The organism is Pseudomonas sp. NCCP-436 (assembly GCF_019656335.1).
Lineage (GTDB): Bacteria > Pseudomonadota > Gammaproteobacteria > Pseudomonadales > Pseudomonadaceae > Aquipseudomonas.
This window is the reverse complement of the sequence record NZ_BPLZ01000011.1, coordinates 1-57,671: the sequence shown is the minus strand read 5'-3', so window position 1 is coordinate 57,671 and position 57,671 is coordinate 1. Positions and strand designations below refer to the sequence as shown.

General features: G+C 59.5%; 48 protein-coding genes, 3 tRNA genes and 1 pseudogene (1 of these 52 running past the window's edge). 34 read left to right on the top strand and 18 right to left on the bottom strand.

Going from position 1 to position 57,671, the window contains the following annotated elements; genetic code table 11:
* The 3 genes in view from sdhA to sdhC are tightly spaced (at most 3 nt apart) and all read right to left on the bottom strand, a layout consistent with a single transcriptional unit that may run on beyond the window.
* Positions 1 to 390, bottom strand: partial view of a succinate dehydrogenase flavoprotein subunit gene (gene sdhA, locus NCCP436_RS12495; RefSeq protein ID WP_220804329.1) — the start only. 1,383 nt of this gene lie to the left of the window's left edge; the window shows 390 of its 1,773 coding nt (coding positions 1–390); it begins with the start codon at positions 388 to 390; its stop codon lies off the left edge, out of view.
* A 3-nt stretch (positions 391 to 393) separates the two neighbouring features.
* The gene (gene sdhD / locus NCCP436_RS12490) at positions 394 to 762 is read right to left on the bottom strand and encodes a succinate dehydrogenase, hydrophobic membrane anchor protein (RefSeq protein ID WP_220804328.1); all 369 of its coding nucleotides are present in this window, start codon (positions 760 to 762) and stop codon (positions 394 to 396) included.
* Positions 756 to 1,130, bottom strand: coding sequence for a succinate dehydrogenase, cytochrome b556 subunit (gene sdhC, locus NCCP436_RS12485; RefSeq protein WP_220804327.1), 375 nt, complete (start codon positions 1,128 to 1,130; stop codon positions 756 to 758). Before sdhC ends, sdhD begins: the two co-directional genes overlap by 7 nt.
* A gap of 363 nt (positions 1,131 to 1,493) precedes the next feature.
* Between sdhC and gltA the strand changes: the two genes are divergently transcribed.
* The gene (gltA, locus tag NCCP436_RS12480) at positions 1,494 to 2,774 is read left to right on the top strand and encodes a citrate synthase (protein ID WP_220804326.1); all 1,281 of its coding nucleotides are present in this window, start codon (positions 1,494 to 1,496) and stop codon (positions 2,772 to 2,774) included.
* Between the two features lie 249 nt (positions 2,775 to 3,023).
* Here the strand turns inward: gltA and NCCP436_RS12475 are convergent, their stop codons facing one another.
* A complete protein-coding gene (locus NCCP436_RS12475) occupies positions 3,024 to 5,252 on the bottom strand; it encodes an NADP-dependent isocitrate dehydrogenase (protein ID WP_220804325.1) in 2,229 nt (742 codons plus the stop codon).
* A gap of 360 nt (positions 5,253 to 5,612) precedes the next feature.
* Between NCCP436_RS12475 and icd the strand changes: the two genes are divergently transcribed.
* From icd to NCCP436_RS12350, 25 genes are all read left to right on the top strand, one after another.
* Entirely contained in the window at positions 5,613 to 6,869 is a 1,257-nt protein-coding gene (gene icd, locus NCCP436_RS12470) for an NADP-dependent isocitrate dehydrogenase (protein WP_220804324.1), read from the top strand.
* Between the two features lie 138 nt (positions 6,870 to 7,007).
* Positions 7,008 to 7,448 (top strand): NUDIX hydrolase, encoded by a 441-nt coding sequence (locus NCCP436_RS12465; protein ID WP_220804323.1) that lies wholly within the window; start codon positions 7,008 to 7,010, stop codon positions 7,446 to 7,448.
* 90 nt (positions 7,449 to 7,538) lie between these two features.
* Positions 7,539 to 8,651, top strand: a complete 1,113-nt coding sequence (mnmA, locus tag NCCP436_RS12460; protein ID WP_220804322.1) for a tRNA 2-thiouridine(34) synthase MnmA — start codon at positions 7,539 to 7,541, stop codon at positions 8,649 to 8,651.
* Entirely contained in the window at positions 8,648 to 9,268 is a 621-nt protein-coding gene (gene hflD, locus NCCP436_RS12455) for a high frequency lysogenization protein HflD (RefSeq protein ID WP_220804321.1), read from the top strand. The genes mnmA and hflD overlap by 4 nt, the downstream gene beginning before the upstream one ends.
* Positions 9,269 to 9,270: 2 nt before the next feature.
* A complete protein-coding gene (locus NCCP436_RS12450; RefSeq protein ID WP_220804320.1) occupies positions 9,271 to 10,134 on the top strand; it encodes a DMT family transporter in 864 nt (287 codons plus the stop codon).
* 142 nt (positions 10,135 to 10,276) lie between these two features.
* Complete coding sequence (gene purB, locus NCCP436_RS12445; RefSeq protein WP_220804319.1) at positions 10,277 to 11,647, top strand: adenylosuccinate lyase; 1,371 nt, start codon at positions 10,277 to 10,279, stop codon at positions 11,645 to 11,647.
* A 77-nt stretch (positions 11,648 to 11,724) separates the two neighbouring features.
* Entirely contained in the window at positions 11,725 to 12,891 is a 1,167-nt protein-coding gene (locus NCCP436_RS12440; protein WP_220804318.1) for a cupin domain-containing protein, read from the top strand.
* Positions 12,884 to 13,309: a GNAT family N-acetyltransferase gene (locus NCCP436_RS12435; RefSeq protein ID WP_220804317.1), complete on the top strand. Its 426-nt coding sequence runs from the start codon at positions 12,884 to 12,886 to the stop codon at positions 13,307 to 13,309. The genes NCCP436_RS12440 and NCCP436_RS12435 overlap by 8 nt, the downstream gene beginning before the upstream one ends.
* A 9-nt stretch (positions 13,310 to 13,318) precedes the next feature.
* Positions 13,319 to 13,960, top strand: a complete 642-nt coding sequence (locus NCCP436_RS12430; protein WP_220804316.1) for a histone acetyltransferase HPA2 — start codon at positions 13,319 to 13,321, stop codon at positions 13,958 to 13,960.
* Positions 13,957 to 14,760 (top strand): secretin N-terminal domain-containing protein, encoded by an 804-nt coding sequence (locus tag NCCP436_RS12425; protein ID WP_220804315.1) that lies wholly within the window; start codon positions 13,957 to 13,959, stop codon positions 14,758 to 14,760. Before NCCP436_RS12430 ends, NCCP436_RS12425 begins: the two co-directional genes overlap by 4 nt.
* Positions 14,761 to 15,313: 553 nt before the next feature.
* Positions 15,314 to 16,912 carry an isocitrate lyase gene (locus NCCP436_RS12420; protein ID WP_220804314.1) on the top strand — a complete coding sequence of 533 codons (1,599 nt, stop codon included), beginning with the start codon at positions 15,314 to 15,316 and terminating at the stop codon, positions 16,910 to 16,912.
* Positions 16,913 to 17,762: 850 nt separating this feature from the next.
* Complete coding sequence (locus NCCP436_RS12415; RefSeq protein WP_220804313.1) at positions 17,763 to 18,176, top strand: NADH-quinone oxidoreductase subunit A; 414 nt, start codon at positions 17,763 to 17,765, stop codon at positions 18,174 to 18,176.
* A gap of 10 nt (positions 18,177 to 18,186) precedes the next feature.
* Positions 18,187 to 18,864 carry an NADH-quinone oxidoreductase subunit B family protein gene (locus NCCP436_RS12410; protein ID WP_220804312.1) on the top strand — a complete coding sequence of 226 codons (678 nt, stop codon included), beginning with the start codon at positions 18,187 to 18,189 and terminating at the stop codon, positions 18,862 to 18,864.
* A gap of 67 nt (positions 18,865 to 18,931) precedes the next feature.
* Entirely contained in the window at positions 18,932 to 20,713 is a 1,782-nt protein-coding gene (gene nuoC / locus NCCP436_RS12405) for an NADH-quinone oxidoreductase subunit C/D (RefSeq protein ID WP_220804311.1), read from the top strand.
* Entirely contained in the window at positions 20,710 to 21,210 is a 501-nt protein-coding gene (gene nuoE / locus NCCP436_RS12400; RefSeq protein WP_220804385.1) for an NADH-quinone oxidoreductase subunit NuoE, read from the top strand. Before nuoC ends, nuoE begins: the two co-directional genes overlap by 4 nt.
* A complete protein-coding gene (nuoF, locus tag NCCP436_RS12395; RefSeq protein ID WP_220804310.1) occupies positions 21,207 to 22,550 on the top strand; it encodes an NADH-quinone oxidoreductase subunit NuoF in 1,344 nt (447 codons plus the stop codon). The genes nuoE and nuoF overlap by 4 nt, the downstream gene beginning before the upstream one ends.
* Before the next feature lie 109 nt (positions 22,551 to 22,659).
* Complete coding sequence (gene nuoG, locus NCCP436_RS12390) at positions 22,660 to 25,368, top strand: NADH-quinone oxidoreductase subunit NuoG (RefSeq protein WP_220804309.1); 2,709 nt, start codon at positions 22,660 to 22,662, stop codon at positions 25,366 to 25,368.
* Positions 25,365 to 26,357, top strand: coding sequence for an NADH-quinone oxidoreductase subunit NuoH (gene nuoH, locus NCCP436_RS12385; protein ID WP_220804308.1), 993 nt, complete (start codon positions 25,365 to 25,367; stop codon positions 26,355 to 26,357). Before nuoG ends, nuoH begins: the two co-directional genes overlap by 4 nt.
* Positions 26,358 to 26,369: 12 nt before the next feature.
* The gene (gene nuoI / locus NCCP436_RS12380) at positions 26,370 to 26,918 is read left to right on the top strand and encodes an NADH-quinone oxidoreductase subunit NuoI (RefSeq protein ID WP_220804307.1); all 549 of its coding nucleotides are present in this window, start codon (positions 26,370 to 26,372) and stop codon (positions 26,916 to 26,918) included.
* Positions 26,919 to 26,928: 10 nt separating this feature from the next.
* The gene (gene nuoJ / locus NCCP436_RS12375) at positions 26,929 to 27,438 is read left to right on the top strand and encodes an NADH-quinone oxidoreductase subunit J (protein WP_220804306.1); all 510 of its coding nucleotides are present in this window, start codon (positions 26,929 to 26,931) and stop codon (positions 27,436 to 27,438) included.
* Positions 27,435 to 27,743, top strand: coding sequence for an NADH-quinone oxidoreductase subunit NuoK (gene nuoK, locus NCCP436_RS12370; RefSeq protein WP_220804305.1), 309 nt, complete (start codon positions 27,435 to 27,437; stop codon positions 27,741 to 27,743). The genes nuoJ and nuoK overlap by 4 nt, the downstream gene beginning before the upstream one ends.
* A complete protein-coding gene (gene nuoL / locus NCCP436_RS12365) occupies positions 27,740 to 29,590 on the top strand; it encodes an NADH-quinone oxidoreductase subunit L (protein WP_220804304.1) in 1,851 nt (616 codons plus the stop codon). The genes nuoK and nuoL overlap by 4 nt, the downstream gene beginning before the upstream one ends.
* 15 nt (positions 29,591 to 29,605) lie before the next feature.
* The gene (nuoM, locus tag NCCP436_RS12360; RefSeq protein WP_220804303.1) at positions 29,606 to 31,135 is read left to right on the top strand and encodes an NADH-quinone oxidoreductase subunit M; all 1,530 of its coding nucleotides are present in this window, start codon (positions 29,606 to 29,608) and stop codon (positions 31,133 to 31,135) included.
* Between the two features lie 19 nt (positions 31,136 to 31,154).
* Positions 31,155 to 32,624 (top strand): NADH-quinone oxidoreductase subunit NuoN, encoded by a 1,470-nt coding sequence (gene nuoN / locus NCCP436_RS12355; protein ID WP_220804302.1) that lies wholly within the window; start codon positions 31,155 to 31,157, stop codon positions 32,622 to 32,624.
* A 343-nt stretch (positions 32,625 to 32,967) separates the two neighbouring features.
* Positions 32,968 to 33,975, top strand: a complete 1,008-nt coding sequence (locus tag NCCP436_RS12350; RefSeq protein WP_220804301.1) for a TRAP transporter substrate-binding protein — start codon at positions 32,968 to 32,970, stop codon at positions 33,973 to 33,975.
* Between the two features lie 188 nt (positions 33,976 to 34,163).
* On the opposite strand, the gene NCCP436_RS12345 is transcribed toward NCCP436_RS12350, so the two are convergent.
* The 9 genes and pseudogenes from NCCP436_RS12345 to NCCP436_RS12305 all read right to left on the bottom strand — a co-directional run bounded on the left by NCCP436_RS12345 (position 34,164) and on the right by NCCP436_RS12305 (position 43,052).
* Positions 34,164 to 36,014 carry a SurA N-terminal domain-containing protein gene (locus NCCP436_RS12345; RefSeq protein ID WP_220804300.1) on the bottom strand — a complete coding sequence of 617 codons (1,851 nt, stop codon included), beginning with the start codon at positions 36,012 to 36,014 and terminating at the stop codon, positions 34,164 to 34,166.
* A gap of 192 nt (positions 36,015 to 36,206) precedes the next feature.
* Positions 36,207 to 36,506 (bottom strand): annotated as a pseudogene (locus NCCP436_RS12340) (HU family DNA-binding protein); the annotation flags it as partial.
* Between the two features lie 108 nt (positions 36,507 to 36,614).
* Positions 36,615 to 39,011: an endopeptidase La gene (gene lon, locus NCCP436_RS12335; protein WP_220804299.1), complete on the bottom strand. Its 2,397-nt coding sequence runs from the start codon at positions 39,009 to 39,011 to the stop codon at positions 36,615 to 36,617.
* 150 nt (positions 39,012 to 39,161) lie between these two features.
* Positions 39,162 to 40,442 (bottom strand): ATP-dependent Clp protease ATP-binding subunit ClpX, encoded by a 1,281-nt coding sequence (gene clpX / locus NCCP436_RS12330; RefSeq protein WP_220804298.1) that lies wholly within the window; start codon positions 40,440 to 40,442, stop codon positions 39,162 to 39,164.
* 106 nt (positions 40,443 to 40,548) lie between these two features.
* Positions 40,549 to 41,190: an ATP-dependent Clp endopeptidase proteolytic subunit ClpP gene (gene clpP, locus NCCP436_RS12325; protein WP_220804297.1), complete on the bottom strand. Its 642-nt coding sequence runs from the start codon at positions 41,188 to 41,190 to the stop codon at positions 40,549 to 40,551.
* Between the two features lie 94 nt (positions 41,191 to 41,284).
* Entirely contained in the window at positions 41,285 to 42,595 is a 1,311-nt protein-coding gene (gene tig / locus NCCP436_RS12320) for a trigger factor (RefSeq protein ID WP_220804296.1), read from the bottom strand.
* 125 nt (positions 42,596 to 42,720) lie between these two features.
* Positions 42,721 to 42,805 (bottom strand) — tRNA-Leu (locus NCCP436_RS12315).
* 56 nt (positions 42,806 to 42,861) lie between these two features.
* Positions 42,862 to 42,937: transfer RNA gene (locus NCCP436_RS12310), tRNA-His, on the bottom strand.
* A 38-nt stretch (positions 42,938 to 42,975) separates the two neighbouring features.
* Positions 42,976 to 43,052, bottom strand: a tRNA-Arg gene (locus tag NCCP436_RS12305).
* Between the two features lie 268 nt (positions 43,053 to 43,320).
* Here NCCP436_RS12305 and folD point away from each other — a divergent pair.
* Together folD and ampC are read left to right on the top strand one after the other, a co-directional pair.
* Positions 43,321 to 44,175 carry a bifunctional methylenetetrahydrofolate dehydrogenase/methenyltetrahydrofolate cyclohydrolase FolD gene (folD, locus tag NCCP436_RS12300; protein ID WP_220804295.1) on the top strand — a complete coding sequence of 285 codons (855 nt, stop codon included), beginning with the start codon at positions 43,321 to 43,323 and terminating at the stop codon, positions 44,173 to 44,175.
* Between the two features lie 301 nt (positions 44,176 to 44,476).
* Positions 44,477 to 45,616, top strand: a complete 1,140-nt coding sequence (gene ampC / locus NCCP436_RS12295) for a class C beta-lactamase (protein ID WP_220804294.1) — start codon at positions 44,477 to 44,479, stop codon at positions 45,614 to 45,616.
* Positions 45,617 to 45,799: 183 nt separating this feature from the next.
* On the opposite strand, the gene cysS is transcribed toward ampC, so the two are convergent.
* Both cysS and NCCP436_RS12285 read right to left on the bottom strand, forming a co-directional pair.
* A complete protein-coding gene (gene cysS / locus NCCP436_RS12290) occupies positions 45,800 to 47,185 on the bottom strand; it encodes a cysteine--tRNA ligase (RefSeq protein WP_220804293.1) in 1,386 nt (461 codons plus the stop codon).
* Positions 47,185 to 48,852: a glutamine--tRNA ligase/YqeY domain fusion protein gene (locus tag NCCP436_RS12285; RefSeq protein WP_220804292.1), complete on the bottom strand. Its 1,668-nt coding sequence runs from the start codon at positions 48,850 to 48,852 to the stop codon at positions 47,185 to 47,187. Before NCCP436_RS12285 ends, cysS begins: the two co-directional genes overlap by 1 nt.
* Positions 48,853 to 49,012: 160 nt before the next feature.
* Here NCCP436_RS12285 and NCCP436_RS12280 point away from each other — a divergent pair, with 160 nt between their 5' ends.
* Both NCCP436_RS12280 and lpxH read left to right on the top strand, forming a co-directional pair.
* On the top strand, positions 49,013 to 49,510 hold the full coding sequence (locus NCCP436_RS12280) for a peptidylprolyl isomerase (RefSeq protein ID WP_220804291.1): 498 nt from the start codon (positions 49,013 to 49,015) through the stop codon (positions 49,508 to 49,510).
* A gap of 4 nt (positions 49,511 to 49,514) precedes the next feature.
* Positions 49,515 to 50,258: a UDP-2,3-diacylglucosamine diphosphatase gene (lpxH, locus tag NCCP436_RS12275; protein WP_220804290.1), complete on the top strand. Its 744-nt coding sequence runs from the start codon at positions 49,515 to 49,517 to the stop codon at positions 50,256 to 50,258.
* A 114-nt stretch (positions 50,259 to 50,372) separates the two neighbouring features.
* On the opposite strand, the gene NCCP436_RS12270 is transcribed toward lpxH, so the two are convergent.
* Positions 50,373 to 51,026 (bottom strand): tRNA-(ms[2]io[6]A)-hydroxylase, encoded by a 654-nt coding sequence (locus NCCP436_RS12270; protein WP_220804289.1) that lies wholly within the window; start codon positions 51,024 to 51,026, stop codon positions 50,373 to 50,375.
* Positions 51,027 to 51,180: 154 nt separating this feature from the next.
* Between NCCP436_RS12270 and NCCP436_RS12265 the strand changes: the two genes are divergently transcribed.
* A complete protein-coding gene (locus NCCP436_RS12265; RefSeq protein ID WP_220804288.1) occupies positions 51,181 to 52,044 on the top strand; it encodes a universal stress protein in 864 nt (287 codons plus the stop codon).
* 59 nt (positions 52,045 to 52,103) lie between these two features.
* Here the strand turns inward: NCCP436_RS12265 and NCCP436_RS12260 are convergent, their stop codons facing one another.
* Positions 52,104 to 52,580: a DUF1289 domain-containing protein gene (locus tag NCCP436_RS12260; protein ID WP_220804287.1), complete on the bottom strand. Its 477-nt coding sequence runs from the start codon at positions 52,578 to 52,580 to the stop codon at positions 52,104 to 52,106.
* A gap of 406 nt (positions 52,581 to 52,986) precedes the next feature.
* On the opposite strand from NCCP436_RS12260, the gene acnB reads away from it, so the two are divergent.
* The 3 genes from acnB to alaC all read left to right on the top strand — a co-directional run bounded on the left by acnB (position 52,987) and on the right by alaC (position 57,356).
* Positions 52,987 to 55,587 carry a bifunctional aconitate hydratase 2/2-methylisocitrate dehydratase gene (acnB, locus tag NCCP436_RS12255; protein WP_220804384.1) on the top strand — a complete coding sequence of 867 codons (2,601 nt, stop codon included), beginning with the start codon at positions 52,987 to 52,989 and terminating at the stop codon, positions 55,585 to 55,587.
* Between the two features lie 144 nt (positions 55,588 to 55,731).
* On the top strand, positions 55,732 to 55,941 hold the full coding sequence (locus NCCP436_RS12250) for a YgdI/YgdR family lipoprotein (protein ID WP_220804286.1): 210 nt from the start codon (positions 55,732 to 55,734) through the stop codon (positions 55,939 to 55,941).
* A gap of 188 nt (positions 55,942 to 56,129) precedes the next feature.
* Positions 56,130 to 57,356, top strand: coding sequence for an alanine transaminase (alaC, locus tag NCCP436_RS12245; protein ID WP_220804285.1), 1,227 nt, complete (start codon positions 56,130 to 56,132; stop codon positions 57,354 to 57,356).
* Positions 57,357 to 57,459: 103 nt separating this feature from the next.
* Here the strand turns inward: alaC and NCCP436_RS12240 are convergent.
* A partial coding sequence (locus tag NCCP436_RS12240) for an FAD-binding protein (protein WP_048377694.1) occupies positions 57,460 to 57,671 on the bottom strand: 212 nt, incomplete at its 5' end.

The window sequence follows — 57,671 nt, the reverse complement described above, 5'->3', positions numbered from 1 at the left end:
ATTATCCGGCCCCTTGGACTGGCCGCCGAACGGACGCTGATAGATACGACCTGTTTCAGTCCGGGAGAACGGCAGACCCATGTGTTCGAGTTCGAACACAGCCTCCGGACCAACGGAACACATGTATTCGATGGCGTCCTGGTCACCGATATAGTCGGAGCCCTTGACGGTGTCATACATATGCCAGCGCCAGTCGTCATTCGGGTCGGCCGAAGCAATTGCGCAGGTAATGCCACCCTGAGCGGAAACAGTGTGCGAGCGGGTCGGAAATACCTTGGTAACCACAGCAGTCTTGTGACCGCCTTGAGCCAGTTGCAGCGCTGCACGCATGCCGGCGCCACCGCCACCTACAATGATGGCGTCATAGGAAAGAGTACGGATGCTAGCCATGAATCAGAAACCCCACAGAATCTGCACGCCCCAGACGAACAGGACGAACTGGAGAACACCACACGCTGCCTGAACCAGGAAACGCACACCGGTAGCCCAGCGACCAATGGCCATGGGCGTCAGGTAGTCAGTGGTAATGGTCCACATACCCACCCAGGCGTGAACGATCAGCGCAAGCAACGCCAGCAGACTGAAGATGCGCATGGCAGTGTGCGAGAACAGCGCATGCCACTCGGCATACCCCAGACCCGGATTACAGATTACATAGCCCAGCAGAAACACAGTGTAAGCCGCGAGAACGACCGCAGAAACGCGCTGAGCCATCCAGTCATAGAGGCCCGAACGCGAGAAGTTCGTAACGTTGGTTACCATATCCATACCCCCAGCAGCGCGATCAGAATGATCGAGATGACAAGCACGATTTTCGAACCCAGCTTGCCGCCTTCAAGCGACTCACCGACGCCGAGATCCATGATCAGATGGCGCACACCGGCCACCAGGTGGTACAGCAGAGCGGACAGCAGACCCCAAATCACGAACTTGACCAGCGGACTGGTCAGGCATTCTTTCACCTGGGCAAATCCTTCTTCGGAGGTCAGCGACTTGTCGAGCCCGAACAGCAAAATGGCAATGGCGACAAAGAGGATGACACCGGAGATGCGGTGAAGAATGGAGGTGTAAGCAGTGATCGGGAGCTTGATAGTCCGCAGGTCTAGGTTTACAGGTCGTTGGCTATTCACGGCTTTTTTATCACACTGAGAGCCCCTAACTATCAGGGCAGAGTTGTTGGGAAGTGCACTGGCAAGGTACCCATCACCCAATGAGTGACAACCGCCATGACACGGCCCTAAAGCCTGTGGCGGTCGGCCGCAGAGTATAGACAGTTAGCAGACTAATGACAATGCGACCTCCCCCTCTAAAAAGCGCATTGCGGAGTGCAAAAAAATCACGTAAATAGCGCCCCCTTTTCCACGAAAAAACCTTTGAAACCCTTCTGCCATCTGGGTTTTCGCAAATTGACATTCGCATTTATCCCACTATAGTGATGCGGGCCCTGCGTGGGGGGCTGTTTGATGATTCCAAGCATAATTAGGAGGCCACACATGGCTGACAAAAAAGCGCAGTTGATCATCGAGGGCTCGGCCCCGGTCGAGCTGCCCGTTCTGACCGGCACTGTTGGTCCTGATGTAATCGACGTGCGGAGCCTGACCGCCACGGGTCGGTTCACTTTTGACCCCGGCTTCATGTCGACCGCCTCTTGCGAGTCGAAGATCACCTATATCGATGGTGACAAGGGCGTGCTGCTGCACCGCGGCTACCCGATTGAGCAACTCGCCGAGCACTCCGACTACCTGGAGACCTGCTACCTGCTGCTCAACGGCGAACTGCCGAATCAGGAAGAGAAAGCCCGCTTCGTCAGCACCATCAAGAACCACACCATGGTTCACGAGCAGCTGAAAAGCTTCTTCAACGGCTTCCGCCGCGACGCCCACCCAATGGCCATCATGTGTGGCGTGGTCGGCGCCCTCTCCGCCTTCTACCACGACTCGCTGGACATCAATAACCCGCGCCACCGCGAAGTTTCCGCCATGCGCCTGATCGCCAAGATGCCGACCATCGCCGCGATGACCTACAAGTACTCCATGGGCCAGCCCATGATGTACCCGCGCAATGACCTGAACTACGCAGAAAACTTCCTGCACATGATGTTCAACACACCGGCCGAGATCAAACCGATCAGCCCGGTGCTGGCCAAGGCGATGGACAAGATCTTCATCCTCCACGCCGACCATGAGCAGAACGCCTCCACCTCTACCGTACGACTGGCCGGCTCCTCCGGCGCCAACCCGTTCGCCTGCATCGCTGCCGGCATCGCCGCCCTCTGGGGCCCGGCACACGGTGGCGCCAACGAGGCCGTGCTGAACATGCTGGACGAGATCGGCAGCGTGGAGAACATCGACAAGTTCGTAGCCAAGGCCAAGGACAAGAACGATCCGTTCAAGCTGATGGGCTTCGGTCACCGCGTGTACAAGAACTTCGACCCGCGCGCCAAGGTTATGAAACAGACCTGCGACGAAGTACTGGCCGAACTGGGCATCAACGACCCGCAGCTGGAACTGGCGATGAAGCTTGAAGAGATTGCGCGCAACGACCCTTACTTCAAGGAGCGCAACCTCTATCCAAACGTGGACTTCTACTCGGGCATCATCCTCAAAGCCATCGGTATCCCGACCAGCATGTTCACCGTGATCTTCGCTCTGGCACGCACCGTCGGCTGGATCTCGCACTGGAAGGAAATGCTTTCCGGCCCGTACAAGATCGGTCGCCCGCGCCAGCTCTATACCGGTCATCCGCAACGCGACCTGCCGGCCGATCGCGACTGATCCACAGAATCTCGCGTACCAGAGAGCAGCACGTTAAAAACCGATGCCGGATTCCGGCATCGGTTTTTTCATGCCCGCTCTCTTCCAGCGGACACTCAAGAGGCTTTATTGCCCTTGCAGATCAGCAGAGCCCTAGCCCTGAAACAAAATCACCGCCCGGGCCTGAGACCGCGGGCGGTGACAAGGGACCATCTCCAGACCGCAGCACATCCCGTGCACTGCGGCTGGAGAGCTCAAGGCAGGTAACCGTCAGGCATTCAGTGCTGCCAGTGCAGCATTGAAGGTCGCACTTGGGCGCATGACCTGACTGGTCAGCTCCGGGTTCGAGCGATAGTAGCCACCAATATCCACCGGCCTGCCCTGCACTGCTGCCAGTTCAGCCACGATGGTGGCTTCCTGCTCGGTCAGTTGCTTGGCCAGCGGTGCGAAATGGGCTTTCAGCTCAGCATCCTCATCCTGAGCCGCCAATGCCTGGGCCCAGTACAGCGCCAGGTAGAAATGACTGCCACGGTTGTCGATCTCGCCCACCCGACGTGCCGGGGACTTGTTGTTATCCAGCAACTTGCCGGTGGCCTCATCCAGAGTCTTGCCGAGGATCTTGGCCTTCGGGTTGCCGGTCTTGATACCGGTCTCCTCCAGCGAGACAGCCAAGGCCAGGAACTCGCCCAGCGAATCCCAGCGCAGGTAGTTCTCTTCCAGCAATTGCTGGACATGCTTGGGCGCGGAACCGCCAGCACCGGTCTCGTACATGCCACCACCAGCCATCAGCGGTACGATGGACAGCATCTTGGCCGAAGTACCCAGCTCCATGATCGGGAACAGATCCGTCAGGTAGTCACGCAGCACGTTGCCAGTCACCGAAATAGTGTCCTGACCACGGATCATACGCTCCATGGAGACGCGAATGGCCTCGTTGTAACCCATGATGCGGATATCCAGGCCGGTCAGGTCGTGGTCTTTCAGGTACAGCTCAACCTTCTTCTGCAGCTCGCGATCGTGAGCGCGCTCTGGGTCCAGCCAGAAAATTGCCGGAGTGTTGGACTGGCGGGCACGGGTTACGGCTAGTTTCACCCAGTCACGGATCGGCGCGTCCTTGGTCTGGCATGCGCGCCAGATGTCGCCGGCTTCAACTTCGTGCTGCATCAGTACAGTGCCGTCGGCGGCTACAACGCGCATGGTGCCATCGACGGTCATCTCAAAGGTCTTGTCGTGGGAGCCGTACTCCTCGGCTTTCTGCGCCATCAGACCTACGTTCGGCACGCTGCCCATGGTGGTTGGATCGAATGCACCATTGGTTTTGCAGAAGTTGATCATCTCCTGGTAGATGCGGGCGTAGGTGCTTTCCGGCATTACTGCCTTGGTGTCCTTGAGCTTACCGTCCTTACCCCACATCTGACCGGAGTTACGGATCATTGCCGGCATCGAGGCATCAACGATCACGTCGCTCGGGATGTGCAGGTTGGTGATACCCTTGACCGAGTCAACCATGGCCATTTCTGGACGGTGACTGTAAACCTCGTGGATGTCGTGCAGGATCTCTTCCTGCTGCGAAGCCGGCAGAACCTTGATCTTGTCGTAGACGCTGCTGATACCGTTGTTCGGGTTGACGCCCAGTTGCTTGAACAGATCGCCGTACTTGTCGAAAACGTCTTTGTAGTAAACGCTCACGGCATGGCCGAACACGATGGGGTGAGAAACCTTCATCATGGTGGCCTTGACGTGCAGCGACCACATCACGCCGGTTTCCTTGCAGTCTTGCAGGGTTTTCTCGAAGAAATCTCGCAGTTTGCGGCAGCTCATGAACATGCTGTCGAGCACTTCGCCCTTCTGCAGGTCCAGCTTTTTCTTGACTTCAACCTGGCCGTCTTTGCCTACGAACTCAATACGCACCTGACCGGCTTCAGCCATGGTGATCGACTGCTCGCTGGAGAAGAAGTCACCGCCACGCATGTAGTCAGCGTGCGACTGCGAAGCCATGCTCCACTTGCCCATGCTGTGCGGGTTCTTGCGAGCGTAGGCCTTGACAGCGGCCGGAGCACGGCGATCCGAGTTACCTTCACGCAGCACCGGGTTGACCGCACTGCCCAGCACTTTGGCGTAGCGCGCGCGAACCTCCTTCTCTTCATCAGTCTGCGGATCTTCCGGAAAGTCCGGAACGTCGTAGCCCTGAGCCTGCAGCTCGGCGATAGCAGCCTTAAGCTGGGGAACCGAAGCCGAGATATTGGGCAGCTTGATGATGTTGGCATCGGGCTGCAGGGTCAGCTCAGCCAGTTTGGCCAGATCGTCCTCGACGCGCTTGTCGGCATCAAGGCGATCGGCAAAGCTTGCCAGGATCCGTCCAGCAAGAGAGATGTCGCGGGTTTCAACGGAGATGCCAGCCGATGCGGCAAAGGCTTCTACAATGGGCAGAAGCGAGTAGGTGGCCAGAGCCGGCGCTTCGTCGGTGAAGGTGTAGATAATCTTCGAGGGGGTGGACATTTAGGGTTTACTCTCTTTTGCTGAGCGCGCACAGAAACTCGACCTGCGCGGGGTAGGCGCTAAAGCCCCATGGTGGCGGGGCCGGGTCGAGGACTCGCCGCGGTGATGTTGGATGCACCCGTAGAGTGTCGAGCGATTCGAGCCAGCCGACAGCGGTAGCCGTCAGCCCTGCTCAAGAGGTTGCGATCCGGTTCCGGATGGTTCACCCCTTATGACTCGTTAGTCACCTAAGCAGTATACCACTGCGGCAGCTCGTCGCAGAATGCCCCCTTGAATAAGACCTTTGCAGATGTGTCTCCGCCACCTGCTTTGCGCTACTCTCGGGTATGCACACTGTCTAACCACAAGATGGAGTCCAGCATGGGATACCAAAAGATCCAGGTGCCAGCTAGCGGTGACAAAATCACCGTCAATGCCGATATGTCGCTGAATGTTCCGAACAACCCGATCATCCCCTTCATCGAAGGTGATGGCATCGGGGTCGACATCTCCCCAGTGATGATCAAGGTGGTCGATGCCGCCGTCGAGAAGGCCTATGGCGGTACCCGAAAGATCTCGTGGATGGAAGTCTACGCCGGCGAAAAAGCCACTCAGGTCTATGACCAGGATACCTGGTTGCCGCAGGAGACCCTCGACGCCGTTCGTGATTACGTGGTCTCAATCAAGGGGCCTCTGACCACCCCCGTCGGTGGCGGAATCCGCTCACTCAACGTCGCACTGCGCCAGGAGCTTGACCTTTACGTCTGCCAGCGCCCGGTACGCTGGTTCGAAGGCGTACCCAGCCCGGTAAAGAAACCCGGCGATGTGGACATGGTGATCTTTCGCGAGAACTCCGAGGACATCTATGCAGGTGTCGAATGGAAGGCCGGCAGCCCCGAAGCCGAGAAGATCATCAAGTTCCTCACCGAGGAAATGGGCGTTAAGAAAATCCGCTTCACCGACATGTGCGGTATCGGCATCAAGCCGGTTTCCGAGGCAGGAACCAAGCGCTTGGTGCGCAAGGCCCTGCAGTATGCAGTGGACAATGACCGCAGCTCGGTGACCCTGGTGCACAAGGGCAACATCATGAAGTTCACCGAAGGTGCCTTCAAGGAGTGGGGCTACGAAGTCGCCCGTGACGAGTTCGGCGCCGAGCTGCTCGATGGCGGCCCGTGGATGCAGTTCACAAACCCGAAGAGCGGCAAGAACATCGTGGTCAAGGACGTGATAGCCGATGCCATGCTGCAGCAAATCCTGCTACGCCCGGCCGAGTACGACGTGATCGCCACCCTCAACCTGAACGGCGACTATCTGTCCGACGCCCTGGCCGCAGAAGTCGGCGGCATCGGTATCGCGCCGGGCGCCAACCTGTCCGATAGCGTCGCCATGTTCGAGGCCACCCACGGCACAGCGCCCAAGTATGCCGGCCAGGACAAGGTCAACCCGGGCTCGGTGATCCTTTCAGCGGAAATGATGCTGCGTCACCTTGGTTGGTCGGAGGCGGCGGATCTGATCATCAAGGGTACCAACGGCGCCATTGCTGCCCGAACCGTAACCTATGACTTCGAACGCCTGATGGAAGGCGCCACACTGGTCTCCTGCTCAGGCTTCGGCGACGCCATCATTCAGCACATGTAAGCCCTGCTCCGTGCTGCAGACAGCCTTCAGGCCTCTGCAGCACGCCCCCTATTTGCCGCCCCCTCAACCAATACCACCGGCAAGTCTTCCAATCCTGCCCAGCCGATCCAACCAACCCCGCCCGCGAGATTTCAAGAGATGGACTGGAATCCTCATATCACTGTCGCCACGGTCATCGAAGACCAAGGCCGCTTTCTCTTTGTCGAAGAGTTCAAGGCCGACCATCTAGTGCTCAACCAGCCAGCCGGCCACCTGGAAGCCAACGAGTCGCTGCGTGACGCCGCACTGCGTGAAACCCGCGAGGAAACTGCCTGGGAGGTAGAACTTACCGGCCTGCTAGGCATTTACCTATACACGGCACCCAGCAACGGTGTGACCTACCAGCGCGTCTGTTTCACCGCCCGGCCGCTGCGACACAATCCTCAACTCGGCCTGGACCCGGACATCAGCAGTATCACCTGGCTGACCCGGGACGAGCTGGCCGCCCAACCCGAGCGCTGGCGCAGCGAACTGGTACTACGCTGTGTCGACGACTACCTGGCCGGAATCCACGGCCCTCTGGAACTGGTCCGCGACTGATAGCACCGGTGCAAGGCAGACACCGGATCTCAACGAGCAGTGGCTTTCTGGTAGACTCGGCAGCTTTTCAGGTTTCACTCGCAGAGCCCCATGCAAGCACCAAGCACCCAACGCGTGATCGTCGGCATGTCCGGCGGCGTCGACTCCTCCGTCTCTGCCCTGCTGCTGCTGGAACAGGGTTACCAGGTCGAAGGCCTGTTCATGAAGAACTGGGACGAGGACGACGGCACCGAATACTGCACTGCCATGGACGACCTGGCCGACGCCCAGGCAGTCTGCGACAAGATCGGCATCAAGCTGCACACCGCCAACTTCGCTGCCGAATACTGGGACAACGTGTTCGAGCACTTCCTGGCCGAATACAAGGCCGGACGCACGCCGAACCCGGACATCCTGTGCAACCGCGAAATCAAGTTCAAAGCCTTTCTCGACTATGCCCTGAGCCTGGGCGCCGACCTGATCGCCACCGGCCACTATGTGCGCCGTCGTGATATCGACGGTCGCACCGAACTGCTCAAGGGGCTGGATCCGAACAAGGATCAGAGCTACTTCCTGCACGCCGTTGGCGGCGAACAGATTGCCAGAACGCTGTTCCCGGTTGGCGAGCTGGAAAAACCCCAGGTGCGCGCCATTGCCGAGAAATATGAACTGGCAACAGCCAAGAAGAAGGACTCCACCGGCATCTGCTTCATCGGCGAGCGCCGCTTCAGCGACTTTCTCAAACAATACCTACCTGCCCAGCCAGGTGACATTGAAACTACCGAGGGTCAGGTCATTGGCCGTCATCACGGCTTGATGTATCACACTATCGGCCAGCGCCAAGGTCTCGGCATTGGCGGCATGAAGAACGCCGGAGACGAACCCTGGTACGTGCTGCGCAAGGATCTTGCGCGCAACGTTCTGATAGTCGGCCAGGGCAATGAACATCCCTGGCTGTTCTCGCGCGCCCTGCTCGCCTCGGAAATCTACTGGGTCAACCCGGTGGATCTGGGCAGCCCACGTCGCCTGACGGCCAAGGTGCGCTATCGCCAAAGCGACCAGAGTTGCACCCTGGAAAAGACCGAGAACGGCTATCGCGCCGTATTCGATGAACCCCAACGCGCCGTAACCCCCGGCCAGTCCGTGGTGTTCTACGACGGCGAGGTATGCCTGGGTGGCGGCGTGATCGAAACCGCCGAAGCCTGGTACGAGGATGCCCGATGAGCCCGCTTCAGGAACAACTGGTCGCGCTCGGCGCCGTATTCGAAGCTGCGGTACTGGCCGACAAGATCGCCCGTACCGGCCAGGTCAGCGAGGCGTCGATGAGCTGCATGCTCGGCAGCCTGCTGGTACGCGACCCGAAGAGTACGCTGGATGTCTACGGTGGTGACGACCTCAACCTGCGCGATGGCTACCGCGCACTGATCAGCTCGCTGGAGCGCAATCCGTCGGCATTGCAGCGCGAACCTCTGCGCTATTCTCTGGCGATGATCGGCCTGGAGCGCCAACTGGACAAGCGCGGCGACATGCTCGAGACCATAGGCAATCGTCTGGATCAGATCCAGCAACAGGTCGAGCACTTCGGCCTGGTGCATGAAAATGTAATTGCCGCCTGTGGCGGCCTGTATCAAGACACCATCAGCACCTTCCGCCAGCGCATCCAGGTGCATGGAGACATGCGTTTCCTGCAACAGCCAGCCAATGCTGCGAAGATCCGCGCTCTGCTGCTCGCCGGCATTCGCTCGGCGCGCCTCTGGCGCCAGCTTGGCGGTCATCGCTGGCAGTTGGTGTTCAGCCGCGCCAAGCTGCTGAAGGAAGTCTACGAGCTGATGCGCACCTGAGCATGAACAGCCCCCCACGTAGCATTCGGCCACTGCAGGGGGCGCTTCTGCTGGCCGTTTCCGCCCTTCTGTTCGCCCTTACCGGGGTCGGCATCCGCGAGATATCAGCCAGTGTCAACAACGAGCTGGTAGTGTTCTTCCGCAATCTGGTCGGCGTGCTGTTCTTTCTGCCGCTACTTGTGTTGCGCGGCACCCGCACGCTACGCACCACTCGCCTGAAGTCACACCTGTGGCGCACCATCTACGGGCTGGCGGCAATGTATTGCTTTTTCTATGCAATCGCTCACCTGCCGCTGGCCGACGCCATGCTGTTTACCTATTCAGCACCGGTTTTCACACCACTAATTGCTCACCTCTGGCTCAAGGAACCATTGACCTCGCGCATACAGGTCACCAGCCTGATAGGCTTGGTCGGTGTAATACTGGTAGCCAAGCCCAGCGATGCTCTGTTCAATGGCGCCGCATTGATCGGCCTGACCTGCAGCCTACTTGCCGCCTTTGCCTTCGTCTCCATTCGCGAAATGAGCGACAGTGAGCCGGCCACCCGCATCGTTTTCTACTTCTCACTGTTCAGCACGCTGCTCTCTGCCATTCCGCTTACCTGGAGCTGGCAGCCTCTCGACGCCAACCAACTGACCTGGCTGCTGGGAGTCGGCCTGCTTGCCACCACCAGCCAGATTTTCATGTCGCATGCCTATGGTCTGGCTCCTCCCGGCCTCATCGGCCCGGTAGCCTATCTGGCCATCGTCTTCGCCGGCCTGTTTGCCTGGCTGCTGTGGAACGAGGCGCCTGACTCGCTATCGCTGCTCGGCGCAGCACTGATCTTCGCTGCCAGCCTGCTGTCGGTCAGACGACGCAGCTCATAGACGGCGAAACAGCGGTTTTCATGTATGATATGCGCCCCTTTCGTCAGAGGCCTTCCGCTCTTTCGGCCAGTTTCTCGCCCTATTCGGCGCGAAAGCCGTAAATGCGGATGGTTTTTCAGCCCGACAGCCCGAGAACGCACACATGCAGCTTTCCTCGCTCACCGCGGTTTCCCCCGTCGACGGCCGCTACGCCGGCAAAACCAGCGCACTGCGCCCCATCTTCAGTGAATACGGTCTGATCCGTAATCGCGTACTGGTCGAAGTACGCTGGCTGCAGCGCCTGGCCGCTCATGAGGGCATCCCGGAAGTAGCGCCCTTCTCCGCCGAGGCCAATGCTCTGCTCAATGAGTTGGCGGAAAATTTCGCCCTTGAGCACGCCGAGCGCGTGAAAGAGATCGAGCGCACCACCAACCATGACGTCAAGGCCGTTGAATACCTGCTCAAGGAACAGGCCGTCAAACTGCCGGAGCTGGCCAAGGTCAGCGAATTCATCCACTTCGCCTGCACCAGCGAGGACATCAACAACCTGTCCCACGCCCTGATGCTGCGCGAAGGTCGCGACAGCGTGTTGCTGCCGCTGATGAAGCAGATCGCCGGTGCCATCCGCGAGCTGGCGGTGAAGTTCGCCGACGTACCGATGCTGTCGCGCACCCACGGCCAGCCGGCCTCGCCGACCACTCTCGGCAAGGAGCTGGCCAACGTGGTCTATCGCCTGGAGCGACAGATCGCCCAGGTCGCCGCCGTGCCGCTGCTGGGCAAGATCAACGGCGCCGTGGGCAACTACAACGCCCACCTGTCGGCCTACCCGCAGATCGACTGGGAAGCCAACGCCCGCCAGTTCATCGAGAACGACCTGGGCCTGCAGTGGAACCCCTACACTACCCAGATCGAACCACACGACTACATCGCCGAGCTGTTCGACGCCATCGCCCGCTTCAACACCATCCTCATCGACTTCGACCGCGACATCTGGGGCTACATCTCTCTCGGCTACTTCAAGCAGAAGACCGTAGCCGGCGAAATCGGCTCCTCGACCATGCCGCATAAGGTCAACCCGATCGACTTCGAGAACTCCGAGGGCAATCTGGGCATTGCCAACGCCATCTTCCAGCACCTGGCCAGCAAACTGCCGATCTCCCGCTGGCAGCGTGACCTGACCGACTCCACTGTGCTGCGCAATCTCGGTGTCGGTTTCGCTCACAGCGTTATCGCCTACGAAGCCAGCCTCAAGGGTATCGGCAAGCTGGAGCTGAACCAGGCGCGTCTGGCCGAAGACCTCGACGCCTGCTGGGAAGTGCTGGCCGAGCCGATTCAGACCGTAATGCGCCGCTACGCCATCGAGAATCCCTACGAGAAGCTCAAGGAGCTGACCCGCGGCAAAGGCATCAGCCCGGAGGCACTACTGGCCTTCATCGACAGCCTGGACATGCCGGTTGCCGCCAAAGAGGAGCTCAAGCAACTGACCCCGGCGCGCTACATCGGCAACGCCGTGGCCCAGGCCAAGCGTATCTGAGCCGCTCAGCATGAACGACGCCCGGCTGAGCCGGGCGTTTTTGTTTAAAGGTTTAGCTTAATTTCAAGGGCTTACTGATGAATCCTGATACTCCGCTGCAATTGCTCGGTGGCCTCACAGCCCGCGAATTTTTACGTGACTACTGGCAGAAGAAACCTCTGCTGGTGCGCCAGGCCATCCCCGACTTTGAAAGCCCCATCAGCCCGGACGAACTGGCCGGCCTGGCCCTGGAAGAGGAAGTCGAATCGCGCCTGGTGATCGAGCATGGCGAGCGTCCCTGGGAACTGCAGCGCGGACCGTTCAACGAAGACACCTTCCAGACACTGCCCGAGCGCGATTGGACCCTGCTGGTGCAGGCCGTCGACCAGTTCGTTCCGGAAGTAGCTGAACTGCTGGAAGACTTCAAGTTTCTGCCCAAATGGCGCATCGACGACCTGATGATCAGTTTCGCCGCTCCTGGCGGAGGCGTCGGTCCGCATTTCGACAACTACGACGTGTTCCTGCTGCAGGCACACGGCCATCGTCGCTGGCAAATTGGCCAGATGTGCGACGCCGACAGCCCCCTGCTGCCACACGCCGATCTGAAGATACTGTCCCAATTCGAACCAACCGATGAATGGGTGCTGGCACCCGGCGACATGCTTTACCTGCCGCCCTGCCTCGCCCACTGTGGCACCGCTGAGGATGATTGCATGACCTATTCCGTGGGCTTCCGTGCGCCAAGCGCCGCCGAAGTACTGACTCACTTCACCGACTTCCTCGGCCAGTTCCTGCCCGACGAGGAGCGCTACAGTGACGCCGACCTGCAGCCCTGCACAGACCCCAACCAGATCCAGCGTGACGCCCTGGAACGACTGAAGGCCTTGCTCGAACGCCACATGAATGATGAGCGCCTGCTGATGACCTGGTTCGGCCAGTTCATGACCGAGCCCAAGTACCCGGAACTGGTGGCCGGCCAGGAGATCGAAGAGTCCGAGTTCCTCGATGCACTGGACAGCGGCGCGGTAATTACCCGCAACCCTAGTGCCCGTCTGGCCTGGTCCGAAGTCGGGGAGGATCTGGTAGTGTTCGCCAGCGGCCAGAGCCGCCTGGTTTCGGCCCGACTGCGCGAACTGCTGAAACTGATCTGCAGTGCAGATGCCTTGCATGTCGACAATCTTGCTGCCTGGCTGGCCGATGAAGAAGGACGTACCCTGCTATGGGAACTGGTCAAGCAAGGTAGCCTGGGGTTTGCTGATGAGTGAAGTCATTGTCCGCGTGGCGGACTGGCATAAAGACAACGCCGAGATACGCCGCATCCGCGAAAGCGTCTTCGTCGCCGAGCAATCGGTACCGCCCGAACTGGAGTGGGACGCAGAGGACACTACTGCTGTCCATTTCCTCGCCGAAGAAGGTGACTACGCCGTCGGCACTGCGCGCTTGCTGCCAGATGGTCACATCGGCCGGGTTTCGGTACTCAAGGACTGGCGCGGCCTGAAAGTAGGTGAAAAACTGATGCTGGCTGTAATAGCCGAGGCGGAAAAACGCGGCCTGCGTCAGCAAATGCTTACTGCACAGGTGCATGCCACGCCATTCTATGAAAGGCTGGGCTTTGCCATCGTCAGCGACGAGTACCTCGACGCCGGCATTCCCCATGTGGACATGGTGCGCACCAGCCAGTAGAGGCTCTGCATGAACGACAAAGACACCCCGGTCGGACTCAGCGATACACCAGTACAGGATGAACTGGCCAGCGTCGAGTTCCACTCCCCGGGGCGCTTTGCCGTGCACAACCCAGAATCTGTCACAGCCGACACAACCGACTGGGAACCGGCCCCCTTCCCTCTCGGCAGTCACGAACAACTGGAGCGCTTTGAGCGGCCGCAAGAAGCCCGCGCTCACTTTCTAGCCCTGATCCAGCAAGCTCGCCGTACGCTTTGTCTGTATAGCAACGACCTGGAGCCCTGGCTGTGCAATCACTCCAGCATTCAGGAAGCCTGTACCCGTTTTCTACTGTCCAGCCCCCGGACTCACCTGCGCATCCTGCTGCGTGACTCAGACCGGGCGATACGAGAGAGCCATGCTCTGCTGAGGCTCTCCCGCCGGCTTACCTCCAGCCTGCATATCCGCAAACTCAACCCGGCTCTGCCCCCAGAAGATCAGACCTATCTGATTGCCGACGACCGCGGCCTGCTGCTGCGTCCGCAACTTGATCAACCGGGCGGCTACGCGCTTTACAACGATCCGGTACGCGTCCGTCAGCGTCAGGCCCAGTTCGAGCAGGCCTGGGACAACAGCGTCAGCGATCCGAACCTGCGGAGTTTTCTGCTATGAAGCCATCAGTTTTCCTTACTGCCCTGATACTGAGCCTGCCACTACAGGCCGCTACCGAGGTCATTCCCCTGAACTACCGCATGGCCGATGAAGTACTGGGTGCAGTACAGACGCTACTGGGCAGTGACGGCCGGGTCAGCGCCTACGGCAATCAGCTGATCGTCCATGCCGAGCCACGGAAGATTGAAGAAGTACGTGAGCTGCTGCAACAGCTCGATAGCCGCCCACGCCGCCTACTTATCACCCTGGAAAGCACCGATGACAACATCCGCAATGACACTGGCTATCGTGTAGACGGCACGCTAAGCGCCGGAGATGTCGACGTTCGCATCGGTCACGGCGAAGCGCATGGCCGCGATCAATTGCGCGTCATCCGTCGCAGCACCGACAGCCGTGGCGGCGGCACACAGCAGATACAAGCAACCGAAGGCTATCCGGCTTTGATCCAGATAGGCCAGAGCGTCCCACTTACCACCACCAGCACCGGCCCCTACGGCCAGGTTCAGCATTCCACTCAGTACCAAAACGTGATGCGCGGCTTCTACGTTACCGCCACTCTTACCGGCGAACAGGTACACCTCAACATCAGCAGTCAGAACAACCGCCTCAGCCAGAGCCGCCCCGGGGTGGTAGCGGTACAGACTGCCGACACCCGCGTCAGCGGCCGTCTCGGCGAATGGATCAGTCTCGGCGGGGTCAGCGAGCAGAGCAGCTCCAGCAGCAGCGACCTGCTCAGCCGCCACAACACTCAAGGCCGCGACTCCACCTCGTTGCGATTGAAGGTCGAAGCACTCGACTGATACTCGACCAAAGTCGCACCGCCCCTCCGCACCCCAGCAAACAATCATGACAACCCCCATGCAAGTCCTGAAGCGCCGCGCCTAGAACGCCAAATTCCTGACCAAACAGTCGAATAACGAATATGTAGTAGATTTAAAAAACCACTACAAAACGTTTGACGAAGCATTTTTCCGAAGGCATGATGGCCTCGCTCCCGCTAGCCAGGGGTCCTGAAAAGGATCTCCAGACCGTCAACGAAGCACTTCGTAACGGTCCGTGTCCCAACAGCCCACAAGGCCGTACGACGAGGTTGCGACTGGAACGAAGTTGTCCTGAGGGACGGGGAAGCAAGTAACAGACAGCACGGCAAGCTCGCCACAGCGCCAGGGTATCCACGAGCCCGACGCGCTGGGATCGCCTGAATCCTGCTCGCCTTCATCCCCTCCGCAGCACACCCTCGCCTTTCAGCCGTTACCTCGCCGTCACAGTGGTAGCAACCCGCAGCCGTCGCACCTGTGCGCGCCTGGTGTGGGTCGTTGGTGCTCAACCATTACATTCTTTGAAGGATTGACCATGTCCGCATATCAGAACGAGATCAAGGCCGTTGCCGCCCTGAAAGAGAAATTCGGCAACACCTGGAGCGCGATCAACCCCGAGTACGCCGCTCGCATGCGCATTCAGAACCGCTTCAAGACTGGTCTGGACATCGCCAAGTACACCGCTGCCATCATGCGCAAGGACATGGCCGAGTACGACGCCGACTCCTCCCTGTACACCCAGTCCCTGGGTTGCTGGCACGGCTTCATCGGTCAGCAGAAGCTGATTTCCATCAAGAAGCACCTCAAGACCACCAACAAGCGCTACCTGTACCTGTCCGGCTGGATGGTCGCAGCCCTGCGCTCCGACTTCGGCCCGCTGCCTGACCAGTCCATGCATGAGAAGACTGCCGTCTCCAGCCTGATCGAAGAGCTGTACACCTTCCTGCGCCAGGCCGATGCCCGTGAACTGGACCTGCTGTTCAGCGCTCTGGATGACGCCCGCAAGGCCGGCGACAAGGGCAAGGAAGCTGAAATCCAGGCTCAGATCGACAACTTCGAAACCCACGTCGTACCGATCATTGCCGACATCGACGCCGGCTTCGGCAACGCCGAGGCCACCTACCTGCTGGCCAAGCAGATGATCGAAGCCGGTGCCTGCTGCATCCAGATCGAAAACCAGGTATCCGACGAGAAGCAGTGCGGCCACCAGGACGGCAAGGTTACTGTTCCGCACTCCGACTTCCTCGCCAAGATCAACGCAGTTCGCTACGCCTTCCTCGAACTGGGCGTAGATGACGGCGTGATCGTTGCCCGTACCGACTCCCTGGGTGCCGGTCTGACCAAGAACTTCGCCGTTACCAACGAGCCGGGCGACCTGGGCGACTTGTACAACAGCTTCCTCGACGGTGAGTACATCAACTCCGCTGACGACATCGACAACGGCGACGTAGTCATCAAGGCTCAGGGCAAGCTGCTCAAGCCCAAGCGCCTGCCCTCCGGTCTGTTCTGCTTCAAGCCGGGCACTGGCGAAGACCGCGTGGTTCTGGACTGCATCACCAGCCTGCAAAACGGCGCAGATCTGCTGTGGATCGAAACCGAGAAGCCGCATGTCGGCCAGATCAAGGGCATGGTTGACCGCATCCGCGAAGTCATCCCGAACGCCAAGTTGGTCTACAACAACAGTCCGTCCTTCAACTGGACGCTGAACTTCCGTCAGCAGGTGTTCGATGCATGGGCAGCCGAAGGCAAGGACGTTTCCGCCTACGACCGCGCCAAGCTGATGAGCGTCGAGTACGACGAAACCGATCTGGCGAAAGAAGCCGACGAACGTATCCGCACCTTCCAGCGCGACGCTTCCGCTCAGGCCGGCATCTTCCACCACCTGATCACCCTGCCGACCTATCACACTGCAGCCCTGTCCACCGACAACCTGGCCAAGGGTTACTTCGCCGACCAAGGCATGCTGGCCTACGTGAAGGGCGTGCAGCGTCAGGAAATCCGTCAGGGCATCGCTTGCGTGAAACACCAGAACATGGCTGGTTCCGACATCGGTGACAACCACAAGGAGTACTTCGCCGGCGAAGCCGCGCTGAAGGCTGGTGGCAAAGACAACACCATGAACCAGTTCCACTAAGAACGGCTTGCGCTGCGGACATACATCCGCAGCCCCCCTTGGTTGCCTAATCCGCCCCGGCTTGCCGGGGCTTTTTTTGTCCGTAAAAAGTCTCCACTCAGCACGCAGCAGTGACATAGTCCGACGGATCGACCAACACGCCCAGCACCAGCAAACTCTATCCTATGCAGCCGGTAGTGAAAGCAGATTTGCCAAAGCGCGTTCAAGGCTATTAGCAGAAATCCAAATGGCCAAGGCGATGGCCTAGCATAGGCATGAACAGTTTTGCGCTGAGGATTCGAGTCGCTCCAGCGGCTTACAGACCTCACCTGACGCCAGGCCAGAGGAAAGCCAGAATCCGAAACTCCCCCTCCCTCACACACCTCCCTATAAATACCAATTACGCATATAGAGCAAAAAATTAAGCATCACAGGTTATTAATAGCATCCTATTAAAATCAAAGCTCATGATTAAAGCTTCATATTCTTGATAGTAAGTTTCCTGTAGATGACCAATCCGATACGAAAGAACGACACTTTGTTACATACAAAGGAGTAAAGACATAATGAGAAACCTTATCGACAAGCCTGCAACATTTCACACCTTTCAGTCCGGCATAGCTGAAAGCCACTAATGGCGCGGACTTGAGGGGTTTTGCCCGTTCCCATCTCTCTCACTGCTAGCACGGAGAGACCAGGCAGGACGGATAAATCCCCGGAAAGGGGTTTGGGCTGGATTATTTTTTTCTCTGGTAAATTTACTTACTGCGCAATAAGTGCATACAATATGGCAATTCTTCGTTGCCGCTTCTCTATGGGCGGACGAATCATTTCTAAATAAAAGCCGTTCCTTTTAGCAAGGAGTACCGGCATGCCTGATGCGGTATCGACCATGTCTCACGACTGGGCTTTTGCTGTTTTTCTACTCGGAGTCTGCGGACTCATTGCTTTCATGCTCGGTCTTTCCAGCCTTCTGGGCAGCAAGGCTTGGGGACGGAGCAAGAACGAACCCTTCGAGTCCGGCATGCTTCCTACCGGCAGCGCCCGTCTGCGTCTGTCCGCCAAGTTCTATCTGGTCGCGATGCTCTTCGTGATCTTCGATGTCGAAGCCCTGTTTCTGTTCGCCTGGGCCGTTTCCGTGCGCGAAAGCGCCTGGATCGGCTTGGTCGGCGCTACCGTTTTCATAACCATTCTGTTCGCGGGTCTTGTCTACGAGTCGGCGATAGGTGCGCTGGATTGGGCACCTGAGGGACGCCGCAAGCGGCAGGCGAAGCTGAAACAATGAGGCTTTGGCGATGCAATACAAACTCACTCGGGTCGACCCGAATACTGCCAACGAGCAGTATCCGATCGGCCAGCGGGAGGTCGTGTCCGACCCACTGCTAGAGGATCAGGTTCACAAAAACATTTTCATGGGCAAACTGGAAGATGTGCTCAACGGAGCCGTCAACTGGGGGCGCAAGAATTCCCTGTGGCCGTACAACTTCGGCCTGTCTTGCTGCTACGTGGAAATGACCACTGCCTTCACCGCCCCGCATGATATTGCCCGCTTCGGAGCAGAAGTCATCCGCGCCTCTCCTCGCCAGGCTGACTTCATGGTCGTTGCCGGAACCTGTTTCATCAAGATGGCTCCGATCATCCAGCGTCTGTATGAACAAATGCTCGAACCCAAGTGGGTCATCTCCATGGGATCGTGTGCCAACTCCGGTGGCATGTACGACATCTACTCGGTCGTCCAAGGGGTGGACAAGTTCCTTCCCGTCGACGTTTACATTCCAGGTTGCCCGCCCCGTCCCGAGGCGTTCTTGCAAGGGCTGATGCTGCTGCAGGAATCCATCGGCCAGGAGCGGCGACCGCTGTCCTGGGTCGTCGGCGACCAAGGCATCTACCGTGCCGAAATGCCGTCGCAAAAGGAACAGCGTCGCGAACAGCGTATTGCCGTTACCAACCTGCGTAGCCCGGACGAAGTCTGAATCTGCCGTTGTACCCAAACGAACGCAATTCATTCTTCTACGTTGTTGACCGAAAGCGACCGAGACCATGACTGCAGACACCGTTCTGTCCATCCCGCCGTACAAGGCCGACGACCAGGATGTCGTCAACGAATTGCAAACCCGCTTCCCGGAAGCCGGTTTTACGCTACAGCAGACCCGCACCGGCATGCCGGTAATCTGGGTACCGCGCGAAAAGCTCACCGAGACTCTGCGCTTCTTGCGCGACTTGCCACGTCCCTACGTCATGCTCTACGACCTGCACGGGGTCGATGAGCGCCTGCGTACCCACCGCCGAGGCCTGCCAGATGCCGATTTCACGGTGTTCTACCACCTGCTGTCGCTGGAACGTAATAGTGACGTAATGATCAAGGTCGCCTTGTCCGAGAACGACCTGAATCTGCCATCGGTCACCAGCATCTGGCCCAATGCCAACTGGTACGAGCGCGAAGTATGGGACATGTACGGCATCAACTTCGCAGGGCACCCCCATCTGACGCGCATTCTGATGCCGCCGACCTGGGAAGGCCACCCGCTGCGTAAGGACTACCCGGCACGCGCCACAGAATTCGACCCATACAGCCTGACACTGGCCAAGCAACAGCTGGAAGAGGAAGCGGCCCGCTTCCGCCCCGAGGACTGGGGCATGAAGCGTTCAGGCGAGCACGAGGACTATATGTTCCTCAACCTCGGTCCCAATCACCCCTCGGCCCACGGTGCTTTCCGCATTGTTCTGCAGCTCGACGGAGAGGAAATCGTCGACTGCGTACCGGACATCGGCTATCACCACCGCGGTGCCGAGAAAATGGCCGAGCGGCAAAGCTGGCACAGCTTCATTCCCTACACGGACCGCATCGACTATCTCGGCGGGGTGATGAATAACCTGCCCTACGTGCTGGCAGTCGAGAAACTGGCTGGCATCAAGGTTCCACAGAAGGTTGACACCATCCGTGTGATGATGGCCGAGTTCTTCCGCATCACCAGCCACCTATTGTTCCTCGGCACCTACATTCAGGACGTTGGTGCGATGACCCCGGTGTTCTTCACCTTCACTGACCGCCAGCGCGCTTACAAGGTAATCGAGGCTATCACTGGCTTCCGACTGCATCCGGCCTGGTACCGCATCGGCGGCGTCGCCCACGATCTGCCTCGCGGCTGGGACAAGCTGGTCAAGGAGTTCGTCGACTGGTTGCCCAAGCGCCTTGACGAGTACGAAAAGGCCGCACTGAAGAACAGCATCCTCAAGGGACGCACCATCGGTGTGGCTCAGTACAACACCAAGGAAGCGCTCGAATGGGGCACCACCGGCGCCGGCCTTCGTGCCACCGGGTGCGACTTCGACCTGCGCAAGGCTCGCCCCTACTCCGGCTACGAGAACTTCGAGTTCGAGGTGCCGCTGGGCCACAACGGCGATGCCTACGACCGCTGCATGGTGCGTGTGGAAGAAATGCGCCAGAGCATCCGCATCATCGATCAGTGTCTGAAGAACATGCCCGAAGGCCCGTACAAGGCGGATCATCCGCTGACTACACCGCCGCCGAAAGAACGCACGCTGCAGCACATCGAGACCCTGATCACCCACTTCCTGCAGGTTTCCTGGGGCCCGGTGATGCCGGCCAACGAGTCGTTCCAGATGATCGAAGCGACCAAAGGCATCAACAGCTATTACCTGACCAGTGACGGCAGCACCATGAGCTACCGCACCCGCATCCGCACGCCCAGCTACCCTCACCTGCAACAGATCCCCTCGGTGATCCGCGGCAGCATGGTGGCTGACCTGATCGCCTACCTGGGCAGTATCGACTTCGTCATGGCCGACGTGGACCGCTGATTATGAGTACGCTTATCCAGACTGACCGTTTCGTCCTCAGCGAAACCGAACGCTCGGCCATCGAGCATGAGATGCACCATTACGAGGATCCACGCGCCGCCTCCATCGAGGCGCTGAAGATCGTACAGAAGGAGCGTGGCTGGGTGCCGGACGGCGCTGCCGACGCCATCGGTGAAGTGCTTGGCATTCCCGCCAGCGATGTTGAAGGCGTGGCTACCTTCTACAGCCAGATCTTTCGCCAGCCGGTAGGACGCCACATCATCCGCATCTGCGACAGCATGACCTGCTACATCGGTGGCCATGAAAGCCTGCTCGACAGCCTTAAGGAAAGACTGGGCATAGTTCCCGGCCAGACCACTGCTGACGGCCGCTTTACCCTGCTGCCGGTATGCTGCCTGGGCAACTGTGACAAGGCGCCAGCCGTGATGATCGACGACGACACCTACGGCAACCTTGATGCTCAGGGTATTGCTCAGCTGCTGGAGGACTATCAATGAAGACACTGACCTCCTTCGGCCCGGCCAACCGCATTGAACGCCGCGAGGAAACCCATCCACTGACCTGGCGCCTGCGTGACGACGCTCAGCCGGTCTGGCTCGAGGAATACCAGGCCAAGAACGGCTATGCCGCCGCACGCAAGGCGCTGCAGGAAATGGCCCAGGCTGAGATAGTCCAACAGATCAAGGAATCAGGACTCAAGGGGCGCGGCGGCGCCGGTTTCCCCACCGGCGTGAAATGGGGCCTGATGCCCACCGACGAGTCACTGAACATCCGCTACCTGCTGTGCAACGCAGACGAGATGGAGCCCAACACCTGGAAGGATCGGCTGCTTATGGAGCAGCTTCCACACCTGCTGGTAGAAGGCATGATCATCAGCGCCCGCGCGCTGAAGGCCTACCGTGGCTACATCTTCCTGCGTGGCGAGTACGTCGATGCTGCACGCAACCTCAATCGCGCCATCGAGGAAGCCAAAGCCGCCGGGCTGCTGGGCAAGAACATCCTCGGCAGTGGCTTCGACTTCGAACTGTTCGTGCATACCGGTGCCGGCCGCTACATTTGCGGCGAGGAAACCGCACTGATCAACTCGCTCGAAGGCCGCCGAGCCAACCCGCGCGCCAAGCCACCCTTCCCCGCTGCCGTAGGAGTCTGGGGCAAGCCCACCTGTGTCAACAACGTCGAGACGCTGTGTAACGTGCCGGCGATCGTCGCCAACGGCGTGGACTGGTACAAGTCTCTGGCACGCCCGGGCAGCGAAGATCACGGCACCAAGCTGATGGGCTTTTCCGGCAAGGTGAAGAACCCGGGCCTGTGGGAGCTGCCATTCGGCGTCACTGCCCGCGAGCTGTTCGAGGACTATGCCGGCGGCATGCGCGACGGTTACCAGCTCAAATGCTGGCAGCCGGGCGGCGCCGGCACCGGCTTCCTGCTGCCGGAGCATCTGGAGGCACAGATGTACGCCGGCGGCATCGCCAAGGTCGGTACCCGCATGGGTACCGGTCTGGCACTGGCGGTGGATCACACCATCAACATGGTTTCGCTGCTGCGCAATATGGAAGAGTTCTTCGCCCGCGAATCGTGCGGCTGGTGTACCCCATGCCGTGACGGCCTGCCCTGGAGCGTGAAGATCCTGCGCGCGCTGGAACGTCGCCAGGGCACGCGCGAGGACATTGCCACGCTGCTCGGTCTGGTCAATTTCCTCGGTCCGGGCAAGACCTTCTGCGCCCACGCGCCGGGGGCGGTCGAGCCCCTTGGGAGCGCAATCAGGTATTTCCGTGAAGAGTTTGAAGCCGGGGTAGCCGCCGAGGCTGCGCCGGTGAAGATGCCAGTACGCGTCTGAAAGACCCAGCGGCCGGACTAGTGGGCGTAGACGCCGTCCGGCCCCGGAAAAACGAAAAGAATTCCCTTAGCCCGTCCACCTTCGGGTGGGCAAACGAAGACTGAAGAAAATGGCCACTATCCACGTAGACGGCAAAGATTTCGAAGTCGACGGAGCAGACAACCTGCTGCAGGCTTGCCTCTCTCTCGGCCTTGATATCCCCTACTTCTGCTGGCACCCGGCGCTTGGCAGCGTCGGCGCCTGCCGCCAGTGCGCGGTCAAGCAGTACAACGACGAGAACGACACTCGCGGTCGTCTGGTCATGTCCTGCATGACGCCAGCCACCGACAACACCTGGATTTCCATCGACGACGAGGAAGCCAAGGCCTTCCGCAAGAGCGTCGTCGAATGGCTGATGACCAACCACCCGCACGACTGTCCGGTGTGCGAGGAAGGCGGTCATTGCCACCTGCAGGACATGACGGTGATGACTGGGCACAACGCCCGTCGTTACCGCTTCACCAAGCGCACCCACCAGAACCAGGAGCTTGGCCCGTTCATCGCCCATGAGATGAACCGCTGCATCGCCTGCTATCGCTGCGTGCGTTACTACAAGGATTACGCCGGAGGCACCGACCTGGGCGTGTATGGCGCACATGACAACGTCTACTTCGGCCGCGTCGAGGACGGCGTACTGGAAAGCGAGTTCTCCGGCAACCTGGTCGAGGTCTGCCCGACCGGGGTATTCACCGACAAGACCCATTCCGAACGCTACAACCGCAAGTGGGACATGCAATTCGCCCCGAGCATCTGCCACGGCTGTGCCAGCGGCTGCAACATCAGCCCCGGTGAGCGCTACGGAGAGCTGCGACGCATCGAAAACCGCTTCAACGGCTCGGTCAACCAGTACTTCCTCTGTGACCGTGGTCGCTTCGGTTACGGCTACGTCAACCGTGACGATCGTCCGCGTCAGCCACTGCTGAACGGCCAGCCCCTGGGGCTGGACGCTGCTCTGGATAAAGCCGCCGAGCTGCTGCGCGACAAGCGCGTGATCGGTATCGGCTCGCCACGTGCCAGCCTTGAGAGCAACTTCGCTCTGCGCGAGCTGGTCGGTGCCGAGCATTTCTACAGCGGCATCGCTGCCACCGAGCTGGAGAATATCCGGCTGATCTGCGACATCCTGCAAAACGGCCCGCTGCCAGTGCCGAGCCTGCGTGATATCGAGCTGCACGACGCCATCTTCGTCCTCGGTGAAGACCTGACCCAGACCGCCGCACGCATGGCCCTGGCCCTGCGCCAGGCAGTCAAGGGCAAGGCCACCGAGATTGCTGCCGGTGCGCGCATTCAGGACTGGCATATGGCCGCCGTACAGAACGTCGCCCAGCACGCCCTGCATCCGCTGTTTATCGCCAGCGTCAGCGAGACTCGTCTCGATGACCTGGCTGCCGAGACCGTACATGCCGCCCCTGTCGATCTGGCCCGCATCGGTTTTGCCGTAGCCCACGCCATCGACCCGAGCGCACCGGCCGTCGAAGGCTTGGAAAGCGACGCTCAGGAGCTGGTACAGCGCATTGCCGAGGCCCTGATCAACGCCAAACGACCACTGGTCATCTCCGGTGCCTCGCTGGGCGAAAAAACCTTGATCGAAGCCGCCGCCAACATTGCCAGCGCCCTGAAAAGCCGCGAGAAGAATGGCTCGCTCAGCCTGGTAGTATCGGAAGTCAACAGCCTGGGTCTTGCCCTGCTGGGTGGCGAATCGGTGGACGCCGCGCTGGACGCCCTGAGCAGCGGGCAGGCCGATGCTTTGGTGGTGCTGGAGAATGACCTGTACCGCCGCGCCGAGGCCGCACGGGTAGATGCCGCGCTGACCGCGGCCAAGGTACTGATCGTTGCCGACCATCAGCGTACCGCCACCGTCGAGCGGGCGCATCTGGTACTGCCAGCCGCCTCCTTCGCCGAAGGCGACGGCACCCTGGTCAGCCTGGAAGGCCGTGCACAACGCTTCTTCCAGGTCTTCGAACCGAGCTACTACAACGCCGATGTAGTGATTCGCGAAGGCTGGCGCTGGCTGCATGCGCTGCATAGCACACTACAGGGCAAGGCCGTGGACTGGACTCAGCTGGATCAGGTCACCGCCGCCTGCGCCGCGAGCACCCCGCTGCTGGCCGGGATCAAGGACGCCGCGCCTAGCGCCTCGTTCCGCATCAAGGGTCTGAAACTGGCCCGCGAGCCGCACCGCTACAGCGGCCGCACTGCCATGCGCGCCAACATCAGCGTGCATGAGCCACGCCAGCCGCAGGATCCGGATTCCCCCTTCGCCTTTTCCATGGAAGGCTATGCCGGTACTGCCGAGGATCGCCAGCAGATCCCCTTCGCCTGGGCCCCCGGCTGGAACTCGCCACAGGCCTGGAACAAGTTCCAGGACGAGGTCGGCGGTCACCTGCGTGCCGGTGATCCCGGCGTGCGCCTGCTCGAAGCCCGGGGCGAAGTACTGCCCTGGTTTGCCGTGCCCGCGGCCTTCAACCCGGCTCCGGGCAGCTGGCAGGCAGTCGCGCTGCATCATCTGTTCGGTAGCGAGGAAAACAGCTCGCGCGCAGCTCCTCTGCAGTCACGCATTCCGCAGCCCTATGTGGCCCTGGCACGCGACGAAGCCACGCGTATGGGCGTCAGCGACGGCACCCTGCTCAGCCTGAACCTCTCCGGACAGACCTTGCGCCTGCCGGTCAAGGTGAACGACACCCTGGCCATCGGCGTGGTCGGCCTGCCCGCAGGCCTGCCGGGCATACCGCCCGTGTTTGCCGGCAGTAGCGTCACCCAGTTGCAGGAGGCTGCACAATGACCTGGCTGAGCCCTGAAGTAGTGGACACCCTGGTGGCGGTGCTCAAGGCCATCGTCATTCTGGTGGTAGTGGTGCTTTGTGGTGCACTACTGAGCTTTGTCGAACGGCGCCTGCTGGGCTGGTGGCAGGATCGCTACGGGCCCAACCGGGTCGGCCCGTTCGGCATGTTCCAGCTGGGGGCGGACATGATCAAGATGTTCTTCAAGGAGGACTGGACGCCGCCGTTCGCTGACCGGCTGATCTTCACCCTGGCACCGATGATCGCCTTTGCAGCGATGCTGATGGCCTTCGCCATCATTCCCATCACCCCCAGCTGGGGCGTGGCGGATCTGAACATCGGCATCCTGTTCTTCTTTGCCATGGCTGGTCTTTCGGTCTATGCCGTGCTCTTCGCCGGCTGGTCGAGCAACAACAAGTACGCCCTGCTCGGCGCCCTTCGCGCCTCAGCACAAACGGTATCGTACGAGGTGTTCCTGGCCCTGGCGCTGATGGGTGTAGTGGCGCAGGTCGGCTCGTTCAACATGCGTGACATCGTCGACTACCAGGCCGAGAACCTGTGGTTCATCATTCCGCAGTTCTTTGGCTTCTGCACCTTCTTCATCGCCGGCGTCGCGGTGACCCACCGCCACCCCTTCGACCAGCCGGAAGCGGAACAGGAGCTGGCCGACGGCTACCACATCGAGTACGCCGGGATGAAATGGGGCATGTTCTTCGTTGGTGAATACGTCGCCATCGTCACCGTTTCGGCACTGTTGGTAACCCTGTTCTTCGGCGGCTGGCACGGGCCGTTCGGCATCCTGCCGCAGATCCCGTTCTTCTGGTTCGCGCTGAAAACGGCGCTTTTCATCATGATCTTCATCCTGCTGCGGGCCTCCATCCCACGCCCGCGCTATGACCAGGTCATGGCCTTCAGCTGGAAGTTCTGCCTGCCGCTGACCCTGATCAACCTGCTGGTGACCGGCGCCCTGGTGCTGGCCGCGGCCCAGTAAGGAGAGACAACAATGTTCAAGTACATCTGGGACATCCTGGTTGGCACCGCCACCCAGCTGCGCAGCCTGGTCATGGTCTTCAGCCATGGCTTTCGCAAGCGCGACACTCTGCAGTATCCGGAAGAGCCGGTGTATCTGCCTCCGCGCTACCGTGGCCGCATCGTCCTGACCCGCGATCCTGACGGTGAGGAGCGCTGCGTAGCCTGCAACCTGTGCGCCGTGGCCTGTCCGGTAGGCTGCATCTCGCTACAGAAGGCAGAGACCGAGGACGGCCGCTGGTATCCGGAGTTCTTTCGCATCAACTTCTCGCGCTGCATCTTCTGCGGCCTGTGCGAGGAAGCCTGCCCGACCACCGCGATCCAGCTCACTCCGGACTTCGAGATGGGTGAGTACAAGCGCCAGGATCTGGTCTACGAGAAGGAAGATCTTCTTATCAGCGGCCCCGGCAAAAACCCGGATTACAACTTCTACCGCGTTGCGGGCATGGCCGTCGCCGGCAAGCCGAAGGGTGCCGCACAGAACGAGGCCGAACCAATCAACGTGAAGAGCCTGCTGCCGTAAGGAACCTGCCATGGAATTCGCCTTTTACTTCTGTGCCGGGATCGCGGTTGCCGCGACGCTAGGTGTGATTACTCACACCAACCCGGTACATGCCCTGCTCTACCTCATCGTCTCGCTGCTGGCGGTTTCGATGGTGTTCTTCAGCCTCGGCGCACCCTTTGCCGGCGCGCTGGAAATCATCGTCTACGCCGGTGCCATCATGGTGCTGTTCGTGTTCGTGGTGATGATGCTCAACCTCGGCCCGGCAGCCGTGGATCAGGAGCGCAAGTGGCTTTCTCCAGGCATCTGGATCGGCCCGGCCATCCTCAGCGCGCTGTTGCTGATCCAACTGCTCTACGCGCTGTTTGAGCAGCCCAGTAGCGCGGCCATTGGCCATACCGACGTGCAGGCCAAAGCCGTTGGCACCAGCCTGTTCGGCCCCTACCTACTTGCAGTGGAGCTGGCCGCCTTGCTGCTGCTCGCCGCACTGGTCGCAGCCTTCCATCTGGGCCGCCATGAAGCCAAGGAGCCAAGCCAATGACCGGTATCCCCATGGAGCACGGCCTGGCCCTGGCCGCCGCGCTGTTCAGCATCGGTCTGATCGGCCTGATGGTACGCCGCAACATCCTGTTCATACTGATGAGCCTGGAAGTGATGATGAACGCTGCCGCCCTTGCTTTTGTGGTGGCCGGTGCCCGTTGGGGTCAGCCGGACGGCCAGGTGATGTTCATCATGGTTATCACCCTGGCAGCCGCCGAGGCCAGCATCGGCCTGGCGATCCTGCTGCAGCTGTATCGCCGCTTCAACACCCTCGACATTGACGCTGCCAGCGAGATGCGCGGATGAACTTTCTAGCCCTGACTCTACTTTTCCCGCTGCTTGGCTGGCTGTTGCTGGCGTTCTCGCGCGGGCGTCTTTCGGAAAATACCAGCGCCGTCATCGGCGTCGGCTCAGTCGGCCTGGCCGCGCTCTGCGCTGGTTGGGTCACCCTGCAGTTCCTAGGCAATCCGCCAGCCAACGGCGTCTACAGCCTCACGCTGTGGCAGTGGATGAATGTCGAGGGTCTGACACCGAACTTCACCCTGTACCTGGATGGCCTCTCTGTGACCATGCTCGGCGTGGTGACCGGCGTAGGCTTCCTGATCCACCTGTTCGCCAGCTGGTACATGCGCGGAGAGGAAGGCTACTCGCGCTTTTTCGCCTACACCAACCTGTTCATCTTCAGCATGTTGCTGCTGGTGCTGGGTGACAACCTGCTGGTGCTGTTCTTTGGCTGGGAAGGCGTGGGCCTGTGCTCGTACCTGCTGATCGGCTTCTACTACAAGCACGTGCCCAACGGTAATGCGGCGCTCAAGGCCTTCATCGTCACCCGCGTGGGCGACGTGTTCCTGATGATCGGCATGTTCCTGCTGTTCCTTAATCTGGGCACGCTGAACATCCAGGAGCTGATGACTCTGGCACCACAGCGCTACGCTGCCGGTGACGCCTGGCTGTGGCTCGCCACCCTGATGCTGCTTGGTGGCGCCGTGGGCAAGTCCGCCCAACTGCCGCTGCAGACCTGGCTGGCAGACGCCATGGCCGGTCCGACTCCAGTGTCGGCGCTGATCCACGCGGCGACCATGGTCACCGCCGGTGTCTATCTGATCGCCCGCACCCATGGTCTGTTCCTGCTGGCCCCGGAGATTCTCGAGCTAGTCGGCATTGTCGGCGGTGTTACCCTGGTGCTGGCCGGGTTCGCCGCACTGGTACAGACCGATATCAAGCGCATCCTCGCCTACTCGACCATGAGCCAGATTGGCTACATGTTCCTGGCTCTGGGTGTCGGCGCCTGGGAAGCGGCGATCTTCCACCTGATGACCCACGCCTTCTTCAAGGCCCTGCTGTTCCTAGCGTCCGGCGCAGTAATCCACGCCTGCCACCACGAGCAGAACATCTTCAGGATGGGTGGACTATGGAAGAAACTGCCATTGGCCTATGCCAGCTTCATCGTCGGTGGCTCGGCCCTGGCCGCCCTGCCGCTGTTGACCGCCGGTTTCTACTCCAAGGACGAGATCCTCTGGGAAGCCCTGGCCAGCGGCCATAACGGGTTGCTCTACGCGGGTCTGGCCGGAGCCTTCCTGACTTCTATCTATACCTTCCGGCTGATCTTCATCGCCTTCCACGGCGAGCAGAAGACCGAGGCTCATGCCGGTCATGGCATCGCCCACAACCTGCCACTGGTGGTGCTGATCCTGCTGTCGACCTTCATCGGTGCCTGGATCACTCCCCCCCTGGCTGGCGTACTGCCGCAAAGTGTCGGCCATGCTGGCGGAGCAGACAAAATCAGCCTGGAAATCGCCTCCGGTGCCATCGCTCTGGCCGGCATCCTCCTGGCTGCTCTGCTTTTCCTCGGTAAGCGCCGCTTCGTAGCAGCCGTAGCGCAAAGCGCACCGGGCCGCGTCCTGTCGACCTGGTGGTTTGCTGCCTGGGGCTTCGACTGGCTCTATGACAAAGTCTTTGTGCAGCCCTACCTGCTGCTGTGTCGCCTGCTGGGCAGCGACCCGATCGACCGCAGCCTGCGCCTGCTGCCATTGCTTGCCCGCGGCGGAAATGCCCTGCTGGCCAGCAGCCAGACCGGTCAAATCCGCTGGTATGCCGCGTCCATCGCCGCAGGTGCAGTGTTGGTACTCGCCGTTATTCTCTTTCTGAGCTAAGGAACGCAGCCTGTCATGATTCTGCCCTGGCTAATTCTGATTCCCTTCATCGGCGGCCTGCTCTGCTGGCAGCTGGAACGCCTAAACTATACGGCCCCACGCTGGATCGCCCTGATCACCATGGGCCTGCTGCTGGGCCTCGGCCTGTGGCTGTGGCTCACTGGCGACTTCGCCCTGGCCCCTGCGCCTGGTACGGATCCACGCTGGGCCCACGAATTCACAGTGAACTGGATCCCCCGTCTCGGCATTACCATCCATCTGGCGATGGACGGCCTGTCGATCCTCATGGTGGTACTCACCGGCCTGCTTGGCGTTCTTTCGGTACTCTGCTCGTGGAAAGAGATCCAGCACCGCGTCGGTTTCTTCCACCTCAACCTGATGTGGATCCTCGGCGGCGTGGTCGGGGTATTCCTCGCCGTCGACCTGTTCCTGTTCTTCTTCTTCTGGGAAATGATGCTGGTGCCGATGTACTTCCTCATCGCGCTCTGGGGGCATAGTGGCAGCGACGGCAAGACCCGCATCACAGCCGCCACCAAGTTCTTCATCTTCACCCAGGCCAGCGGTCTGCTGATGCTACTGGCGATTCTGGGGCTGGTGTTCGTGCACTTCAGCCAGACCGGGGTGCTCAGCTTCAACTATGCCGATCTGCTCAAGACTGAGCTGGCAGCAGGCACCGAGTGGCTGCTGATGCTGGGCTTCTTCATCGCCTTCGCGGTGAAGTTCCCGGTGGTGCCGGTGCACTCCTGGCTGCCGGATGCACACGCCCAGGCACCGACCGCCGGTTCCGTGGATCTGGCCGGCATCCTGCTCAAGACTGCAGCCTACGGTCTGCTGCGCTTTGCCCTGCCACTGTTCCCCAACGCTTCGGCGGAGTTTGCTCCTATCGCCCAATGGCTGGGTGTATTTGCCATCGTCTATGGGGCTCTGCTGTCGTTCGCGCAGACCGACATCAAACGCCTGGTGGCCTACTCTAGCGTCTCACACATGGGTTTTGTCCTGATCGCCATCTACTCCGGCAGCCAGATCGCGCTGCAGGGTGCTGTGGTACAGATGATCGCCCACGGTCTGTCCGCTGCGGCACTGTTCATCCTTTGTGGCCAGCTCTATGAGCGCACCCATACTCGCAATATGCGAGAGATGGGTGGTATCTGGGCACGACTGCCCTGGCTACCGGCCATCAGCCTGTTCTTCGCCGCTGCCGCGCTGGGCCTGCCCGGCACCGGCAACTTTGTTGGCGAATTCCTGATTCTGCTCGGCAGCTTCCCGAGCGCGCCATGGGTCGTGGTACTGGCAGCCAGTGGTCTGGTGCTGGGCTCGGTCTATGCCCTGGCGATGATCCATCGGGCCTACTTCGGCCCACAACAGCAGGAAACGCCCCTTCCCGGGCTGAACCGACGCGAGCTGAGCATGGTACTGGGCCTCGGTGCACTGCTGATCCTGCTAGGCGTCTATCCGCAACCGGTGCTGGATACCTCCGCTGCAAGCATGCAAGGCGTGCAGCAGTGGTTTGCGGGCGCCCTCAATCAATTCGCTTCGGCCCGGTAGCCCTATGGAACATCAAGCTGTGGAATTCACGACTCAACACCTGATCGCCTTGCTGCCGCTGCTGGTCACCAGTGTGACCGTGCTGGTAGTGATGCTTGCGGTTGCCTGGAAACGCAACCATGCCCTGACCTTCGTACTCTCGGTCATCGGCCTCAACCTTGCCCTGCTGTCACTAATCCCCGCACTGGATGCCACCCCGCTGCAGGTCACCCCGTTGCTGCTGATCGACCATTTCGCTGGCTACTACATGGCGCTGGTACTGGCCGCGACGCTAGCCTGCATTACACTGATCCACGCCTATCTCGGTGCCGAGTCCGGTCACGGCTACCCCGGTAACCGCGAGGAAATGTACTTGCTGATCCTGCTCTCGGCAGCCGGCGGCCTGGTACTCGTCAGTGCACAGAATCTGGCCGGCCTGTTCATCGGTCTGGAGCTGCTCTCGGTCCCCAGCTACGGTCTGGTAGCCTACGCCTTCTTCAACAAGCGTTCGCTGGAGGCAGGCATCAAGTACATGGTGCTGTCCGCTGCCGGCAGCGCCTTCCTACTGTTCGGCATGGCCCTGCTCTACGCTGAATCCGGCAGCCTGGCCTTTACCGAGATCGGCACCAGCCTGGCTAACGGCAGCAGCCTGATTGTCGAGATCGGTATCGGCATGATGCTGATTGGCCTGGCGTTCAAGCTGTCGCTGGTGCCTTTCCATCTGTGGACTCCAGATGTCTACGAGGGCGCACCGGCGCCGGTAGCGGCTTTCCTTGCTACCGCCACCAAAGTAGCTGTGTTCGCTGTGCTGCTGCGCCTGTACCAGATGTCTCCAGCTACCGCCGGTGGCTGGTTGAATGATCTTCTCACCCTGATTGCGGTGGCCTCGATCCTGTTCGGCAACCTGCTGGCACTGCTACAGAACAACCTCAAGCGTCTGCTGGGCTATTCCTCCATCGCCCACTTCGGTTATCTCCTAGTGGCGCTGATCGCCAGCAAGGGCCTGGCGGTGGAAGCCATCGGTGTGTACCTGGCCACCTATGTGCTGACCAGTCTCGGTGCCTTCGGCGTAATAACCCTCATGTCCACGCCCTACAGTGGTCGTGATGCCGACGCTCTGTATGAATACCGCGGTCTGTTCTGGCGCCGCCCGTACCTGACTGCGGTACTCACGGTGATGATGCTGTCGCTGGCCGGCATTCCGCTGACCGCCGGCTTTATCGGCAAATTTTACGTGATCGCAGCCGGTGTCGAGGCGCAGCTGTGGTGGCTGCTCGGTGCGATGGTGCTGGGCAGCGCCATCGGCGTGTTCTATTACCTGCGGGTGATGGTCACCCTGTTCATGCGCGAACCCAACATGCATCACCACGATGCCCCCTTCGACTGGGGCCAGCGCGCTGGCGGCATCATGCTGCTGGTGGTCGCCCTGCTCGCCTTCATCCTCGGCGTCTACCCGCAACCGCTGCTGGATCTGGTGCAGCAAGCAGGCCTGGCAAGCGTTGCCCTCTGATCAATACGCTGCTGTTTTGCACAGCAGCGTATTTCCTTCGAGAAATCCGATGTCTGTCTGCATCGGATTTCCCCCCTCTCCCGCCCTCTTTCCTACACACAGCGACAATAGGCTGCCGGCAGTTTTTCGCCTAATGGCAACACATTAATGGCGAAAAATCGCCATTAATAACTACACAGCTGCCCAAGATCCTGAAGCCAACACTCCGCATATCGCAAGTCTGGTCTGGCACAGGCCTTGCGATGTTTTTCCGCTGGCTCGAATTCTGCCTAATCATTTGATTCATACCAGCTATAACAAAGGGGCCTCCGCCTCGAAAACCAACAAGAACACAGGTTGAACTATGCTCAATTCATTTCGCCGCCTGGCCTTCTATGCCCTGGCATTGGCCGCCTGCAACAGCGAGCTGACACTGGCCGACGAACCCATTCACATCAAGTTCTCTCACGTAGTGGCAGAAAACACACCCAAAGGCCAAGGCGCTCTGCTGTTCAAGTCGCTAGTAGAAGAACGCCTGGCCGGTAAGGTGCAGGTCGAGGTTTATCCAAACTCCAGCCTTTATGGCGATGCCGATGAACTGGAAGCCTTGCGCAACAACCAAGTACAACTGCTAGCGCCTTCCCTGGCCAAATTCGAGCAATACACCAAGCAGCTTCAGGTGTTTGATCTACCTTTTCTGTTCGACGATATCGGGGCAGTCAACCGCTTTCAGAAACGCGCCAAGGGACGCCAACTGCTGCGTTCGATGGAAGATCACAATATCGTCGGCCTGGCCTATTGGCACAACGGCATGAAACAGCTATCGGCCAACCGCACATTGATCTTGCCCAGCGACGCCAGCGGCTTGAACTTTCGCATTCAACCATCCGCAGTGCTGGAAGCTCAGTTCGCCAAACTAGGTGCCACGACCCAGAAGCTGCCGTTCTCCGAAACCTTCCGTGCACTGCAGAGCGGTCACGTGCAAGGTGCTGAAAACCCTTGGTCGAACATTCACAGTCAGAAGCTGCATGAAGTACAGCCCTACATCAGTGAAACCAATCACGGCGTGCTCGACTATATGCTGGTGAGCAACCCGCGCTTCTGGTACAGCATCCCGCACCAGATTCGAACCCAACTCGAAAGCATCATCGATGAAGTGACCTTTGCCGTTAACAAGCAAGCCGAGGCTGACAACCAGCGCGACCGCCAACGCATCATCGAATCCGGCCAGAGCAAGGTCATCAGCCTAACTCCAGAACAGCGCCAAGCCTGGAGAGAGGCCATGCGTCCTGTCTGGCAACAGTTCGAAGGGGTGATTGGTGAAGACATAATCAAGGCCGCCGAGATAGTCAATCGCAAGAAGCGCAGCTGAACTTAAGACGCGCCCCAGAGCTGCGAGCGGCATTGACGACTTATGACATGACCTGAATTTGCCCGTTGCCGAAGCAGCATGATCAAAATAGTCAATGCAGGGCAAGCAGGCACAAAAAAACCGATGCCGGCATGCGGCATCGGTTTCTTTCGGGATAGACCACTGACTATGGCACTACCCGTACGTCATCAGAAACGCTCGATGTCTGCGCTAGTCTCCAGCTGCTTGCGCAAAGCAGCAAAGTCCTGCTGGCCAACTCGCGAGGCGAGGAAATTGCGGTACATGGCAAGCTCCTCTTCATTCAGAGCCTCCTGAGGCTGGCTCACGCCATCAAGACGCAGCACCACATAATCACCATTGTTCAGGGTCACGCCGGCAAAGGTTGGCTCCCCAGCGCTGGCCGGTTTGGGCATGCGGAAGAGTGCTTGCAGAATCTGCGGCTCGACATTCTCCTGGCTGCGTGTTACGGCTTCATGCACCTGCCAGTCGCTTAACTCCTGCTCCTCACCCGCACGCAGTGCCACCAGAAATTTCTCGCCTTCGGCCTTGGCTGCCGCGCTGGCAAGCTCCTGCTGTAGATGACTACGGATGCTGTCGCTGACCTGCTCAAGTGGCAACTGCTCAGGCTTGAGGTGCTCCTTGACCCGCACTACGACCACGGTATTGGGATCCAGCTCGATGGTGGAGCTGTTGCGCCCCTCCTCCAGCAACTCTTCACTGAAAGCAGCTTGCAGTACCTGACGATTGGCGGTAATACCAGATGCCCCTCCCTCACGACCGACCGGCTCGCTTACCTTGACGGTCAAACCAAACTCCTGAGCTGGCTGAGCCAAATCAGAGGCCTCAAATGCGGCATCCTCAAGCTGTCGGGTAGCCTCAACAAAACGCAGCTCCACCTGTTGGGACTTGAATTCACGCTCCAGCTTATCCTTGAGACTGTCGAAACTCGGCACTTCCGGCGCCCGCACGTCAAGCAGCTTGATCAGGTGCCAACCGAACTCGCTCTTGACCGGTTCGGAAACCTGATCCGGCTTCAATGCATAGAGCGCTTCTTCGAAAGCTGGGTCATAGACACCACGCCCGGCATAACCCAGATCACCTCCATCAGCAGCAGAACCGGGATCCTGAGACAGCTCACGAGCCAGCTCGGCAAAATCCTCGCCGGCATCGATACGTGCCTTGATTTCCTCAATGCGGGTGCGTGCCTTGTCGTCATCGCCCTCAATCAGAATATGAGCAGCCTGACGCTGCTCGGCCAGGTTGGCAATTTCGCTCTCGTACAGAGGCTGCAGCTCTTCGTCAGTGACTTCTACCTGGTCGAAGAAGCTGCTCTTGCTAAGTTCAACGTATTCCAGCACGACCTGCTCAGGGCTGGTGAACTCGGCAGCGTGGCTAGCGTAATACTCTCCCACGTCGCTATCACTCAGCTCGATCGCGTCCGGGTTCGCCTTGATAACATGACTGGCAAAGTCGCGGGTCTGACGCTCGAGGTTGGCAAAGGCACGGGCCTGCTCTTCGGTGACAAAGCTGGTGGCGGCGATGCCGGCACGCAACTGGGCAATCAGCATCTCCTCTTCCAGCTTCTGGCGATATTGCAAACGGCTATAGCCATACTGGCGAAGCAACTGGTCGAAGCGCTCGGTATTGAAACGGCCGTCGACCTGAAACTCGGGAGTTTGCAGCAATACTTGATCCACCGCTGCCTGCGAGAAGACGAAGTTAGCATCGCTGGCAGCCTGCAGAACCAGCTTCCGGTCGATCAATCCCCTGAGGGCTGCATCTCGCAGCAGATTGTCGTCAAGCAGAGAGGTATCGAAATCACGGCCGAACTGTTGAATCAACTGACGCCGCTGCATCTCGACAGCCAGGTTCAGCTCGTCGAGGGTGATCACCTCTCCGTTCACTTCAGCCGCATTGTTGCGGTTACTGGTACCGGTAACGATAGCCTCGAAGCCGGTGAAGGCCATCAAGATGACGATGAGGCCGATAATGACTTTGGAAATCCAACCGCGTGAATTGTCCCTGATGTTTTGCAGCATGCTTCCCCCAGAACGACCGTACAGACAAACAGCCGCGCAGTGTGGGTAATGTCCAGATAGAAGAAAGGCGCATCCGGGGATGCGCCTTCTCGTAACGTGTCAAGCGATCAGTGCGGATAAGTCGAGCCTACCTGCCCTGCCTCATGACGGTCGCCAGTACCTGCCTGACGACGAGGCAAATCCGGAAGACGCTTAGTTGACGGCGTCCTTCAGAGCCTTGCCAGCTTTAAAGCCCGGGATCTTGGCGGCAGCAATGCTGATCGGCTTACCGGTCTGCGGATTGCGTCCAGTACGCGCAGCACGCTCTTTTACAGCGAAAGTGCCGAAACCAACCAGTACGACGGAGTCACCGGCCTTCAGAGCGCCAGTGACGGATTCAATTACTGCATCCAGCGCGCGGCCAGCAACAGCTTTCGGGATATCAGCAGATGCAGCAATGGCATCGATCAGTTCCGACTTGTTCACTCTAAGTCCCCTTAATTTCTGTTGAGTTTGTTTCTGTTTTTTAGTGTAAGCAAAGCGGGTGCTGGATGGCCTGCCGACACGATAAGAGCCGCTTTATAACAAGGGCCCAAAAAAAGTGTCAAGGAAGCCCCCCGGCTAATGCGTGCTGATTCGCTCCTTGGAATCAGTCTCGCGTTTGTCATCCGTTGCAACCATCTCGGGAGCCGCATCAGGCAAGGGCTCCGGGGCGTATTGCAGCGCAATTTGCAGGACCTCGTCAATCCATTTGACCGGTTTAATCTGCAGGTCCTGCTTAATATTCGCCGGGATTTCCTTCAGATCGCGAACGTTCTCTTCAGGAATGATAACGGTCTTGATTCCGCCACGATGAGCTGCCAGAAGTTTTTCCTTCAGGCCGCCAATGGCCAGTACCTGACCACGTAGCGTGATTTCTCCAGTCATGGCCACCTCGGCACGCACCGGAATCTGAGTCAGCGCCGAAACCAGCGCCGTACACAGGCCGATACCCGCACTGGGGCCATCCTTTGGGGTAGCACCTTCGGGCATATGGATGTGAACGTCACGCTTTTCGTGGAAATCTGCAGCGATTCCCAGACTCTTTGCACGGCTGCGCACCACCGTCAGGGCTGCCGTCATTGACTCCGCCATCACATCACCAAGGGAGCCAGTCTTGATCAGATTGCCCTTGCCCGGGACTACCACCGTCTCAATGGTAAGCAGCTCACCCCCCACCTGCGTCCAGGCCAGTCCGGTTACCTGACCGATCTGATCCTGTTGCTCGGCCAACCCATACCGGTACTTGCGTACACCGAGGAAGCGCTCCAGCGACTCGGCCGTAACTCGAACCTGGAAGCGTTTCTCGGCAGTATGCTCCCGTATGACCTTGCGACACACCTTGGCGATCTGCCGCTCCAGGCTGCGCACGCCCGCCTCCCGGGTGTAGTAGCGGATAATGTCGCGGATAGCCGCTTCGTCGAACTCCAGCTCATCCTTCTTCAGGCCGTTAGCCTTGGTCTGTTTGGGCACCAGATAGCGCGTGGCAATATTGACCTTCTCGTCCTCGGTATAACCGGGCAGGCGGATCACCTCCATGCGATCTAACAACGGCCCGGGAATGTTCATCGAGTTGGCCGTGCAGAGGAACATCACGTCCGACAGGTCGTAATCCACCTCCAGATAGTGATCATTGAAATTGTGGTTCTGCTCAGGATCGAGAACTTCCAACAGCGCGGAGGCCGGATCGCCGCGCATGTCCTGCCCCATTTTGTCGATCTCATCGAGCAGGAACAGGGGATTACGCACACCCACCTTGGTCATCTTCTGGATCAGACGGCCAGGCATAGAACCGATATAGGTACGCCGGTGGCCACGAATTTCAGCCTCGTCACGCACACCACCCAAGGCCATGCGCACAAACTTGCGGTTAGTTGCCGTGGCGATGGACTCCGCCAGTGAGGTCTTGCCCACGCCAGGCGGGCCGACAAGGCACAGTACCGGCCCCTTGAGCTTCTTCACCCGTTTCTGTACAGCAAGGTACTCGAGAATGCGCTCTTTGACCTCTTCCAGACCGTAGTGGTCGGCATCGAGAATACTCTCAGCACGCGCCAGATCCAGACGCACTTTACTTTCGGCCTTCCAGGGCACATTCACCAGCCAGTCAATATAGGAACGCACCACAGTGGCTTCAGCAGACATCGGAGACATCTGCTTGAGCTTATTCAACTCGGCGTTGGCCTTGGCTAGCGCCTCACTGGACATGCCCGCGCTATCGATTTTCTTGCGCAGCTCATCAAGCTCGCTGTGCCCCTCATCGATGTCGCCCAGCTCCTTTTGGATGGCTTTCATCTGCTCGTTGAGGTAGTACTCACGCTGACTGCGCTCCATCTGCTTCTTGACCCGCCCGCGGATGCGCTTCTCCACCTGCAGCAAGTCAATCTCAGCATCCAGCAACGCCAGCACATGCTCGACACGCGCCGACAACTCGGTGACCTCGAGAATTTCCTGCTTCTGCTCAATCTTCAACGCCATGTGTGCGGCCATGGTGTCTACCAGACGACCCGGTTCATCGATGCTGTTGAGAGAGGAAAGCACCTCGGCCGGCACCTTCTTGCCCAACTGTACATACTGCTCGAACTGGCTGAGCAGACTGCGAATGAAGACCTCAGACTCGCGTTCGGCGACATCCCCCTCCTCGATCAACTGAACCTGAGCACGGCAGTGGTCCTCAAGCTTGACGAAGCGCTCGATCGAGCCACGCTGCTCACCCTCGACCAACACCTTGACAGTGCCATCGGGCAGCTTGAGCAGTTGTAGAACAGTGGCGACGGTACCTACACGATAAAGATCCTGATCATCCGGATCATCGACCGCAGGGTTCTTCTGGGCCACCAGAAGAATCTGCTTATCCCCTGTCATCGCGGCCTCCAGGGCCTCGATGGATTTTTCACGCCCGACGAAAAGCGGAATGACCATGTGCGGATAGACCACGACATCACGCAATGGTAAGAGAGGCAGTTCGATGGTTGTCTTCATGATTTCGGCTCAGCGGCGGCCATGTGGCCGTAAACAGGCGGGATTACCCTTCACCCTAAGATGGGGGTAGCCTCTGTAAAAAACAAGCATAATGTCCTGAAATGCGAAAGGGGCCTGACGGCCCCTCGCTTGCATCACGCAACGGCGCGGCTATGCCTCCGGCGCAGCCTTGGCCTGCGGCTCGCTGCTCTCGTAGATCAGCAGCGGCTGGGAGGTACCTTCGATGACGCTTTCATCGATCACGACCTTGCTTACGTTCTCCTGAGAGGGAATCTCGTACATGGTATCGAGCAACACCCCTTCCAGAATCGAACGCAGGCCACGCGCTCCGGTCTTACGTTCCAGCGCCTTCTGCGCAACAGACTTGAGCGCGTCCGGACGGAACTCCAGATCCACACCTTCCATCTCGAAGAGCTTGGCATACTGCTTGGTCAGCGCGTTTTTAGGCTCTGTGAGAATCTGCACCAGCGCAGCCTCGTCCAGCTCCTCCAGGGTCGCGATCACCGGCAGACGACCGACGAACTCCGGGATCAGACCGAACTTGACCAGATCGTCCGGCTCGACCTCACGCAGCGATTCACCGATTTTCTTACCCTCTTCCTTGCTACGAACTTCCGCACCAAAGCCGATGCCCCCCCTGGTGGAACGGGCCTGAATAACCTTTTCCAAACCAGCGAAAGCGCCGCCGCAGATAAACAGAATGCTGCGCGTATCGACCTGCAGAAACTCCTGCTGCGGGTGCTTGCGGCCGCCCTGTGGCGGCACCGAGGCCACAGTACCCTCGATAAGCTTTAGCAGTGCCTGCTGCACGCCCTCACCCGATACGTCGCGGGTGATCGATGGGTTGTCTGACTTGCGCGAAATCTTGTCGATCTCGTCAATATAGACGATGCCCATCTGAGCCTTCTCGACATCGTAGTCGCACTTCTGCAGCAACTTCTGGATGATATTCTCGACATCCTCGCCCACATAACCAGCCTCGGTCAGCGTGGTAGCGTCAGCAATGGTAAAGGGCACATTGAGCAGGCGAGCCAAGGTCTCGGCCAGCAGAGTCTTGCCGGAGCCGGTTGGGCCGATCAGCAGGATGTTGCTCTTACCCAGCTCGACATCGTCTTTCTTGTCACGCTGACTCAGGCGCTTGTAGTGGTTGTAGACAGCCACCGACAACACCTTCTTCGCCCGTTCCTGGCCAATCACGTACTGATCGAGGATGGCACTGATTTCCTTGGGGGCTGGCAGTTTGTGCGCGCTGCTCTCAGCCTGGGCTTCCTGCACCTCCTCACGGATGATGTCGTTGCACAGGTCGACGCATTCGTCGCAGATGAATACGGAAGGACCGGCGATCAACTTGCGCACTTCGTGCTGGCTTTTGCCACAGAAGGAGCAATAGAGCAGCTTGCCGTTATCCTCGCCGTTACGGGTATCAGTCATTCGATCAATCCAATGCGGTAGGCTTGAAACACAAGATGAAGGCAAACGCGGGCATTTTCAAGGGCGCGACCCGCGCCAAAAGGATCCGCTCGCGCTACAGCCACCCCTAGACAGGCATCTTCCGCTTCTCATGAACCGCGTCGACGATGCCATACTCAACGGCACGAGCCGCACTCATGAAGTAGTCGCGGTTGGTGTCGCGCTCGATAGTTTCCAGGCTCTGGCCGGTGTGATGGGCCAGCAACTCGTTCAGGCGCTGACGAATGTAGAGGATCTCACGAGCATGAATATCGATATCCGAGGCCTGTCCTTGGAAGCCGCCCAACGGCTGGTGAATCATCACACGCGAGTTTGGCAGACAGTAGCGCTTTCCCGCTGCGCCGCCAGCCAACAGGAAAGCTCCCATGCTGCATGCCTGGCCGATACAGGTAGTGGAAACGTCAGCCTTGATGAACTGCATGGTGTCGTAAATGGCCATACCGGCCGTTACCGATCCGCCTGGCGAATTGATGTACAGGTGGATGTCCTTGTCCGGATTTTCCGCTTCCAGAAACAGTAGCTGGGCACAGATCAGATTGGCCATATAGTCCTCGACTTGGCCAACCAAGAAAATCACGCGCTCCTTGAGCAGGCGCGAATAGATGTCATAGGCCCGTTCGCCACGAGCAGACTGCTCGATGACCATCGGCACCAGGCCGCCAGCAGCCTGGATTTCAGGCATGTTTTGCATAAAAGGATTGCGGGACATGTCTTGCGCTCACTCCCTAATAGTCATGTCTCAAATGCGCATAAGCCAGCACGGAGGCTGGCTTATGGTGGTGTGCTCGAACGAGGTTACGAGATCAGTCGGCTTTCGGAGCTTCCGCCGGCTTGACTGCGTCTTCGTAGGAAACCGCTTTATCGGTTACCTGGGCCTTCTGCAGGACAGTATCTACAACTTGCTCTTCCAGCACAACCGAACGCACTTCGTTGAGCTGCTGGTCGTTCTTGTAGTACCAGGCAACAACCTGCTCAGGCTCCTGGTAGGCCGAGGCCATTTCCTCGATCAGCTCGCGGACGCGGGCCTCGTCAGGCTTGAGCTCGAACTTCTTAACCACTTCAGCAACGATCAACCCCAAAACCACACGACGCCTGGCCTGTTCCTCGAACAATTCGGCCGGTAGTTGATCCGGCTTGATGTTGCCACCAAACTGCTGGACGGCCTGCACGCGCAGACGATTCACTTCGTTGCTGATCAGCGCCTTAGGCACCTCGATCGGGTTGGCAGACAACAGACCGTCCATCACCTGATTCTTGACCTTGGCCTTAACCGCTTGACGCAGCTCGCGCTCCATGTTCTTGCGAACTTCGGCACGGAAACCTTCCAGACCGCCTTCCTTGACCCCGAACAGAGCGAAGAAATCGTCATTCAGCTCCGGCAGTTGCGGCGCGGAAACGCTGTTTACAGTCACGGTGAACTCGGCAGTTTTGCCGGCCAACTCAAGGTTCTGATAGTCCTCAGGGAAGGTCGGGGTGATCACACGCTCTTCACCAGCCTTAACGCCAACCAGAGCATCTTCAAAGCCCGGAATCATCCGCCCGGAACCCAGTACCAATTGGGTTCCCTTGGCACTACCGCCAGCAAAGGCTTCGCCGTCGATCTTGCCGACGAAATCAATGTTCAGCTGGTCACCGTTCTCGGCAGCACGCTCCACGACTTCGAAGCGAGTATTCTGCTTGCGCAGGATGTCCAGCATGTTGTCGACATCACTGTCGACCACTTCAGCCTGAAGACGCTCGACAGCAATTGACTCGAAACCGGCGACTTCGAACTCCGGAAACACCTCAAAGGTGGCGACGTATTCCAGATCCTTGCCTTTTTCAAAGACCTTCGGCTCCACGGCCGGAGCGCCAGCCGGATTCAGCTTCTGTTCAACCACCGCCTCATAGAAGGTCGCCTGGATCAGGTCACCCAGTGCTTCCTGGCGGGCAGCATCCTCATAACGCTGACGAATGACGCTCATCGGCACCTTGCCGGGACGGAAGCCAGGGATCTTGGCACGGCGGGCAGTCTGTTGCAGACGCTTGTTGACTTCGGTCTCGATGCGCTCGACGGGTACGCCGACAGTCATGCGGCGCTCAAGAGCAGAAGTGCTTTCAACAGAAACTTGCATGTATATTCCTCGTTGCACAGACATTACCGGCTCGGACCGGCCCCGAATCAAGGACATGCATTCTAGAGGGTCGATAAAAAGAAGTCACCCTAGAAGCAGGCGGCAATCGGGAAGGACTTGTAAGATGGTGCGGACGGAGAGACTCGAACTCTCACACCTTGCGGCGCCAGAACCTAAATCTGGTGTGTCTACCAATTTCACCACGTCCGCGTGGCTTGTATCTTAAAACAAAAACGCCAGGCTAAAGAGCCTGGCATTTCGGAATATGGGGTGGACGATGGGAATCGAACCCACGACACCAGGAGCCACAATCCTGTGCTCTACCAACTGAGCTACGCCCACCATATCACTTGCTTACCCAAAATGCCCGATCGCCTGAATGGCGCACCCGGCAGGACTCGAACCTGCGACCATCCGCTTAGAAGGCGGATGCTCTATCCAGCTGAGCTACGGGCGCTTATCCACCCACAGAACGCGGATTTCAAGCTCTCGACTCGAATCCAGCTTAACGCTCGATTCTTGCCGTCTGACCCAGCGAGTGGCTGTTCCTGAGAAGCGGGGCGAATGTTATAGACGCCTCCCCGGGTCGTCAACAGAAACTTTCAAAAAAATTCAGCTATTTAAAGGAGTTACGCGAAAACCGCGGCCGCCGCCTTTGCCCCATCGCACGCACATGCGAGAATGCGCCTTCTTTTTCCATCCCTTTCAAATGGTTAATCAGCGTAATGACCGCACAACTGATCGACGGCAAGGTGATCGCCGCCCGCCTCCGCCAGCAGATTGCCCAACGCGTTGCCGAACGCCACCAAGAAGGCCTTCGCGCTCCCGGCCTGGCGGTGATTCTGGTGGGTACTGATCCTGCCTCCCAGGTCTATGTGGCACACAAACGCAAGGACTGCGAGGAAGTCGGCTTTCTTTCGCGCGCCTACGACCTGCCGGCTGAGACCACGCAAGCCGATCTGCTCGCTCTAATCGACGAACTCAACGACGATCAGGCGATTGACGGCATCCTCGTGCAATTGCCGCTGCCTGACCACCTGGACGCCTCCTTACTGCTTGAGCGCATTCGCCCGGACAAGGACGTCGACGGTTTCCACCCCTACAACATCGGTCGACTGGCGCAGCGCATGCCACTGCTGCGCCCCTGCACACCGAAAGGCATCATGACCTTGCTGGAAAGCACAGGAGCCAACCTGTACGGCATGCATGCAGTAGTAGTCGGAGCCTCCAATATCGTTGGCCGACCAATGGCCATGGAGCTACTGCTGGCCGGCTGCACCGTGACCGTCACCCATCGTTTTACCAAGGATTTGGCCCATCACGTGTCGCAAGCCGACATCGTAGTGGTAGCTGCAGGCAAACCGGGCCTGGTCAAGGGCGAGTGGATCAAGGAAGGCGCCATCGTTATCGACGTCGGCATCAATCGCCAGGAAGACGGCAAGCTGGTCGGCGATGTAGTCTACGAAACCGCCCTACCCCGCGCAGGCTGGATCACTCCGGTCCCAGGCGGCGTCGGTCCGATGACGCGCGCCGGCCTGCTGGAAAATACCCTGCACGCAGCTGAACACCTGCATGCATGAATGAATAACATCCCAAACGGAACAACGGCACCCGCAGGTGCCGTTGTCATTTCTGCAGCAACTCATAGACTCAACGTATCACTCGTCATGGCAGGCGAGCACAGCTATGGCTGCCTCTATCGAAGCAGACCGCTTCGATATCGCCTTCGGAAGACTGTGAACGCCGAACCCAACCGCAAAGCCCCCTCTGGGATTTAGATATCCAGCCTGAACCTTTTACCAGGGCATTAGACCAGTGCCTTGCTCCGCGAAACGACTACTGGCGGTACTTGTCTCATTTCGCCATGGAAAGGAGTTCACTATGCACAAACGGTATCATTCTCTGTGCGCAATTCTGGTACTGCTACTTACCAGCCAGACGTCTGCAGCGCCTTCCCTGGGAGAACGCGTGGACACTGCCGCGAAATCGATGATGCAAACCTACTCCATCCCAGGAATGGCCATTGCCATTAGCCATAGAGGGCAGCAACACCTATTCGAATACGGTGTCGCCTCACACGAAAGTGGCCAGGCAGTGGATCGCCACACTCTCTTTGAGCTGGGCTCGATCAGTAAACTATTCACCGCCACCCTCGGCGCCTATGCCGCAGCCCGCGGCACACTGAACCTCGACGACAGCGCCAGTCAGTACCTACCAGCACTGCGAGGCAGCGCATTCGACCATGTCAGCCTATTAGATCTAGCAACTTACACCACTGGCGGTCTGCCGCTGCAATTCCCGGATACGGTCGACAACGAACGCCAAATGCTCGCTTACTACCACAACTGGCAGGCGGCGTATCCGCCAGGCACGCAAAGACTGTATTCCAACCCTAGTATTGGCCTGTTCGGCCATCTGGCGGCCGCCAGCCTGGACGAATCCTTTCAGCGGGTAATGGAGAAGCATCTACTGCCGCAACTCGGCCTGCAGGAAAGCTACATTCACATACCGCCCGAACAGATGACGCACTATGCCTGGGGCTACCGTGACGACAAGGCAGTGAGGGTAAGCCCTGGCGCACTGGACGCCGAAGCCTACGGCTTGAAATCCTCTGCCACCGACATGCTGCGCTTCATTGATGCCAACCTGCATCCAGAGCGACTGCCCTCAAGGTTGCACCAAGCCATCAGCGCCACCCATCGCGGCTACTACCAGGTCGGTGACATGATCCAGGCACTGGGCTGGGAGCGCTACGTCTACCCCATCAGCCTGGAGAAGCTGCAGGCTGGCAACTCCGCAGAGATGGCGCTGCAACCCCAGCCCGTGGAGCGTTTCAGCATACCCAAACCAGCCGAAGGCGATCTGCTACTGAACAAAACAGGCTCCACCAATGGCTTCGGCGCCTACATCGTGCTGCTGCCGGCGCGCGATACAGGCCTGGTGATACTCGCCAACCGCAATTACCCCAACGCCGAGCGCGTGCGGCTGGCACTGCAACTGCTCGATGCAATCGCGCCGTAAGCCCTTGGGATGCCCTGCGCCCCCCCTGAACGGTAACGCCATAGCCCGGCCGAAATCCGTGAACCCTGTCGGGCAGCGACCATGCCCGGAGGCGTTTGGTTAGGCATAAGGAGGAGCGCTTGGCAGCTCCCCTTAGAACGACAAAGGCCGCTTTCCTGCAGCCTTTGTCGTTCAGCGCAGCACTTACTCGGCCAGACGCCAGGTCGTGCCACCCTTGCCGTCTTCCAGCACCACGCCCATCGCAGTGAGCTGGTCGCGGATACGGTCACTTTCCGCCCAGTTCTTGTCGGCACGAGCCTGCAGGCGTGCAGCGATCAGTGCCTCGACCTCGGCGGCATCGACCTTGCCGGCGGCACCGGCCTGCAGGAACGCATCCGGCTCCAGCTGCAGAACACCGAGCACGCTGGCCAGTTGCTTGAGCTGGGCAGCCAGACCGGCAGCGGCCTGCACGTCGGACTCACGCAGACGGTTGACCTCACGGATCATCTCGAACAGCACCGCACAGGCTTCCGGCGAGTTGAAGTCATCATCCATCGCCGCGCCGAAGCGCTCAACGAAGGACTCGCCACCAGCCGGAGCGGCCTCGGGCAGGCCCTTGAGTCCGTTGTAGAAGCGTTCCAGGGCGCCCTTGGCCTCGCGTAGGCTCTCCTCGGAATAGTTGATCGGGCTGCGGTAGTGGCTGGACACCAGCAGGTAGCGCACCACTTCCGGATGGTACTTTTCCAGTACCTCGCGGATGGTGAAGAAGTTGCCCAGACTCTTGGACATCTTCTCACCGTCCACGCGCACCGCACCGGCGTGCATCCAGGCCTTGGCGTAGAGCTTGCCGGTGGCCGCCTCGCTCTGTGCGATTTCGTTCTCGTGGTGAGGGAACACCAGATCCGGGCCACCGCCGTGGATGTCGAAGGTCTCGCCCAGACAGCAGGTGGACATCACCGAGCACTCGATATGCCAGCCCGGACGACCTAGTCCCCAGGGTGACTTCCAGCTCGGCTCGCCGGGCTTGGCGGCCTTCCAGAGCACGAAGTCCAACGGATCCTCCTTGGCCTCGTCGACCTCGATGCGCGCACCGATCTTCAGATCCTCGATCTTCCTGCGCGATAGCTTGCCATAGCCCTGGAACTTGCCGACGCGGTAGTACACGTCGCCATTGCCCGGCGCGTAGGCGTAGCCCTTGTCGACCAGGGTCTGAATCATCGCGAACATGCCATCGATGTGCTGGGTCGCACGCGGCTCGATATCCGGACGCAGCACGTTCAGACTCGCCTCATCTTCATGCATGGCGGCAATCATGCGCTCGACCAGTGCCTCGAACGGCTCACCGTTCTCGTTGGCGCGGCGGATGATCTTGTCGTCGATATCAGTGATGTTGCGCACGTAGGTCACGTCGTAGCCGCGCTGGCGCAGCCAGCGGGTGACCACGTCGAAGACCACCATCACCCGAGCATGTCCAATATGGCAGTAGTCGTACACGGTCATGCCGCACACGTACATGCGCACCTTGTTGCCATCCAGCGGCTGGAAACTGTCTTTGGTCTTGGTCAGGGTGTTGTAGAGGGAAAGCGCCATTACTGCCCCCAGGAATCGCGCAGGGTCACGGTGCGATTGAACACCAGAGCGCCCGGTTTGGAGTCTTTCAGGTCAGCAACGAAATAACCCTCGCGCTCGAACTGGAAGCGATCCTCGGAAGTGGCCTCAGCCAGCGACGGTTCGGCACGGCAACCTTTGAGCACCACCAGAGAGTCCGGATTGATGTTGTCGAGGAAGCTGCCTCCCTCCTCGGCCTTCTCCGGGTTGGCCGACTTGAACAGACGATCGTACAGACGCACCTCGCACTCGACGCTTTCCGCCGCCGGCACCCAGTGGATCACGCCCTTGACCTTACGCCCCTCCGGGTTCTTGCCCAGGGTGTTTTCGTCATAGGAGCAACGCAGCTCGATGATGTTGCCGGCCTCGTCCCTGATCGCCTCGTCGGCACGAATTACGTAGCTGCCACGCAGGCGCACTTCGCCACCGGGAACCAAGCGCTTGTAGCCGGCCGGTGGGGTTTCCTCGAAGTCGCTGGCATCAATGTAGATCTCGCGGCTGAACGGCAGCACGCGCACCCCCATGTCCTGCTTGGGATGGCGCGGCAGCTCGAGGTTCTCGACCTTGCCCTCGGGGTAGTTGGTGATTACCACCTTCAGAGGATTGAGCACGCACATTGCGCGAGCAGCATTGGCGTCCAGATCCTCACGAATGGCGAACTCCAGCATGCCGATGTCCACCACGCCGCCAGCACGGTTGACGCCGATCATGTCGCAGAAGTTGCGGATCGAAGCCGGTGTATAACCACGCCGACGATAGCCGGACAGAGTAGACATGCGCGGGTCGTCCCAGCCACTGACATGGCCCTCATCGACCAGTTGCTTGAGCTTGCGCTTGCTGGTGATGGTGTAATTGAGGTTCAGCCGGGCGAACTCGTACTGGCGCGGCCTGGCCGGCACCGGCAGATTCTCCAGGAACCACTCGTAGAGGGGGCGGTGATCCTCGAATTCCAGAGTGCAGATGGAATGGGTGATGCCCTCGATGGCGTCCGACTGGCCGTGGGTGAAGTCGTAGCTCGGGTAGATGCACCACTTGTCGCCGGTCTGATGGTGATGGGCGTGGCGGATGCGGTAGAGGATCGGGTCGCGCAGGTTGATGTTCGGCGAGGCCATGTCGATCTTGGCGCGCAGCGACTTGGCGCCGTCCGGGAACTCGCCGGCCTTCATGCGGGCGAACAGGTCGAGGTTCTCCTCGACGCTGCGGTCGCGGTACGGGCTGTTCCTGCCGGGCTCGGTGAGGCTGCCGCGGTACTCGCGCATCTCTTCCGCATTGAGGTCGCAGACGAAGGCCTTGCCGGCCTTGATCAGCTCGATGGCCCAGTCATGCAGTTGATCAAAATAGTCGGAGGCGTAGCGCTCCTCGCCCGCCCACTGGAAACCCAGCCACTGGACATCGGCCTTGATCGCGTCGATGTACTCCTGGTCTTCCTTGGCCGGGTTGGTATCGTCGAAGCGCAGGTTGCACTGGCCGCCAAACTCTTCGGCCAGGCCGAAGTTCAGGCAGATGCTCTTGGCGTGGCCGATGTGCAGGTAGCCGTTCGGCTCCGGGGGAAAGCGGGTGACGATGCGGGTGTGCTTGCCGCTCTCCAGATCGGCCTGGACGATGGAGCGCAGGAAGTTGGCGGCTTTTTCGACGGTGGGCTTGGTCATGGTGTCCTTAGAGAGAATACGTGTGCGGCACGGGTAGGCCGCTTCGGGCAAAGTCCGTATCATAACCAACCTGTCAAGGCCCTGACAGGGTTCGAACTACCCTGCCAGGTGCTTCCCATCCCGAGCCTCGGCTCGAACCAGTCTCATCACGGATGCAAGCATGATCAAACTGCACACCAACCACGGCGTCATCACCCTGAAGCTGTTTGCCGACAAAGCGCCGGAAACCGTAGCCAACTTCAAGCAATATGTGCGGGACGGCCACTACGACGGCACCATTTTCCATCGCGTGATCGGCAACTTCATGATCCAGGGCGGTGGCTTCGAGCCTGGCATGAAACAGAAACCCACCCGCGCCCCGATCAAGAATGAGGCGCACAACGGTCTGGCCAACACCACCGGCACCATCGCCATGGCCCGCACCATGGAGCCACACTCGGCCAGCGCACAATTCTTCATCAACGTCGCCGACAACCACTTCCTCAATCACAGCGCACCGACTGTACAGGGCTGGGGCTACGCCGTGTTCGGTGAGGTAGTCGAGGGCATGGACGTAGTCGACAAGATCAAGGTTGTGGCCACCACCATGAAGGCGGGTCACCAGGACGTACCAGTGGATGATGTGATCATCGAGAAAGCCGAGATCGTCGCCGAGTAAGCCGATGATTCTGCTGATCTCAGATCTGCATCTGGAAGAGAAACGCCCGGATATCACCCGGGCGTTTCTGCATTTCCTGAAGACCCGCGCCCGCCAGGCCGAAGCCCTGTACATCCTCGGCGACTTTTTCGAGGTATGGATTGGCGACGATGGCATGTCTCCCTTCCAGAGGGAAATCGCCCAGGCTCTGCGCGAACTGAGCGATACCGGTACGCACCTCTATCTGATGCATGGCAACCGCGACTTTCTTATCGGCAAGCGCTTCTGTCGTGAAGCGGGTTGCATCCTGCTGAAGGACCCGAGCGTGGTACGGCTCAACGGCGAGTCTGTACTGCTGATGCATGGCGACAGCCTGTGTACCCGGGATACCAGCTACATTAAGCTGCGGCGCTGGCTGCGCAACCCGCTGTCGCTGCTGATTCTGCGCAGCCTGCCACTGAACATACGACGTAAACTGGCACGCAAGCTGCGAAATGAAAGCCGCGCCCAAACACGGATGAAGGCCAGCGATATCATCGACGTCACGCCCTCAGAGGTGATCCGGGTGATGGCCAAACATAACGTGCGCATTCTGATCCACGGCCACACCCATCGCCCGGCCGTGCACCACCTCGAAGTAGACAACCAGCCGGCACGGCGCATTGTGCTGGGGGACTGGGATCGCCAGGGCTGGGCCCTGCAAGTCGACGACCAGGGGCTCAACCAGGCGCCGTTCGAACTTGCTCCTATAGAAGCCATCGAGCCGTAGCCGAGACATACGCCCAGGAACGCCTGGACAACACTACCGGCCTACGCGCTGAAGCAACCCTGCAGTGCCTTATAAATATCGCAAATACAAGGCAAGCCCCACTTAGCGACGGCCTTATGCCGGCACACCACTATGAAAGCGGAACTGCTCGTCCGACGAGGTGATCAGCTCCTGTTCCACCGCCCGAACCTGCTCGATACGCGCATCCACATCGGCTGCATCACCATAGAGATACGCCAGCTTGAGATAACCCCGATAGTGACGCCCTTCACTCTCCAGCAGCCCGGCATAGAACTTCGCCAGCTCAGCATCCAGATGTGGCACCAGCGCGGCGAAACGCTCGCACGAGCGTGCCTCGATAAACGCTCCTACCACCAGCACATCCACCAACCGCTCCACTTCACCGCCACGCAACAATGCGCGCAGCCCCGCGGCATAACGCGAGGCGGAAACATGACGAATCTCAATGCCACGCTCACGAATGATCCTGCTGACCTGCTCGAAGTGAACCAGCTCCTCACGTGCCAGACGTGACATTCTTGCGGTCAATTCGGTCTTGGTCAGGTAGCGCCCCATCAAGCTCAAAGCCGTCTGCGCCGCCTTGTATTCCAGATTACGGTGGTCGAGCAACAGGATCTCCTGCTGTCGCAAAGCCTCCCGCAACCAGCCCTCTGGGGTTGCGACGCCGCCAAGAAAATCGAGGATTTCCTGCAGGATCGATACTGGTTCCTCGCTGCCACGCGGAACATGCTGGATAGTTGGCATCATTTTGCAGCGCTCTTGAAACTGGCCAGATAGGCAATGGCGGGCCATTATACGGAGGGCAGACAGGACGGCCAGCAGCTCGTTGATGCAGATCAACGCCGCCCTGATAGCGGTACGCCTATAGTCCGGACAAGTGCCTCATTATCAGGAACCGATCATGCAAGCGATCCGTAGCATTCTGGTGGTAGTGGACCCGCAACACCCGGAAAACCTCGCACTTAAGCGGGCCCGACTTATCGCAGGCGTCACTCAATCCCATCTGCACCTGCTGGTATGTGACAGAAAGCAGCAACATAGCACCCTCCTAGCTGAGCTCGGCAGTTCGCTGGAGAGGGATGGTTATTCCGTTTCCACTCAACAGGCGTGGCATGAAACCCCGCACCAGACCATCATTGCCGTGCAACAGGCAGAAGGCTGCGGCCTGGTCATCAAGCAGCACCACCCAGACAATCCATTGAAGAAGGCCATCCTTACTCCAGATGACTGGAAACTGCTGCGCTACTGCCCTGCTCCAGTGCTGATGGTCAAAACCGACACACCCTGGGCCGGCGGCAACATTCTCGCTGCCGTTGACGTGGGTAACTCCGACAACGAGCACCGCACCCTGCATGCCGGCATCGTCAGCCATGGTTACGACATTGCCAGCCTGGCCAAGGGCACGCTACACGTGGTGACCGCCCACCCGACGCCCATGCTCTCGGCGGCAGATCCGACCTTCCAGCTCAAGGAAACCATTGAGGCGCGCTATCGCGAGCAGTGCCGTACATTTCAGAATGAATACGAAATCGCCGACGAGCGCCTGCACGTTATTGAAGGGCCGGCAGATGTGGTGATCCCACACATAGCCCACAAGCTCAATGCAGCCGTGACCGTCATCGGTACCGTGGCCCGCACCGGCCTGTCCGGGGCACTGATCGGTAATACGGCCGAAGTGGTGCTCGACTCGCTGGAAAGCGACGTCCTGGTACTCAAGCCCGAGGACATCATCGCTCACCTCGAAAATCTGGTGGCACAGCGCTAGGGCACTTTCCGGCAGGTGAAGGCCGACCGGGCAACCGCACGGCCTTCTTCTGCTCGTCGCTAAACGCGCAGCTCCATGCCCTCACGCAGAAACTTCGGCGCAATGTAGCGCTCGTAGTGCGCCTCCGACAGCAGGAAAAACTCTCGATCAATGGCATCGCGCAGCTCCGGCAAGGGCCAATCGCGAAATTCGGGCAACAGCACCATGCCATAAGCCTCCAGCTGATTGATCACCCTCGCCCCTCGAGCAAGCAACTGATAAGCCCAGCAATAAGGCGACTGCTGAACCGAAAAACGTATCTGCCGCCGCTCCAATTGCTGACGTAGACGTTGTTCATCAAAAATTTCCAGCTTCGCGGCCATCACCTGCACCAGCAGCGCCTCCAGGCGCATCCAGACAGCACGCTTCTCGTCCTCGGTGTAACGATTCCAGTTGATCACCTCATGATGGAAGCGCTTGCAGCCGCGACAGATCATATCGCCATAGACAGTCGAGCACAGCCCCACGCAAGGCGTCTTGATACGCTGATTGGACATGGAATAACGACACAAACGGCAGAACGGCCTGGCATCTTAGCCCTTTGTCTAATCCAGATCACCCCTGCCCGATGCCAGTTGTCGTCTTAACTTTTATCGTGTTTTCCATTAGAATCGGCGCCGCCTTTCGAGGCGCCAATGTCCGTTGGAAGCTGTTTTCAAAGCGTCACGAGCACAGTCGATCCTGCAGGTACGCTGGCCGGTGCAGGCACTTGGAGCCCCCTCTCTGGCGCCTGCCCTGCCCTCATCAGAACATCCTGCCGGCGTAAAACTTTGAAAGCAGCTTCTACAGGATGCGCGCGACATACGTGGCTGACCGGCTCATAAAGCCGGGAAGCGCCGGATTCACGCGTCTCTGGATCGCGTCCCGGACAAGCCTTTGGGACCACTGATGAGGGTAATAACTGTGCTTGAAGCCTACCGTAAACACGTAGCAGAGCGTGCCGCTCAGGGCATCGTGCCCCAGCCGCTGAACGCCGAACAAACAGCAGGCCTGGTTGAGCTGCTGAAGAACCCGCCCGCAGGCGAAGAAGAACTCCTCGTCGACCTGATCACCAACCGTGTACCGCCAGGCGTTGACGAAGCAGCCTATGTCAAGGCCGGCTTCCTCTCTGCCCTTGCCAAGGGCGAGGCCAGCTCCCCGCTGATCAGCAAACAGCGTGCTGTCGAACTGCTCGGCACCATGCAGGGCGGCTACAACATTGCCACTCTGGTGGAACTGCTGGACGATGCCGAGCTGGGCGCAGTTGCAGCCGAGCAGCTCAAGCACACTCTGCTGATGTTCGACGCCTTCCATGACGTAGCCGAAAAGGCCAAGTCCGACAATGTCAACGCCAAGGCCGTACTGCAGTCCTGGGCTGACGGCGAGTGGTTCACCAGCAAGCCGGAAATCGCCGAGAAGTACAGCCTGGCCGTGTTCAAAGTGCCCGGCGAGACCAACACCGACGACCTCTCCCCGGCTCCAGATGCCTGGTCGCGCCCCGACATCCCGCTGCACGCACTGGCCATGCTGAAGATGGCCCGCGATGGCATCACCCCCGATCAACCGGGCTCCATCGGCCCACTGAAGCAAATCGAAGAAATCAAGGCCAAGGGCTTCCCGGTTGCCTACGTCGGCGATGTGGTCGGTACCGGCTCCTCGCGCAAATCCGCCACCAACTCGGTGCTGTGGTTCTTCGGTGACGACATCCCCTACGTTCCGAACAAGCGCGCAGGCGGCTTCTGCTTCGGCACCAAAATCGCCCCGATCTTCTACAACACCATGGAAGACGCCGGCGCCCTGCCGATCGAGTTCGATGTGTCGAACATCAATATGGGCGACGTGATCGACGTCTATCCGTTTGCCGGCAAAGTCTGCAAGCACGGTACCGACGAAGTCATCACCACCTTCGAACTGAAGACCCCTGTACTGCTCGACGAAGTCCGCGCTGGCGGCCGCATCCCGCTGATCATTGGCCGTGGCCTGACCGAAAAAGCCCGCGCCGAACTGGGCCTGGCACCGTCCGACCTGTTCAAGAAGCCGGAGCAGCCGGCTGATAGCGGCAAGGGCTACACCCTGGCACAGAAGATGGTCGGCAAGGCCTGTGGCGTCGCCGGTGTTCGTCCGGGCACCTACTGTGAACCGAAGATGACTACCGTCGGCTCCCAGGACACCACCGGCCCGATGACCCGCGACGAGCTGAAAGACCTCGCCTGCCTGGGCTTCTCCGCTGACCTGGTAATGCAGTCCTTCTGCCACACCGCAGCCTATCCGAAGCCCATCGACGTCAAGACCCACCACACTCTGCCGGATTTCATCCGCACCCGTGGCGGAGTATCTCTGCGTCCGGGCGACGGCATCATCCACAGCTGGCTGAACCGCATGCTGCTGCCTGACACCGTTGGCACCGGTGGTGACTCGCACACCCGCTTCCCGCTCGGCATTTCCTTCCCGGCTGGCTCCGGCCTAGTGGCCTTCGCCGCCGCCACCGGCGTAATGCCGCTGGATATGCCGGAATCGGTTCTGGTGCGCTTCAAGGGCAAGATGCAACCCGGTATCACCCTGCGTGATCTGGTTCATGCCATCCCCTACTACGCCATCCAACAGGGCCTGCTGACCGTCGAGAAGAAGGGCAAGAAGAACATCTTCTCCGGCCGCATCCTGGAGATCGAAGGCCTGGATAACCTGACCGTCGAGCAGGCATTCGAGCTGTCCGACGCCTCCGCCGAGCGTTCGGCTGCCGGCTGCACCATCAAGCTGCCGGAAGAAGCTATCGCCGAGTACCTGAAATCCAACATCACCCTGCTGCGCTGGATGATCAGCGAAGGCTACGGTGATGCCCGTACCCTGGAGCGCCGCGCCCAAGCCATGGAAGCCTGGCTGGCCAAGCCGGAGCTGCTGGAAGCCGACGCCGATGCCGAGTACGCAGCAGTCATCGAAATCGATCTGTCCGAAGTCAAGGAGCCGATCCTCTGCGCCCCGAACGATCCGGACGACGCCCGCCTGCTGTCTACTGTGGCTGGCGACAAGATCGATGAGGTGTTCATCGGCTCGTGCATGACCAACATTGGTCATTTCCGTGCTGCCGGCAAGCTGCTGGACAAGGTCAAGGGCGGTATCCCGACTCGTCTGTGGCTGTCGCCGCCGACCAAGATGGATGCTCACCAGCTGACCGAGGAAGGCTACTACGGCATCTACGGCAAGGCCGGTGCGCGCATGGAAATGCCGGGCTGCTCGCTGTGCATGGGTAACCAGGCTCGCGTTGCTGCCAACTCCACCGTGGTCTCGACCTCGACCCGTAACTTCCCGAACCGTCTGGGCGATGGCGCCAACGTGTACCTGGCCTCTGCCGAACTGGCTGCGGTCGCTTCGATTCTCGGCAAGCTGCCGACCGTCGAGGAGTACATGGCCTACGCGAAGGATATCGACAGCATGGCTGGCGACATCTACCGCTACCTGAGCTTCGACCAGATCGCCGACTTCCGTGAGGCAGCGGCCAACGCCAAGATCCCGGTCGTTCAGGCCTGATCCTAGCGTGATGCAAAAAGCCCCGCCCAGTGCGGGGCTTTTTTATGGCCGTACCGGATGTCTTTGCCGCCCTCGGCTTGCAGCTGCCGTATCAGCGGCTACCTTCTGAATAGGGAGCCCCCCGAAACCATTCAGGAGTCTGTCATGAAACCATGGATCATCGCCGTCCTGTGCCTGTTTGGCCTAGCCGGTTGTGCTAACGAATACATCATCACCACCACCGACGGCCAGATGCTCACCAGTAATGGCAAGCCGGAACTCGACGAGGACACCGGCATGCTGGAGTTCACCGATAGCGAGGGCCGCAAACAACAGATCCCGCAAAGCAGCGTCAAGCAGATGCTGGAACGCTGAGCTGCAACGACATATGCAGGAACAGCTCCACACCTCTTTGCCATTGACGAAAAAAGTTGTTTTGCGCCGCGCCGCTCGCTGACTGTACTGGACAGCGAGACGGAGACGCGCTTATCTTCTCGACCAGGTCGCCTTATGCGACCAACGTCGCTCGGACGGTTCCGGGCGCTTACGTATCCGAGGAAAGCATGGCCGACAACGCCAAGCGCCGTTTTGCGCGCATCGATCGTCTCCCCCCCTACGTCTTCAACATCACTGCCGAACTCAAGATGGCCGCCCGCCGCCGTGGAGAGGACATCATTGATTTCAGCATGGGCAATCCGGACGGTGCGACGCCGCCGCACATCGTCGAGAAGCTCGTGCAAGTCGCCCAGCGTGAAGACACCCACGGATACTCCACCTCCCGCGGTATTCCCCGCCTGCGCCGCGCCATTTCGCGCTGGTACAAGGACCGCTACGACGTGGAGATAGATCCGGACAGCGAAGCCATTGTCACCATCGGCTCCAAGGAAGGCTTAGCACATCTGATGCTGGCCACGCTGGATCATGGTGATACGGTACTGGTACCCAACCCCAGCTACCCCATCCACATTTACGGAGCTGTAATAGCCGGCGCCCAAGTGCGCTCCGTGCCGCTAGTGCCGGGCGTCGACTTCTTCGCCGAGCTGGAGCGGGCCATCCGCGAAGCCATCCCGAAACCGAAAATGATGATCCTCGGCTTCCCCTCCAACCCCACCGCGCAGTGCGTGGAGCTGGACTTCTTCGAACGTGTGGTGGCCCTCGCCAAGCGCTACGACGTGCTGGTGGTGCACGATCTGGCCTATGCCGACATCGTCTACGACGGCTGGACGGCGCCGTCGATCATGCAGGTACCGGGCGCCAAGGACATCGCGGTGGAGTTCTTCACCCTGTCCAAGAGCTACAACATGGCCGGCTGGCGCATCGGCTTTATGGTCGGCAACAAGGAACTGGTCGCGGCCCTGGCACGGATCAAGAGCTACCACGACTACGGCACATTCACCCCGCTTCAGGTGGCGGCCATAGCCGCGCTGGAAGGCGACCAGCAATGCGTGCGCGACATCGCCGAGCAGTACCGCCAGCGCCGCAACCTACTGGTCAAGGGGCTGCACGAGATCGGCTGGATGGTGGAAAAGCCCAAGGCCTCAATGTATATCTGGGCCAGGATTCCCGAGGCCTACGCTCACCTGGGCTCACTGGAGTTCGCCAAGAAGCTGCTGACTGAAGCCAAGGTGTGCGTATCGCCGGGACTGGGCTTCGGCGACTACGGTGATGATCACGTGCGCTTCGCGCTGATCGAGAACCAGGATCGCACCCGCCAGGCCCTGCGCGGAATCAAGGCAATGTTCCGCAGCGACGGCCTGCTGCCCAAAACGGGTAAAAACACCAACCAGTAATCCTTGGCCGACAAAAAACACCCTGCCGGGCCAAGCCCGTGCAGGGTGTGGGGACACGCTGCGAATCAATCTCGAAAGAAACTGATCCGCCGAATCGATGAACTCAGACCAGTTTTTCCAGTTCCGGTACGGCTTCGAACAGGTCGGCGACCAAGCCATAGTCGGCCACCTGGAAGATCGGCGCCTCTTCGTCCTTGTTGATCGCAACGATCACCTTGGAATCCTTCATGCCAGCCAGATGCTGGATCGCACCGGAGATACCAACGGCGATGTACAGCTGCGGCGCAACGATCTTGCCGGTCTGACCCACCTGCA

Excerpts from the sequence above, each read along its gene's own strand:
- sdhD (WP_220804328.1), bottom strand. The coding sequence starts at position 762 with ATGGTAACCAACGTTACGAACTTCTCGCGTTCGGGCCTCTATGACTGG.
- gltA (WP_220804326.1), top strand. The coding sequence starts at position 1,494 with ATGGCTGACAAAAAAGCGCAGTTGATCATCGAGGGCTCGGCCCCGGTC.
- NCCP436_RS12475 (WP_220804325.1), bottom strand. The coding sequence starts at position 5,252 with ATGTCCACCCCCTCGAAGATTATCTACACCTTCACCGACGAAGCGCCG.
- icd (WP_220804324.1), top strand. The coding sequence starts at position 5,613 with ATGGGATACCAAAAGATCCAGGTGCCAGCTAGCGGTGACAAAATCACC.
- NCCP436_RS12465 (WP_220804323.1), top strand. The coding sequence starts at position 7,008 with ATGGACTGGAATCCTCATATCACTGTCGCCACGGTCATCGAAGACCAA.
- mnmA (WP_220804322.1), top strand. The coding sequence starts at position 7,539 with ATGCAAGCACCAAGCACCCAACGCGTGATCGTCGGCATGTCCGGCGGC.
- hflD (WP_220804321.1), top strand. The coding sequence starts at position 8,648 with ATGAGCCCGCTTCAGGAACAACTGGTCGCGCTCGGCGCCGTATTCGAA.
- NCCP436_RS12450 (WP_220804320.1), top strand. The coding sequence starts at position 9,271 with ATGAACAGCCCCCCACGTAGCATTCGGCCACTGCAGGGGGCGCTTCTG.
- purB (WP_220804319.1), top strand. The coding sequence starts at position 10,277 with ATGCAGCTTTCCTCGCTCACCGCGGTTTCCCCCGTCGACGGCCGCTAC.
- NCCP436_RS12440 (WP_220804318.1), top strand. The coding sequence starts at position 11,725 with ATGAATCCTGATACTCCGCTGCAATTGCTCGGTGGCCTCACAGCCCGC.
- NCCP436_RS12435 (WP_220804317.1), top strand. The coding sequence starts at position 12,884 with ATGAGTGAAGTCATTGTCCGCGTGGCGGACTGGCATAAAGACAACGCC.
- NCCP436_RS12430 (WP_220804316.1), top strand. The coding sequence starts at position 13,319 with ATGAACGACAAAGACACCCCGGTCGGACTCAGCGATACACCAGTACAG.
- NCCP436_RS12425 (WP_220804315.1), top strand. The coding sequence starts at position 13,957 with ATGAAGCCATCAGTTTTCCTTACTGCCCTGATACTGAGCCTGCCACTA.
- NCCP436_RS12420 (WP_220804314.1), top strand. The coding sequence starts at position 15,314 with ATGTCCGCATATCAGAACGAGATCAAGGCCGTTGCCGCCCTGAAAGAG.
- NCCP436_RS12415 (WP_220804313.1), top strand. The coding sequence starts at position 17,763 with ATGCCTGATGCGGTATCGACCATGTCTCACGACTGGGCTTTTGCTGTT.
- NCCP436_RS12410 (WP_220804312.1), top strand. The coding sequence starts at position 18,187 with ATGCAATACAAACTCACTCGGGTCGACCCGAATACTGCCAACGAGCAG.
- nuoC (WP_220804311.1), top strand. The coding sequence starts at position 18,932 with ATGACTGCAGACACCGTTCTGTCCATCCCGCCGTACAAGGCCGACGAC.
- nuoF (WP_220804310.1), top strand. The coding sequence starts at position 21,207 with ATGAAGACACTGACCTCCTTCGGCCCGGCCAACCGCATTGAACGCCGC.
- nuoG (WP_220804309.1), top strand. The coding sequence starts at position 22,660 with ATGGCCACTATCCACGTAGACGGCAAAGATTTCGAAGTCGACGGAGCA.
- nuoH (WP_220804308.1), top strand. The coding sequence starts at position 25,365 with ATGACCTGGCTGAGCCCTGAAGTAGTGGACACCCTGGTGGCGGTGCTC.
- nuoI (WP_220804307.1), top strand. The coding sequence starts at position 26,370 with ATGTTCAAGTACATCTGGGACATCCTGGTTGGCACCGCCACCCAGCTG.
- nuoJ (WP_220804306.1), top strand. The coding sequence starts at position 26,929 with ATGGAATTCGCCTTTTACTTCTGTGCCGGGATCGCGGTTGCCGCGACG.
- nuoK (WP_220804305.1), top strand. The coding sequence starts at position 27,435 with ATGACCGGTATCCCCATGGAGCACGGCCTGGCCCTGGCCGCCGCGCTG.
- nuoL (WP_220804304.1), top strand. The coding sequence starts at position 27,740 with ATGAACTTTCTAGCCCTGACTCTACTTTTCCCGCTGCTTGGCTGGCTG.
- nuoM (WP_220804303.1), top strand. The coding sequence starts at position 29,606 with ATGATTCTGCCCTGGCTAATTCTGATTCCCTTCATCGGCGGCCTGCTC.
- NCCP436_RS12350 (WP_220804301.1), top strand. The coding sequence starts at position 32,968 with ATGCTCAATTCATTTCGCCGCCTGGCCTTCTATGCCCTGGCATTGGCC.
- NCCP436_RS12345 (WP_220804300.1), bottom strand. The coding sequence starts at position 36,014 with ATGCTGCAAAACATCAGGGACAATTCACGCGGTTGGATTTCCAAAGTC.
- lon (WP_220804299.1), bottom strand. The coding sequence starts at position 39,011 with ATGAAGACAACCATCGAACTGCCTCTCTTACCATTGCGTGATGTCGTG.
- clpX (WP_220804298.1), bottom strand. The coding sequence starts at position 40,442 with ATGACTGATACCCGTAACGGCGAGGATAACGGCAAGCTGCTCTATTGC.
- clpP (WP_220804297.1), bottom strand. The coding sequence starts at position 41,190 with ATGTCCCGCAATCCTTTTATGCAAAACATGCCTGAAATCCAGGCTGCT.
- tig (WP_220804296.1), bottom strand. The coding sequence starts at position 42,595 with ATGCAAGTTTCTGTTGAAAGCACTTCTGCTCTTGAGCGCCGCATGACT.
- folD (WP_220804295.1), top strand. The coding sequence starts at position 43,321 with ATGACCGCACAACTGATCGACGGCAAGGTGATCGCCGCCCGCCTCCGC.
- ampC (WP_220804294.1), top strand. The coding sequence starts at position 44,477 with ATGCACAAACGGTATCATTCTCTGTGCGCAATTCTGGTACTGCTACTT.
- cysS (WP_220804293.1), bottom strand. The coding sequence starts at position 47,185 with ATGGCGCTTTCCCTCTACAACACCCTGACCAAGACCAAAGACAGTTTC.
- NCCP436_RS12285 (WP_220804292.1), bottom strand. The coding sequence starts at position 48,852 with ATGACCAAGCCCACCGTCGAAAAAGCCGCCAACTTCCTGCGCTCCATC.
- NCCP436_RS12280 (WP_220804291.1), top strand. The coding sequence starts at position 49,013 with ATGATCAAACTGCACACCAACCACGGCGTCATCACCCTGAAGCTGTTT.
- lpxH (WP_220804290.1), top strand. The coding sequence starts at position 49,515 with ATGATTCTGCTGATCTCAGATCTGCATCTGGAAGAGAAACGCCCGGAT.
- NCCP436_RS12270 (WP_220804289.1), bottom strand. The coding sequence starts at position 51,026 with ATGATGCCAACTATCCAGCATGTTCCGCGTGGCAGCGAGGAACCAGTA.
- NCCP436_RS12265 (WP_220804288.1), top strand. The coding sequence starts at position 51,181 with ATGCAAGCGATCCGTAGCATTCTGGTGGTAGTGGACCCGCAACACCCG.
- NCCP436_RS12260 (WP_220804287.1), bottom strand. The coding sequence starts at position 52,580 with ATGTCCAATCAGCGTATCAAGACGCCTTGCGTGGGGCTGTGCTCGACT.
- NCCP436_RS12250 (WP_220804286.1), top strand. The coding sequence starts at position 55,732 with ATGAAACCATGGATCATCGCCGTCCTGTGCCTGTTTGGCCTAGCCGGT.
- alaC (WP_220804285.1), top strand. The coding sequence starts at position 56,130 with ATGGCCGACAACGCCAAGCGCCGTTTTGCGCGCATCGATCGTCTCCCC.